The sequence below is a fragment of the Niallia sp. genome (genome assembly GCF_031978665.1).
Classification (GTDB): Bacteria; Bacillota; Bacilli; order Bacillales; family Cytobacillaceae; genus Niallia.
The window spans coordinates 1-46,059 of sequence record NZ_DALZDK010000031.1; the positions used below are offsets into that span (position 1 = coordinate 1).

Below are 46,059 nucleotides of genomic sequence, written 5' to 3' on the forward strand. Positions count from 1 at the left end.
TTTACTTGCGACTTCTCCACTCTTACTTGCGACTTTCTCACTCTTACTTGCGACTTCTCCATCTTTACTTGCGACTTTCCCACTCTTACTTGCGACTCTGCACTTTACTTGCGACTCCTCCACTCTTACTTGCGACTTTCCCACTCTTACTTGCGACTTTCCCACTCTTACTTGCGACTTCTCCACTCTTACTTGCGACTTTCCGACTCTTACTTGCAACTTCTCCACTCTTACTTGCGACTTTCTCACTCTTACTTGCGACTTTCCCACTCTTACTTGCGACTCTTCACTTTACTTGCGACTAAATGGGTTCCGATTACGGCACCAAAGTAACTTAAGGAGAATTCAATGTTCGGGAATTCTTGTTCTAATTCTGCTTTCCATTCTATTGCCTCTTCTTCACGATTAGCATGGATAATGACTGCGTAGTAGCTGTCGCCATTTGTTGCTTCTCGTAAAAGTTCTACGATGCGCTTCATTGCTCTTTTTTTTGTGCGAATTTTTTCAAATGGGACAATTAATTTATCTTTGAAATGAAGCAATGGCTTTACTTGAAGGAGACTACCTATTATTGCTTGCGCACTTGAAAGGCGACCGCCTCGCTGAAGATTGGACAGATCGTCTACCATAAAGTAGGCATGACTTGTTTCTTTCAATTCATCTAGAATTGGAATTATCTCTGCAGCTGATTTCCCTTGTTGGACTAACTTTGCTGCTTCAATTGCATAAAAGCCTTGAACCATACAACTTACTTCTGTATCAAAAGCGAATACTTCAATTCCTTCCACCATATCTCCAGCAGAAATTGCACCTTGATATGTTCCGCTTATTCCACTTGATAAGTGAATACTAATTACCTCATCATAATTCTCAGATAGCTTTTCAAATAGCTCCACAAATTTTCCAATAGGTGGCTGAGAGGTAGTTGGCAATTCCTTTGTTTTAATTTCTTCATAAAAGTCGGCAGCAGATAAATCTACTTCTTCCTCAAACACTTCTGTACCTAAAATTACCGTCAACGGAATCATATGTATATCATACTTTTCTCTCACATCTTGAGGAATATAAGCCGTACTATCTGTAACAATAGCTGTTTTCATCCAATTAATTACCATCCTTATCTATTCATCTGTATATCATTTTAACTAAACATGTGATTATTTGCATTATAATATATTAACTCTATTATAATGCACAAAAGGAGGAATTTATATGGATTTTTAAAAGGCAGGGTAAATATAACAACAGATCTCAGCTTTGTGAGGAATGAGAAATTGGAAGATTTCTTCTCTTTAGTTCATCAAGGAGGATCATGATGAACTCTTCTGCTAACTCTAATTTTACAGCTTCTGCATATGCTTTTAAAAGGATTGGATCCGAAATTCTGTTTATTCCATTCATTGCCAATCCTCCTATCATTTTAGTGTCATTACACATATCTTATCAAGAATCACACTAAAAATATAGGTAAAAACACCCATAAAAGACAGAATTTTATGACGATTTTTCAACAAATGCAATCAGAACTTCCTCCATTTTTCTACTCTTTTCTATAAATAAAAAGGAGCTCTTCAAACCAACTAGTGATTTAATAGCTCCCTTTCTTATTAACGAACTTCTACCCAACCGTTTTTAATTGCAACAACAACTGCTTGTGTACGATCATTTACGTTCATTTTTTGTAAAATATTACTTACATGGTTTTTAACGGTTTTTTCACTGATGAATAGTGCCTCACCGATTCCTCTATTGCTTTTACCATCTGCAAGAAGCTGCAATACTTCACATTCACGTCTTGTTAATAAATGCAATGGTCTTCTAATTTCTACAACTTGTACATGATGTTCATCTGAGTTAGCATTTTCTAATGCTAAACGACGATATTCATTTACTAAATTGTGGGTTACTTTTGGATGTAAATAAGAACCCCCATCTGCAACTACTTTAACAGCTTCAATTAGTGCATCTGCATCCATTTCTTTTAGCAGATAACCGCTTGCTCCTGTTTTTAATGCATGTGTTACATAGTTTTCATCATCATGAATGGATAGAATAATGACCTTTGTTTCTGGAAATTTCTCTAATAATTGTCTTGTTGCCTCTACTCCATTAATAGTAGGCATGTTTATATCCATAATGGTAACATCTGGTTGATATTCTTCAATCAGCTGAATGGCTTGTGTACCATCATCTCCTTCAGCTACAACCTCGAAACTCGATTCGAAATCGAGAATTCTTTTTACCCCTTCTCTAAACAATTGGTGATCGTCAATAATAACTATCTTTGTAGTCAACTGCTCCGCCTCCCTTTTTTCTTTATCATCTAATAGGAACGTTGATCATAACTATGGTTCCAATTCCAAGCTTGGAATCAATGGTTATTTCCCCATCAAGGAGTTGTACTCTTTCTCTCATCCCAATCAAGCCAAAGGATTCTTCCTTTTTCTGATTCTTATCGAATCCTTTTCCATTATCCTTAACCAAAACGATGATCTGATCTCTTCGCAATTCTACTTTAACTGCAATATTAGATGCTTCTGCGTGCTTTAAAGCATTTTGTACAGATTCTTGAACTAAGCGAAAAAGTGCAACTTCGTATTTACTTGGAAGTCTTGTTTCTTTCCCTATTGTAGCAAACTCAATCTTGGTAGATTCATGATACTCTTCTATTGTTTTCAAATATTTCTTTAACGTAGGAATAAGACCTAAATCATCTAAAGCCATCGGACGAAGATCATAAATAATTCTTCTAACTTCATATAATGCACTTCGAACCATGACTTTTAAGTTTCTGATTTCTTCGAAAGCCTCTTTTGCACCACGCTCTTTATATATTCTTTCCACTAAATCAGAACGCATCATGACATTTGCCATCATTTGTGCTGGACCATCGTGTATTTCTCGAGAAAGTCTTTTTTTCTCTTCTTCCTGAGCACCAATAATTTTCAGACCAAAATCCTGCTTTTGCTTGGCATCTTCTATTACTTCGCCAACCTGTTTTAAATCACTAACTAAGTAATTCATTACAACAGATATTTGCGTTACCAGATGCTCTGCCCGCTCTATTGTTTCGTCCAGACCTAACAACCGGCGCTCTAAATCATCCCGACGTTCGCGATATTGCTTTTCAAGGTGACGATTCATGCTTAAATCCATTTGCAGCGTATGCGCTCTTTCATAAGCTTCACGTACTTCCGATTCTGAGTATTCATTAAAATGCTTACTCACTTCTGATAAGCGTTTACGAGCAAATCGAGACTGGATTTCTAGCTTGTCTCCTTTTTCTATCGTTTCTAACACAAGTACTTTCATTTCTTTTAATTCTTCGGTAAGGGTTTCATAATCTTGTCGACATTGTTCTCCAATACGAAAAATTTCGTCTTTGCTGGAACCAACGGTCTGAATCATTTGTTCCACAATATAATCTAACGTTTTTGTGTCAAATTTCCTTATTAACATATAGAATTCCTCCAAAAAGGCTAAAACCCTTCCAACATCCATTCTTATTTTAGCTTGAAAGTTAATAATATGTATAATTCATCGTAAAATAAATTAAAATCGTTATTTAGACACATATTTTTCTATTCAAAACCATGTCTTAAGACCTATTAACTTTAAGGATTACTGTGAAAAAGTATGTAAAAATTGATAATATAATTTTATCCTATTCTAAACAAAAAACAAAGAGAAAGAAAATACATAATAGGAAAGAACCTGAAAACCAAGTACTCGTAAGCCTCGCATGATATATAGCCCATACCATATGTAGCGGGTCTTTTCGAGCATGGAGTTTTACTTATTATATCATGCTTGCTAAATTGCTATATTAAGATTTGATTACAAAGAGATCAATAATTGAAGAATAGACAATGTCGAATTATAATGAAATAAGGCTAATGAACGAATTTCTATTATTTTTTATAAGAAACGATAGATTTCACCAACTTAAATAACGAACAAAAAGCTTCCTAAAAAAATTATGGACTGCAAATTACGATTATTAAGACACAATGAAAGGAGCTTTACCTATGCTTCCTTCCTATCTTACTGTGCCTAGCTACGGAGAATATGAGCTAATTATTCAAAAGTCACGTTTTATTGCTCATATCGCTCGAACTGAGACTGAAGAAGCAGCACAAGCCTTCATAGGAGAAATTAAGAAAAAACATAAAGACGCAACACATAATTGTTCCGCTTATTTAATCGGGGAGCATGATCAAATTCAAAAGGCAAATGATGATGGGGAACCAAGTGGAACGGCAGGAGTACCAATCCTCGAAGTGCTCAAGAAAAAAGGCCTGAAAGATACTACAGTTGTTGTAACAAGGTATTTTGGAGGCATTAAGCTTGGTGCGGGTGGACTAATTCGCGCTTACGGGAAAACGACCTCTGAAGGATTAGCAAATGTTGGAATCGTCGAAAGAAAATTAAAGCAAATAATCGGCGTATCCATTGATTATCCATTACTTGGGAAAATGGAAAATGAATTACGTTCATCGAACTATCAAATTAAGGATATTCATTATTTAGAAAACGTCGAAATGGATGTCTTTGTGGATTCTAAAGACGTCGAGACCTACAAAGCTTGGATAACTGACCTAACGAATGGACAAGGTATTATTACAGAAAAAGAATCCCTTTACGCCGAATCAGTCATTTGAATTTTTTACAATAAACACCAAAATATACCTCGAATAGAAATAAAGAGTTAATTTACGAAATCAATATTTAACGGTAAAATAGTACTATGCTTTTTTGAGGTTATTTTTCATTTATAAAGGAGAAACTTATGGCAAAAAACACAAGAGAAACTTATATAAAAGATACAAGGAATAAGAAACGAAAAAAGCTCAAGCTTTTTATTTTTGTTCCGTTGCTTGTTATTATTTTAGCTGGTCTTGGTTATGGAGCAACCCTCTATTCAAAAGCCAAATCAGTTGTCGATGATTCGTACGAGCCAATTGACCGAGACTCATTGAGAGAAGCTAAAGTAGATCCAAATATTGATGATGTTTCCATTCTATTTATTGGAGTAGATGACAGCGAAAAAAGATCAAATGCATCTGGAACAACCCGCTCTCGATCCGATGCTCTAATGGTAGCTACTTTAAACGAGAAAGAAAAGTCCGTTAAATTGCTAAGTATCCCTCGTGATTCCTATGTGTATATTCCCGAACGCGGCTATTCCGATAAAATTACCCATGCACATTATTTCGGGGGTGTGACTTCTACATTAGATACGGTAGAAGGATTACTTGAGATTCCCATTGACTATTATGTAAAAATGAATTTTGACGCCTTTATGGATGTAGTTGATGCTTTAGGTGGTATTGACGTCGATGTTCCAGTTACGTTTACAGAGCAGAACTCAAAAGATAAAGCTGGCGCTATCCATCTTGAAGAAGGATATCAAGAATTAGATGGCGAAGAAGCGCTTGCCCTTGCAAGAACAAGAAAAATTGATAATGACATCGAACGCGGAAAAAGACAACAATTAATCATGGAAGCAATTATGAAAAAAGCTGTATCAGTCGAAGGTATAACGAAATATGCGAAAGTAATGGAAGCTGTAGGCAGCAATATGACAACAGACCTATCATTCAGCGATATGCAATCCTTAATTGCCTATGCAACAGCAGACAATGGTTTACAAGTTGAGACACTTACCTTAGCTGGTACTGACGGTCGAGTGGATGGAAAATATATTTATCAATTAGATGAAACAGCTTTAGCTGAAACAAAATCCATTCTTCAGCAGCATTTAGGAGTAAGCAGCAGTCTTAATTCAGAAACAGACAGTTCTACTGAAACTGAAACTGATATGACAGATACAACAACAGATACTTCCACTTTAAACTAATAACTATCTTGGACATGCACACTTTATCCCATACGTGCATGTCTTTTTTTTGCAAAATTCCCGTATCCATTTTTCCCCTTGCACGCTTATTGTATATCTTTTCCTCACAAGTTATATGAAATCTATTTCTCTCTTAAACTACCAGTATTAACCACGAAATATTAGGATAAAAGTATGATAGAATCATACTAGCTTCTAAAAATCTATCCCTTCTCTGCCCTTCATCAAAACAATTACTCTAATAAACCTCAGTAAAAATATGACAATTAAATAAAGGAGAAACGATAATGAAAAAAACACTATCATTGTTGTTGTCATTATTTCTATTTATATCGATCCTACCTGCTTTCGAGAATCAGGCATATGCAAGTGGCAGTGAACCACAAGTGCATGTCATGCTAAAAAATTACCTAGGAAACAAAACACAAATTACGATTACCCCATCTGGAACATATCAAACCGATGATGGGAAAAATATTTTAACGAACACAATTGAATATACCCTTAAGTTAGAGCAATCTAAACTTAAATTATATAAAGGAAATACCATTATTTTGGAATCAGGTTCTCTTACGCTAACACCTTCTAATCCTGATGACTATTTAATCATTAATAATAGAAAATATAAAGGTTCCTTTGAATTCATTATGGAAACATTAAACGGTTCTAACTATATTCGTCCTATCAATACAATTGGTATGGAAGAATATCTTAAAGGGGTCGTGCCCAGTGAAATGCCTGCATCTTGGAATATTGAATCCTTAAAGGCCCAAGCGATTGCAGCACGTACCTATTCATGGAATTATGGCGGCAAAACGATTACGGATACAATCAGTCATCAAGTATACGGTGGACTAAGTGGTTCACATCCTAATTCTGATAAAGCAGTCGAAGCGACAACTGGACAAGTATTAAAATATAACAATACATTAATCGATGCCGTTTACTCTGCAAGTAATGGTGGGGTAATGGAATCTGCTAAAAATGTATGGGGCAATGACTTTGCCTATCTAAAAAACGCGGCAGACCCCTACGATACAAGCTATACTTGGAGCTTTGATGTCCAAAAAACGCAAATAGATATGAAAGACAAAGATCTAGCAAATCCAGAAGTATGGTGGAACAAGGTTTCCGAAAAGGACAGCACCATTGTTGCAAATCTAAAAACATGGTTAAAGGACAACGGTTATAAAGACAAAGACATTAAAATTGTGTCCGTTCCTGCTTTATCTTTTAATAGTCCTTCCACAACAAAAAGAGTTAGCACTGGTTCTATCTCTATTCAGTTTTACGTGAAAGATAAGAAAGACAAAAACGGAAAACTAATATTACAAGAAATTAATCAAACAAATGTCGCGGCATCTAAAGTTAGAGCTATGATTGGTCTAAATTATGTAAAAAGCTATCTTGTGACAAAAAGCGCATCAAATACTACTACACATAGTATTGCAGGAAGCGGCTATGGCCACGGAGTCGGTTTAAGCCAATATGGAGCTAATAACCGCGCTAATGCAGGGCAAAAGTACACAACCATTTTGGCGTTTTATTATCCTGGTACGCAACTAATTACAGAATATACAAGCACAGCTATTACGCCACCAGAAATAAAAGATACAAAAGCTTCTTTTACAAGTTCAAATAACTTGGTTAACGTTTCATTTACGCTTACAAAAGCAGCGAATACCCTCATAAGAATCAAAGATAGCACAGGAAAAATTAAAACAACCCTTTTAAATAATGATGCATTAAAAGCTGGTAATTACACTTATACTGCTAATGCCTCAACTTGGACGAATGGAAATTATACAGCTGAAATCATAGCGACGGATAATAATAATAATCAAGTAACGAGCACTGCAACAGTAAAAATAACTCAATTAGAAGCACCATCGATTAGTTCTATCAAAACAACTTACGATACGAATTCAAACACGATTAATGCATCCTTTTCTGTTAATCAAGCGACGAAAGCGTCCGTGACTATTACAGACAGTAAAAACAAAGTCGTAAAAACATTAGCAAGCGGCAAATCTTTACCTGCCGGAACTTCCTCTTTTAAATGGGATGTACAAAATGTTAGTGATGGAACTTATACGTTAACGATTAAAGCTGTTAATAGTATTGGCAAAGAAAAAATAGTTAAACAAAATTTCAGCTTAAAAAAAGCTACTGCGCCAACGATTAAAGATGTGAAGACTAGCTATGATACAGCTGGGAACAAAATGAAGGTTAGCTTTAACGTAAACCAATCATCTAAAACAACGGTTAAAATCATGAACAGCAAAAATAAAGTCGTGAAGACACTTGCTTCCAATCAATCACTCAAAGCAGGAACTCATTCTTATACTTGGAGTGTTGGAAACACAAGTGATGGCAGCTACACTGTATCTGTAGAATCCGTCAATACAAGTAACTTAAAGAAAACAGTTAAACAAAAATTCACATTAAAAAAGGCTACTGCACCAACCATTAAAAATGTGAAAACTAGCTATGATTCCACTGGGAACAAAATAAAGGCGAGCTTTCACGTAAATCAATCAACAAAAACTACAGTAAAGATTATAAACAGCAAAAATAAAGTCGTAAAAACACTTGCTTCCAATAAATCACTAAAAGCTGGAACTTATACCTACACTTGGAGTGTTGGAAAAACAAATGATGGCAGCTATAAGGTATCTGTTGAATCTACGAATACAAGTAAATTAAAGAAAACAGCTTCTAAAAAGTTTACTTTATATAAAGTGAAAACAGGAACCATAAAAGCATCAAAGCTTCATATTAGGCAAAAGCCAACCACTTCGTCAAAAATAGTCGGGGCCATCCCTAATAAGAAGCAAGTAAAGATATACGCCAAAAGTGGTTCATGGTATAAAATTAAGTATGGCAAAACAACAGGCTATGTATCGGCAACGTATGTGAAGAATGTGAAGAATTTGAAATAAGCAAATGCCGTTGTAAAAAGAGCATTGATTCGTCAATGCTCTTTTTTATTAGTTACTTTCTAACATACATACTAAATCTTCTCTAAATTAATAAAAAAAATTCACTCCCATAAAGCAATGAAAATAATGAAATTGGGTATAGTAACAATAAATCATTTCAAAAAAAGGATCCCTTAATAAATTTCATTTATTTTGACCATACTAATCTTAATAAAAATGAAATAGGATAAAATGAGGTGTTCTAAATGTTAAAAAAAATGTTAACATTTTTAAATGATGCTATCGAAAAACCATTATTTTCAGACCATGAGCCTAGCATTTGGAATGAATTCGAAGATGATTTTTATGAAGAAGAAGTAGATGAAAAGCACAGGCTTTTGTAACAGTCTCTATTTTACTTTTTAAAACTCGTACAAATAAGCTAAAAAAGATTCCTTTTCATACTAAAAAGCCCTCTTTTTAAGAAGGGCTTTTTTTATCGATTTTTATCCGTTGAATATCTTATATCATTAATAAATTTTAATATCGGCTTATAATTTTTCCCTACTAATCCAATCTTTTCAACAATTAATTCAATGATGAACAAGACTGTAACAATTAGGAGGATAGCCCCCCACACTTTTGCCATGGAAAAGATCACAGCAACAAGTCCAAAAAAAGATGCCATTGCATATATGATAATAACCGTTTGTCTATGGGTAAAACCTATATTTAATAAACAATGATGCAAGTGAGACTTATCTGGAGCCATCAATGGTTGTTTATTAACTAGGCGACGAATAATGGCAAAGAATGTATCGGAGATTGGTACTCCCAAAATAATAACCGGAATTACAAAAGAGATTAACGTTACATTCTTAAATCCTAATAACGACATAACTGCAATAATATAGCCGAGAAATAACGCTCCCGTATCTCCAAGGAAAATCTTTGCAGGATAAAAATTAAATAATAAAAACCCAAGCGTACTTGCTAAAACAATCGAAGAAATCGCAATTACGTATCCATTTCCCATAATCATCGCCATCCCAGTAATCGTAAATAGCGCAATACAGGAAACACCTGAGGCAAGGCCATCTAATCCATCAATTAAATTAATGGCATTCGTGATACCAACAATCCACAGAATCGTTATTGGTATATCTAAAAAGCCAAACTCTAATTGTCCACCAAATGGCAAGTTGATAAATTCAACTTGTACGCCACCCCAAACGACTACAATTATTGCAGCAATTGTTTGAGCAACAAACTTAATCTTTGCATTGAGATTATAAATATCATCTAACATTCCCGTTGCAATTATAATAACACTACCAATCAGTATTGGATAATGATAGTCTTTACCAGGATTGATCGCTAATGCACCGATAACAAAACTAATATATATAGCTAAACCGCCCATACGCGGCATGATTTTATGATGTACTTTTCGTTTTTCTGGTTTATCCATTGCTCCAACTTTAAATGCAAGCTTCTTCACTAATGGAGTCAGTAAGATAGAAGCAATAAAACATACCACGAGCATTATATAAATCATGGAGATCCTCCCTAATGCCTTTAATAACGTACATTTTAGGCATCTGTCTATTCTTGCATATAATCGAAATTTATTATAACACAATACCAACTGGCTTGGCTTAACAAATTACATCCTTATTTTACATTTATATTACAAATTTTTAACCTCATCTATAAAGAACTTGATTATTATTATATATGACGTTCTTTCGTTTGGAAAGTTTCATCCCAAGTAAATATTAAATTTCACCCCTATACAACAAAACCGCTCTAATTTTAGAACGGTTACTACTTGAAAAAAAAGATTCTTCTCCCATTAGACCTTACCAACAAATGCAGGATCACTTCTTCTTTTAAGACCCGCCTCTTGAAATTCCTTTTTTTCTTTTAGCGACATCTTTTTATATGCTACTAAAAATTCTTCATATGCTGGCATTACTTCATTAATAGTTCCAGCCATCTTCAATTCTCCGTGTTCAAGCCATATTCCCTTTTCGCAAAATTGCTTCATCTGCCCAATCGAGTGACTGACAAAGAACATTGTTTTACCACGTTTTTTAAACTCATTCATTTTATCTAAGCATTTTTCAGCAAAAGCTTTATCCCCTACTGATAACGCTTCATCAATAATTAATACATCTGGATCTGTATTAACAGAAATAGCAAAGCCTAGACGAGACTTCATTCCACTTGAATAGGATTTTACCGGTTGATCAATGAACTTACCAAGCTCAGAAAACTCGATAATTTCTGGTTCTAATTCTTCTATTTGCTGTTTAGTAAATCCAAGCATTAAACACTTTAATTCAATATTCTCTCTGCCCGTTAATTCTCCGTTAACGCCAGCAGATACGGCAATAAGGGATGCTTGCCCATCAATTTCTACCTCTCCGGAAGTTTGAGGAACAATTCCAGCTATAATATTAGAAAGCGTTGATTTACCAGAACCATTTACACCAACAAATCCAATGACATCCCCTTTTTCTGCTTCAAAGCTAACATTTTTCAATGCAAAAAAAGGTTCACCATAATTTTTCGGCAGAAAAATATCCTTTAGTTTCTCCGAATTATTTTTATATAATTTATATCTTTTCGTTAAATTTCTAACTATCACAGACTTTTCCATACGATACCTCCGATTATAAAAAGTCGATAAAATGTCTTCTGAATTTCACATGCATATATGACCCGACACATAAAAGGAGGAAGACCAATCCCCAGAAATAAAGAGTGATAGCAGGGTGGGCAGTAATAAACCATCCTTCTCCAAGCAAAGCATAACGATATCCTTCAATTAAATAATAGACTGGATTTAAGAGCATGACATAATCAAAAATCCTTCCAAATGCCGTATCGCTGAATCGTCCTGCTGGCCATAAGATCGGCGTTATATATAACAATACTCTCATTAACGATTGTAGCAGCATTTGAAAATCGCGCACAATTGTTGAAATAGTGGAGGTAATTAAAGAAACAGCAAATAAAAAAACAACAGCTGCAAATAAAAAATATGGCAATTGTAAGTAATAAATAGAAATAGGATATCCAATAAATTGAAAAATAATCACTACCATTATCATTAATAGCAATTGAGGATAGAGTAGTGATATTATCACATATGAAGGAATGGCACTTAATGGAAAATTCATCCTTGAAACCATTCTTAGCCTCGTATAAATAGATTTAGACCCCTGTGTAATAGCAGGATAAATAAAAAACCACAACAAAATCCCTGAAAGCATCCAAATGAAAAATGGTATAGGGCCATGTGTCCCTTCTACTGTTGGTCTGTCTTGAACAAACCCGAATACAAACCAATATATTGCAATTTGGATAGCCGGATTGATAAATTCCCACAGAATTCCTAAATAATTATTTCTATTGGAACTTTTTAGCTCATACATAGAAAGCCTTTTTATTAGATGAAAGTTATCTAATTGTTCTTTTAGTACTTTAAACATCGAATTCATCATATTTTTGCCCTTCTATAAGTTTGTTTATCCTCTATTTCAAATAATCCTTACAAAATATGCAAAAGACAAATCATTATCCTTCACTGTAAGAACACTTCTTTTACAACCCGAGCGGAAGCATTACCATCCTCAAGATAACAAAACTTATTATAAAAATCGTTAAACTTTTGATTAGTTACATTACCTGAATTTATACATTCAATGACCTCATCTGTGGTTTTTGCTAATGGCCCTGGGGCTTTTTTCTCGAAATCAAAGTAAAAACCTCGCAATTTATCACGGTATGTTTCAATGTCATAAACAAAAAAGATAATTGGTCTTTTTAAATTTCCATAGTCAAAGAAAACAGAAGAATAATCAGTTATAAGTAAATCAGAGATTAAATACAGTTCCCTAATATCCTCATAATTAGAGTAATCAAAGGCAAATCCCTTATACGGAGAAAGATCAAAGTTTTCTGCCACTAAGTAGTGCATTCTTAATATAACTACATATTCCTCTCCTAATTCTCTTTTTAACTTATTTAAATCCAATTCTAAATCAAATTTGTATTTTCCCTTTTTATAAAATTGATCGTCGCGCCATGTGGGAGCATATAATAATACCTTTTTATCTAAAGGAATGGCAAATTTCTCCTTCAATTGGCGAAGCTCTTCCTTCGAGTGTTTTTTATATAAAATATCATTTCTTGGATATCCTGATTCAATCATTTTCTTCTTAAATTGAAAGGCACTCTTAAAAATCTCTGAAGAATAAGCATTTGGAGAAATCAAATAATCCCAATTTCTTGCTTCATATAAAAAATTGCTTTTATACATTTTGGTATTTGTTTCTGGCATATGTACTTCATCCATATCAGCTGCTAGCTTCTTTAGCGGTGTCCCATGCCAAGTTTGCAAATAGGTTGTATGCCTTGGCTTAGGTATCCAAAGTGGTAATCTACTATTGCTAACCCAAAAATTAGCCCTTGCCATAATAAACAGCCATTTTATCGAAAAACGAGGAACAACATCTAAATTCTTCCCCTCAAAGTTTTTTAAATACCTTGGATCTACACTCCAATATAATTTGAATTCTGAATGGTTAGCTTGAATATACTCATAGATAGCTCTCGGATTACAACTATATTGTTTTCCCAAAAAGCTTTCAAATACAATTGAATTCTTTTTGACAGGAAAATAGCCAACCACTTTAAATAATACTTTATATACCAACAAAAGCTTATTTGCATTTTTCCATTTTCTAAATAACTTGCTAGTATTCTCATACAGTTGTTGTTTATAGTAGTATGGCGATACGGAAATGGATAAATACCTTTTGGGAGTTTTTGTTCTTACCTTTACTCTTTTTTTGGATTTCGAAATGGTACAAATTCGTTTTTGCTTATTTTTTTCTCCATCAGCTGGTAAATAAGCCAACTGATTACATTTAAGTACTTTATGTTTTGCTTCATCTTGAAAACTGATTTCAAGGTGAAATCTATAATGAACTTTTTTTAGACTATGAAGGCCCTCTGTTAAATAAATTGTTGTTTCAAACCTTCTATATGTAGAAAAACGGTCGTTTGAATTATCTTTTCCCGTTCCATCTAAGGAAAAACGCGAAATATGACTATCTAAATCATTCTCCATTATAAGTGTTCCTGTTACCTTAGACGGCTCTTTTGTGTGCCATTCAGGAAAATCATAATAACCAGCTACAAAAATAGAGCCATCTTTTCTTATAGTCGCCCTATCAATAGCAGCAAATAATAAAGGCTCAGATGTTCTAAAGACAAGTTCTCCTCTTTTTGTTGTAGAAGGAAAGAATACAAAATTTTCTTTTTCAAAATAGTAGTATAATAAACCTGTTACCTTTTCACTACACAGCAATCTTTTTTTTTGTTTATCGGCTATCTGTACATATATTTCCCATTTTGTCTTTCTGGAAAACGCTTTGCTATGTTCTTCTATATCAATCACTGATTCATACAAACCAAGTCCATCCAAAGAGGAGATTTGCGTAAGCGAAAATGGAATACACTTATCCGTATCCTTTAAATAAAAAAGGAGTGAGTCCTGCTCAGCCGAAAGCAAAGTCTCATCGAAATAAAACTGTATATATACCTTATTCTCTCTTATTTCTATCTCCTTTACTTTATGATTGCTAACTTCCGATTCACTCATTTTGTATCTCCCCTTATATTATGCGAAAAAAGTGATTAATCATTTATGTCAATAAATAGAGTTTATAATCTATCAAACATTATATCGGTTAGAGGATGGGATTTCAAACCTAAATAAACGGAAGAAAAAACAGTATAAAAGAAGGCTACTAAATATATTAGCAACCCCTTGATAAGTAACACCCTTATTCTTTATGGCGCTCTTCTCCATGAAGGGGATGTTCGCTTTTGCATGGCAATTCAAACAACTCTGGATAAGGAAACTTCATTTTATTTATATAGTTTAGCTAAAGGCATTTTCCCCTCTAGAGCCTCTCAGCTAATTCTTTTATATATCCTTTTAACTCTTCTTTAATATCCTGTCTTTTTAGAGCAAATTCAATCGTTGTCTGTATAAATCCAAATTGCTCCCCTACATCATAGCGATTGCCTTCAAACTGATAAGCAAAAACTCTTTGAATTTGATTTAGCTTCTCTATTGCATCTGTTAGCTGAATTTCTCCACCAGCGCCAATCTGCTGTTCTTCAAGAAATCGAAAAATTTCTGGAGTGAAAATATACCGACCAATAATCGCTAAATTAGACGGGGCTGTTCCTTGTTTCGGCTTTCCAACAAACTTCTTTACTTGATGTCTTCTTCCTTGTCCTTCAATCGGATCGACGATTCCATATCGATGTGTTTCAGAATCTGGTACAACTTGTACTCCTATAATCGATGATAGAGTATCACTATATTGATTTATTAATTGAGCAAGACAAGGTACTTCACTATCTACAATGTCATCACCTAGCAAAACAGCAAATGGCTCATTTCCGATAAAATTCCTTGCACACCAGACAGCATGTCCTAATCCCTTTGGCTCCTTTTGTCTTATGTAATGAATTTCTACATTAGAAGATTCCTTCACTTTCTCTAATAATTCAAATTTTTCTTTCGAAATTAAGTTTTCTTCTAATTCTAATGCATTATCAAAATGATCTTCAATCGCTCGCTTTCCTTTTCCTGTGACAATAATAATATCTTCAATACCTGAATCAATAGCTTCTTCTACTATATATTGAATGGTTGGTTTATCTACAATTGGAAGCATTTCCTTTGGCATTGCTTTCGTAGCTGGAAGAAACCTAGTTCCAAGTCCAGCAGCTGGTATAATTGCCTTTTTAACTTTCGACATAACTATTCCTCCCACGAAAATTTCCCATTTATCCTTCTATTTTATCCCCAAATATTAATCTTAACACCCAAATTCTTACTTTACTTATTTTTACTATTATACCCCTAACAATTAATATCAACTTGTTATTTAGATATAAAAGCCTTAAAATAACAGTATTGTACCTAATGAATGTTGTTTCCATTTTGTTTCCACGTATGACATTTTAGTTTTTTTCGGACAATAAAAGTAAATATAGTAACTGTTAACCTTATATTTAATAATATATATTCCATGAAATCCTTTTAGGAGGAAAAAAATGAAGAAAGTAATCACGTATGGTACCTTTGATTTACTTCATTGGGGCCACGTAAACTTATTAAAACGTGCTAAAGAATTAGGAGATCATTTGACTGTAGCTATTTCGACAGATGAATTTAATAAACAAAAACATAAAGAAGCGTATCACAGTTTTGAAAATAGAAAGGCCATTTTAGAGTCTATTCGCTATGTAGATAAAGTGATTCCTGAAAATAATTGGGAGCAAAAGATACAGGATGTAATTGACAATGATATTGATATCTTTGTAATGGGAGATGATTGGAAAGGTCAATTTGACTTTTTAAAGGAATATTGTCAAGTGATATATCTTCCTAGGACAGTTGGAATATCAACTACAAAAATAAAGAAAGATTTATACAGAGTAAATAATGGTTAGAGAATTTGCTATCACTATTTACTTAGCCATTTTCTCCTTTTTCTTTAACCTATTTAAACTTTTCCCAGTAAAAAGTAAAATTGTTTTTTGCATCTCTTTTGTAGAAAATACTGCGTTTATTTATGAGGAACTAAAGAAACGGAATGTCAATACACGCATTGTATTGATTAATGAAAACAATGCATGTTTTTCCTATTTTAGTCAGAAAAATGACAATGATACTGTCCTGTTATTAAAGCCAAAAAAAATATATTCTTTTCTTTTATCCATTTATCATCTTGCTACGGCCAAAGTTATTATACTTGATAATTACTTTGGCTTTCTTTCCGCAATTCAGTTTAAAAAAGAAGTAAAAAAAGTACAAATATGGCATGCGGCTGGAGCAATTAAACAATTTGGATTAAAGGATCCATCTATTCAGAACCGAAGCAAGAGAGCAAATGAACGATTCAAATTAGTTTATAACCAATTTGACCATATTATAGTAGGTTCTAAAAAAATGGAGCATATTTTTATTGAAGCTTTTGGGGTAAAATCTTCCCAATTTATTTATACAGGTATTCCAAGAACCGATATTTTTTTTGATGAAATCACAAAAAGGAAAATAGTCCAGAATCTGCAATCGACGTATCCCTTAATAAAGGATAAAAAAATCATCTTGTATGCCCCTACATTTAGAGATGGGGAACTTAATAATTATCGACTGCCTATTGATCTATCTTCTCTCCAAAAAAGACTAGGTGATAGCTATATTTTGATTTTAAAATTACATCCAGCTATAAAAAACAGCATCGATATCGAAAAGTATCATAATTTCGCATTAAACTTGTCCAATTATCCAAGGATAAACGATCTTCTATTTATTACAGATTATTTGATAACGGATTATTCTTCCATTCCTTTTGAATTTTCCTTTTTACATAAGCCCATGATATTTTTCCCTTATGATTTGGAGGACTATATTGCCACACGTGGTATATGGGAATCATATGAGAGCATGGTACCAGGACCAGTTGTTTACTCAACAGAAGCTATAGTAGATGCGATATGCAGTAATTCGTTCGATCTTAATCGCATTACTTCTTTTCATCAGACCTGGAACGAATTTTCCGTAGGGCATTCTAGTTCTAATTTAGTTTTGCTCATTGAAGAATGGATAAATGAAAATAAGAAAAGCAGAAAGAGCACAAGATAGCTTGTGCTCTTTCTGTTTTTCTATAACCATGTCCAAAGCTTAGTTTCCTAGTAGAAATCTTTTTATGTTAACTGCCATTCGATAGGTAAATGCATTCTTTTTTGCCATAGACCAGCATGCTCTTAATAAGTCTGAGTCTCTAAAATGATTCGTTTTTTTCTTCTTTTTGGTCAATACTTTTTTATTTGAAAGAATCTCCTCAAATATTCGTTTTGAATTATTTGTATCTGTATACTTTAATAGATTTCTTCTCATTTCCGCGTATTTTTTATCTTCTTGGAAATTATTCAAAATATACTTTTGAATGAGTTTTTCTAGATCAGATTGGGTTAATGCTCGATCTCCAAATAATTCATCATCCATATCCAAATAACTTCCCTGATATTTCAAATAGTCCTCTAAATCAAATTGATAAAATACAATCGGTTTTTTTTGATAATACATATCCCATGCAACACTAGAATAATCGGTAATAAGTAATTTTGCATTCATCAATAGCTCATTCACCTTGATTTCACCATATGGAATGATTTTCACTCGATGATTAGAACTAGTAAATTGATCAATATACAGCTTAAATTTAGGATGGATATAGAATTGGAGATATAAATTATTTTCTTCCAATATTTTAGACAGTGAGGCAGAATGCAATAAGGAAAGATAATTTTTATAATAATCCGTTTCAATAAATTTTTCTTCTGGAATATCGTCCATCCATGATCGCCATGTTGGCATTAGCATGATATTTGTCACCTTGTTTTCTTCCGTTTTATCTTTCAAGACATCCCATCTGCTTAAGCCCGTAACGATAACTTCATTCTTCTTGTATCCAAAATTATTTACAATTACTTTCTTTTCTTGCTCGGATGATACAACAAACAAATCTGCAGCATTTCTACTATTTTTTTTATAGATAGAGTCTACTCTTTTCAGCGCTATTACCCCATGTTGAAGGAACACATATCTTTTTCGCTCAAGCGTGTCCTTTAATCTCCCTCTTAACGCTCTTATATCATAAACATGTCCCTTTGCTTCCGAGGAAATTAATAACTGGGAGGAAAATAAGTAGACCATATATTTAAAGCTCATATAATGGATTACTTTATCTTTCATCGCCTCTATATTGCTATAGTCTGGAGAATCCTCCTTAATGATATAATAAAGATTTTTTTTCTTATTGTTCTCATAGCAGTACTTGAAGAAATAGTATCCATTATCCTGGGCACTATCAGAAAACTTTTCGAAAACTAGCCAAATATTTTTTTGTCTAAAATACCAACCAAAAATGAAAGAAACAATCCAAGCCATTTTTTCTTTCCGTTGATTTATAGACGTGTCATGAAATTCCCTCTCTTTATATATCAGGGCAACGGTATTAGCTGCTGTTAAATACGGATAAACCCAATTTCCATTATCATATTCATAGGATTGGCGAGCTTTAATTTTCCTTAGCCTTTTTTTTATCTTTCCGGATGGATTCTTTATTCTTGCTAAAAATGTTTCTTCTCTATTTTCAACTTCTAATAAGAAATCCCAATAATACTTTTCTAAATGTAGATTCGCGATATCTATTTCCACCTCTAGCAGCATTACATCGCCTTTTAGCATTCTATTTTTAATTGGAAAACGATATTCAATATTATCCACTTTACTTCTATATTTAAGAATAAGGGAATGAAATTGAATCTTTTCTTTCGTATTTGGCCATTTTACTTTTATTTTAAATTGGATTCTATTATTGTTCATTACAAAAGAAACGATTCGAAAATTCAAATCAGATTTTTCCGTTGCTAAATAATCAGGTTGGGTAATGACGATGGATAGCCCCTTATTAATAGTAAAATAAGGTGTTATAACATTTACATCTGCTGAATTAGCAGACTGGAAGTAATTTTTAGCTTTTTCAGCAAATTGCTCTAAAGAGCGAATACGATATCTTTTCTTACTCTGATTAGTTTCTGTTACCTCAAAATATAAATCCCATCTAGAGATTTGATTATAATATGTATGGATAAATTCCTTTAGATCAATTGATATAACACCTAAATTATTGTTAACATACTCATTTGCATACCATTCAAGATGATTTCTTCTTTCAACAAAGACGATATTACTTTTATTTTCGAACTGTCCCTTTGGAACAGTAAAAGAAAGTACTTTTCTCTTGACATCAAAATGAACATTTTCAATTGTTATTGTAGCTTTTAATTTATGGGTACTAATTTCTTTTGCATCCCTTTCTTATTATAAATTCTTCATGTAGTACTTAATACTCATATCCAACCTAAAGTATCTAAATTTATTATAACCTTTGTGGACAGATCATATTATACAATTATTTTCAAGTTTCGACACTTATTCGTTTTATCTCTATTAATTTTAATAGAAAAAAATTCTGCAACTTTTTAAAAGAATATTCGTCTATATATTTAGTACCTTCTACCTAAACATTTAATTGCATGTAATTTTCGAATTTCATCTTAGAAGAATATTATTTATTTTTTTTAGAAAACTAATTAATAATTACCCCAAAGTAATCCAAATTAGTTCCTATTTCACAAAATAATGATATTAAATTCCCCCTTTTTCTGCTATTCTTTACTTAGCTTTATCAATTTTTGTCAAGATATGGAGGTTTTAATTTAGTATGAGATCTGATAAACCAAAACATAAAAAGAAAAAATGGTTACGTATTACTGGTCTTGTTTTATTAATTTTAATTATTGCTATTCTAGCGTATGTACTTACTGTCTATAAATCCTTAACAAATGCTGTTGATACGATGCATGTGCCAGTAGATCGAGTAACGGAGAAGAGAACGGATCTCTTAGATTTAAATAAGAAAGAACCATTTTCTGTTCTAATGCTAGGAGTGGATGAGCGAGAAGGAGACAAAGGTCGCTCCGATACAATGATTGTACTGACTGTTAATCCAGAAAAAAAATCTGTAAAAATGCTTAGCATTCCTCGTGATACACGTACGGAAATTGTTGGTCATGGCACAACAGATAAAATCAACCATGCATATGCATTTGGCGGGGTTGCAATGTCTATGGATACGGTTGAGAACTTTTTAGATATACCGATTGATTATTATATGCAAATTAATATGGAAGGCTTTAAAGATATTGTTGATGCAGTTGGTGGGGTAACAGTCAATAATGATTTAGATTTCACTTATAGTGGAGTACATTTTCCAGAAGGTCAAATTACATTAGATGGAGAAGATGCACTTAAATTTTCTCGAATGAGAAAAGAAGATCCTCGCGGGGACTTTGGCAGACAGCTTCGCCAACGATTAATTATTCAAGCTGTCATTAAAGAAGGGGCAAGCCTGAATTCTTTAACTAATTTTGGTGATATATTTGATGCTCTTGGTAAAAATGTAAAAACGAATATTACCTTTGATGAAATGGTTGATATCCAAAAGAATTATAAGAATGCTGCAGGCAATATTGAACAGTTTAGTATTGAAGGTACAGGACAAACGATTAATAAAGTTTGGTATTTAGTAGTAAGCGATGCAGAGAAGGCAGAGATTCAAAAGAAACTTAAAGACCATTTAGATTTATAAAAGGTGTTGGGCATATTTGCCCTTCACCTCTATTTTTTATCTATTTATAGTAGATATATCCAAAATCTTTATTCTATTTTCTCGAAATGCACTAGTTCAAATCACCTAAATATTTTTTCTTTTAAGGTGCTTAGATTTCAATTATTCTGCTTTCAATAACCTAAGTATTACGTTTGTTTTAAATCCTAGGCTATTTGTTGAAATGACTCGAAAAGAAGTGTATATTAAGTTTGATTTATGTAAATTATTGATTACAAAAAACGTATAAATATTTTGGATTTATTAAGTACGTAAAAGGAGTATTAAATTATGATATATGCTGAAATTCTTGCTGGTGGAAAAGGAACAAGAATGGGAAATGTAAGTATGCCAAAACAATTCCTTCCATTAAATGATAAACCTATCATTATTCATACAATCGAAAAATTTTTATTAAATGATCAATTCGAAAAAATTATCATTGCCTCCCCAAAGGAATGGATTAATTACACGAATGATATCATTAATAAATTTATCGATAAGCGCGACCGTTTAGTAGTAATAGAAGGTGGAGAAGATAGAAATGGAACTATTATGAATGGGATTAAATATGTAGAAGATACATTTGGATTATTCCATGATGATATTATCGTAACCCATGATTCTGTTCGACCTTTTATTACGCATCGTATTATTGAAGAAAATATTCAATTTGGTCTTGAATTTGGTGCTGTTGATACCGTTATTTCTGCTATTGATACAATTGTTGAATCAGAGGATGGAGAGTCCATTTCTAATATCCCTGTTCGCGATTTTATGTACCAAGGACAAACACCACAAACATTTAATATGAAAATGCTGAAAGATCACTACTATTCCCTTTCGTCCGAGCAAAAGGCGATTCTTTCTGATGCATGTAAAATTTGTGTCTTGAAAGGAGAAAAAGTCAAACTCGTGACTGGCGAAGTTTTTAACATTAAGATTACTACACCATACGATTTAAAAGTAGCAAATGCTATTATTCAGGAGAGTATAAACCATGATTAATCAAGTATATCGTCTTGTTTCTCCAAGACAATTTGAAGTAACCTATCAGGATTTTTCATTAAAATCCGATATGATTGTCGTTCGACCAACCCATCTCTCTATTTGTAACGCAGATCAACGCTATTATACAGGATCTCGCGGCAAAGAGGCGATGGCAAAAAAACTGCCAATGGCCTTGATTCATGAAGGTATCGGTATGGTTGTCTATGATCCTAAAGGCGAATTCGCTAATGGAACGAAAGTGGTAATGGTTCCTAACGATCCTACAGAAGAAGATCCGTTTATTGCAGAGAACTACTTACGTTCCAGTCGATTTCGCTCTAGTGGCTACGATGGATTTATGCAAGACTATGTCTTTTTAAATAGGGATCGTTTAGTCGAAATTCCAGAAGACATGAATCCATTTGTAGCAGCTTTTACGGAGCTGATCACGATTGCTATGCACTCTATCACGAGGTTTGAATCAAGATCACATAAACGTCGTAATACCTTTGGTGTTTGGGGCGATGGAAATTTAGGTTTTATCATGTCCTTAATCCTAAAGAAAAAATATCCTGAGAGCAAAGTCATTTCATTTGGTAAAACACAGTATAAATTAGATCGCTTCTCTTTTGTAGATGAAACGTATTTAATTGATGATATTCCAGAGTCATTAAAAATAGATCATGCCTTCGAATGTGTAGGTGGATTAGGTAGCCAATATGCTATTAATCAGAGCATTGACTTAATCGTGCCAGAGGGATCTATTTCCATTCTTGGTGTATCTGAATATCCAGTAGAAATTAACACAAGAATGGTGTTAGAAAAAGGGATCACGATGATTGGCAGCAGTAGAAGCGGACGCACAGATTTCCAAAACACTGTTAATTTATACAAAGAATTCCCAGACATAGTAGATTACTTTTCCACACTTATTGGAGAAGTTCAAACCGTCACATCTATTCAATCCATTATTGAAGCTTTTGAAAAAGACTTAACTTCTTCTTGGGGCAAGACAATTATGGAGTGGAAAATATAAAGTAAATGAATTTATTTTAAATAGATTAGAAAGGTAGATTGATTTGAGAAAAATAAAATTGCTACCTACTGTATTAACCAAAGTAATGATCAAAATTGCCTATTTCTTTTTTTCTATCATATTTAAAGTGAATTCGAAAAAAATAACGTTTGCTTCGACACGATCAAATGAAATAAATGGTAATCTAAAATATATTTACCAGGAAATTGAAAATAGGAATACTGATTATAAATTAGTTAAATCCTTTTTTAAAATTAATAATTCACTCCTAGGAAAGCTGCGTTATTTTTTCCATATAATAAGGGAATGTTATCACTTAGCAACCTCCAAATACTTTATTATTGATGATTATCATTACTTGGTTTATCTTATAAAACCTCGTAAAAATACAGAAATCATTCAACTTTGGCACGCTTGCGGGGCATTTAAAAAATTTGGAATGAGTCTAGTTGGAAAACGATATGGTCCAAGTAAGGACTATATTAAAACAATTAAAATACACTCTAACTATTCGAGAGTGTATGTTAGTTCTTCTGAAGTTATTCCTTACTATTCAGAAGCCTTTAATATGAGTGAAACAAGAGTTTTCCCACTTGGTGTTCCAAGAACTGATTATTTTTTTGAAAAAAATAGAAAAGAAGAAGTACTAAATAAATTTATAAGCAAATTTGGACCAATTGCAAATAAACAATTGATTTTATACGCCCCAACCTTTCGAGGTAAGAGCTATCAACAAGGACAATTTGTTAGTCCAATTAACTTTAGATTACTTAAAAATCAGCTAGAGAAAGATTCAGTAGTGTTAGTGCATTTACATCCATATATGTCTTCTAGCTTTCAAGTGGATGAAGATTTACATGATTTTGTCGTTCATATTGCAGATGGCTTCACAATCGAAGAATTACTTTTGATCACGAATGTTCTTATTACTGATTATTCTTCTATTATTTTTGACTATAGTTTATTAAACAAACCCGCAGCATTCTTTGCCCATGATTTAGAGGAGTATATGCTAGAAAGGGATTTTTATTATGACTATGATTCACTCGTACCAGGACCTATTTTCCAAACTACCGAAAGCCTTGTTAATTGGCTAAATGTTGGAACCTTTGATGATAAAAAAATGACTGCGTTTAAAAATAGATTTTTTGATTATTCCGATGGGCAGGCTTCTAAAAGAATAGTCTCTCATCTACTCTCACCTTTAAACAAAGCGGATAATTCCCAACTATAGAATTATAGAGTGGAGAAAATCTATTTATTGCCTTGTCAGCTTAGTTTATTTAACTGACAAGGCTTCATTTTATGAAAGTTAAGGAGATATAAGTATGTTAAGAAAGATTGTTCGAAAGTTAAGAAGAAGAAAAGGTTCTTCTAACTCGTCAGGACCAATCGTCCGTGATGAGTTAGAATTTAGTATTGATAAACCTGTCCAAATAACAGAAGATCGCATTATCATTCAAAAAGAAAAAATAAGTGAATCTCTTCCAGTACTTAATGAAATCGCTGGAAAAATAGAAGAACATATTCCACATCGTAAAATAACGCAATTAAATTGGAATGGGCCAATCATGGAAATCGAAGGCTATTTTTACTTAGAGAATGTTCCGATGACGAATGAAGATCTAGTAAAAAAACGTTTGGTACTATTAAGCTCTAGTGGTTTAAAGGTTTCCATCCCTTTACAGGATGTTCTTGTTAATGACATTAAAACAAAAGATTCTATTGATAATAAATATAGTTGGGCAGGCTTTCGCTCCAAAGTTAACTTTGCAACCATTACATCTCATAATAGACCACTTCCTGAAGAAGACTATCGTCTATTTTTAGAATTAGACGTACATGTACTCGGTGATAAAGTATATAAAAAGTCCTTCCCTTTAGGAAATATTGAACATTTTCTAGATAATGGCTTCCATTCTGCAAAAATGGAGTATTTTACTGCCAAAAAGGAAATGAAGTATAATCTTTTAGCTACATATGATTTACCATTAAAAACATTAAAAATTACATCATCTAAACTAAAGGATTTAGATCCTTCTGTAATGGGATTAGATGCAGAATTAAAGCAACGTGGCATTGTTTATCGTGTTGTTTATAAATGGTGTTTCTCTTTAACATACAAATTATGTAAGTTATTACCTTTACAAACAAGAAAGATTATTTTTGCATCCGATAGCCGAAGTGAAATGAGCGGAAACTTTCAGTTCGTGTATGATGAATTACTAAGAAGAAATTTAAATTATGACTACCATCTCCTACTAAAAAAAGGAGTGGATGAAAAAAAGAATTATCGAGAAATATTCAGCTTAGCCTATCATTTGGCAACAGCAAAATTTATTATTTTGGACGATTTCTATCCAATGATTTATCCGCTAACCATTAGAAAAAATGCTGAATTAATTCAATTATGGCATGCTGTTGGTGCATTCAAAACGTTTGGCTTTAGCCGCTTAGGACGCCCTGGTGGCCCATCGCCTAAATCAAAAAACCATCGAAATTATACAAAGGCAATTGTTAGCTCCCATAATGTTGCCAAGCATTATGCAGAAGGATTCGGAATTGATCTAGAAAATGTAATACCAACAGGAATTCCAAGAACAGATGTCTTTTTCGATAAAGCCTATCAAGAAGAAGTAAGAAACAACCTATACGAAGAATTTCCATTTTTAAGAGGAAAAAAAGTAATTACGTTTGCACCTACTTTCCGTGGAAATGGACAAATGTCTGCCCACTACCCAATGGAAGTATTAAATTTAGAAAAGCTCTATAATGAATTGAAGGACGAGTATGTATTCCTATTTAAAATTCATCCATTTGTAAAAAATGAATTTAGTATTCCTTATCAATTTAGTGATTTCTTTTACGATTTTTCTTCTTACCGGGAAATCAATGATTTATTATTCATTACAGATATCTTGATTACTGATTATTCATCTGTGTGTTTTGAATATGCTTTGTTAAATAAACCAATGATCTTCTTTGCATACGATGTAGAAGAGTATGTCCGTACGCGTGACTTTTATTATGACTATCATTCCTTTATTCCTGGTCCACTTGCAAAAACTACAGAAAGAATGATTGATATTATTCAAAAAGAAGATTTTAAAATGGAAAAAATTGAGCCGTTCGTTAAATATTTCTTTGATGATTTAGATGGAAAAGCCACGGAACGTGTGGTTGATCAGCTTATCATCAATAATTTTAATGAGTTAACTTAAAGTAGAAGCCCCCTTAGCATTCGTTAAGAGGGCTTCTTTTTTATCTCCCGACATTTCTCGGGAAATACTTGTCAGCTTTTGTTGATAAATTTGGTGTTTTCAATGAAAATAAACGCGGTATATATATACTACAAGAAAAAATAGTAGAAAGGATGATAGATATGAAAATAAAAGCTGGAAGCTGGAGATTACTAAGTGCTCAGGATAAGCAATTTATTTTACAAACTGTTTGTACCCTTTCTCAATATAAGGGGAAAGCTCATTCAAATTAAGCCTCATATAGTTCAATTGGTAACCCATCAGGATCAGCAAAAAAAGTAAACCTTTTGGACGTAATTGGATCGATCCGAATTTCTTCAACTGTAATATTTTTTGATTGTAAATACTGTACAGTTTCTTCTATGTTATTCACTTCAAATGCAATATGACGTAAACCAGCTGCCTCCGGATAACTCGGTCTTTTCTTTGGATTTTGAAAGGAAAAAAGTTCAATTTGATACGTATCATTTACTAAAAGATCAAGCTTATATGATTCTCTTTCTGCTCGATATACTTCTTTTAATGGTGTAAAGCCTAATAAATTAACATAAAACTGTTTAGAAGCTTTGTAATTGCTACAGATAATAGCAATATGATGAATGCGATTTACTTTAAACATTTTTGTACTCCTTTTTTATAGATTACCAGCTATTGTAGGATAACCAAACCGAATATATCTTTGCTCTAGAAAAAATGCGAAGAAATTTTATAATTCCTTCGCCCTTTATATTATTTATTATGCCAGTTCCAAGCACTTTGAATAATTGTTTCTAAGCCTCTTTCTGCTTTCCAGCCAAGTTCATTGTAAATTTTGTCTGAAGAAGCAACTAATCTTGCTGGGTCTCCAGCTCTTCTATCACTAAGGATAACATTCGCTTCTCTGCCAGTTACTTTTTCACACATTTCAATTACTTGCTTAACAGAATAGCCTACTCCATTTCCAAGATTATACGTTTCGGCCTCTTTCTTTTCCTTTAATAGAGCTTCTAAGGCTGCTATATGGGCATTAGCCAAATCTGTTACATGAATATAATCTCGGATACATGTTCCATCTTCTGTAGGATAATCTGTACCAAAAACGGAGATAGACTCCCTCTCTCCTAATAATTGTTGAAGGATAATAGGGATTAAATGCGTTTCTGGATCATGATTTTCCCCAATTTCACCAGATACATGTGCCCCCGCAGCATTGAAATAGCGTAGGACAACGTAATGAAGTCCATAAGCTGCATGAAAATCAGCTAAAATCTGTTCTACCATTAGCTTCGATTTCCCATAAGGATTAATAGGTGATGTTTCTGAGCTTTCTATAATAATCTCCTCTTTTGGAATTCCATATGTAGCTGCAGTAGAAGAGAAAATAAAGTTTTTCACATTATGTTTTAACATCACATTTAATAATGTTAATGTATTAGCAACATTATTCTCATAATATTTATACGGATCTTGGACAGATTCGCCAACTAAGCTATAGGCTGCAAAATGCATGACTGCTTTGATTGGATACTTAGAGAAAATCGATTCTAAATCCTCGACATTACCTAAATCTCCATTTACAAAAACCGCACGAGAATCCACTGCTTCCTCATGGCCAGTAGCAAGATTATCTAATACTACCACTTCTTCCTTTTCCACTAATTCTTTTACTAGATGGCTACCAATATAGCCAGCTCCACCAACTACTAATATCATATAAATAAATCTCCTTTAATTAGCTATTTATGCTCTCTCCTATTTTATCACATATTTTGTAAATATTATTTAATAGTATGTTAATATCGCTTTAAAAGTGGGGGAAAAAGAAGCTAGCAGCAATGGCTTTTTTCGTTAAGTTTTTGCTAATCTCCCTAACTCCTCTGTGTATTCAAACTGCTCATTAATATTAAAATATAAATTTCCCTATTGAAAAACTAGAGCTTTTAGAATAATGTCAATAATAAAAATGCCTGATAGGAAGGGCTTTTCCATATCAGACACTTTATTATTTTCTCTTTCTTTGCTTATAAATAGAGTAGAAAAAGGCAAAATGCCCTACAACATTTCGCTTCCATAATCTTCGCGGCTCTTTCCCCATTCGATATAACCATTCTAGGCGAAGATCGCGAAAGATCTTTGGAGCTCTAGGAACATTCCCAGAGGAAAAATCTATAAAAGCCCCTACAGCCATCGTAATAGTACTCTTCAGCTTCGAACGATGTTCATTAATCCATTGTTCCTGTAATGGCATCCCAAACCCTACTAAAAGGATATCTGCTTGACTCATATTTATCTGTTCAATAATATTCTCCGTGTTCTCTTTCGGAAAATATCCATCCTGACTGCCTACAAATAAGATATTTGGATATGTCTTTTGTAGTCGCTCTTGTGCCTTTTGCGCTACTCCTGGCTTAGCTCCTAATAAAAACACACGATAATGACCTTTCTCTACATTTAAAGATTGAAATAACGCAGGGATAAAGTCCGTACCATTTAAATTCTCTTTAAAAGAAAATCCAAACAGCTTTGCCCCCATTTCAATTCCAATCCCATCATTTAACAATAAATCTGCCTGATTTAGCATGTCACGATATGCTGAATCCTTTTGTGCAATATTATATCCATGATCATTTAGAAAAAAAACATCAGACAGTATTCGTTTATCTAGCTTTTCTTTTATATAAGTAACAGCTTCTTTTGAGCTTAAAATATTTACCTTTATATTTCCTAACCATTTCTTATCCATTATGTACCCCTAGTGAGAAATTTTTAAAAAGCCCCTTTCTATTATATAAAAATTGTCTTCTAGAAACAATTCAAGCGAAAAGTGTTCACTTTTTTAGCTATAATAAGAAAATGGAATAATCATGTTTTAGACATTTATTCTCCTCTATCATCATTATTTTCGACTCCAAACTTTAGCTTAAACGAATAAACTACTATATTTATGTTGGATTATGTCGAAATATTATCCACAAAAAAGTTGTAATATTTTTCAAATTAATGATAAAATTTTATTTGTACAATTATCTAGATAAAGGCAAACCATCTGAAAGGGTGGGACGCAAAGCTTCAGGTCTAAGGTAGATTTATACTATGATGGCTGGGCCACCTTATATTCTATAAGGAGGTTAATTATCATGATTAATTTGTTTCCCACCGATTTATTAACAAAAAGCAATTTGGACATTGAATGGATAATGCTCATAATGGAGGCAAAAAAACAGGGCTTCACACAAGAAGAAGTTCGTGCCGTATTAACAATATTAAAAGATAGTTATTGACGTAATATCAGAATATTCTATAATGACACCGTTTTAGCCTTAATAATTATTAAGGCTTTTTCTAAATTTGCAAACAGAATGAGCCTCTGGTATCTTTTGCTTATCTTTCGAACTGACACCGAGAGCTTATTCTGTTGCCTTTCGGACTTACTTCACCTACAAATCGAATGTTCAATTGTTCAATTATTTACAAAAAAAAAGCACCGCTTTGGGCACTTTCAAAAGGAAGAATTTATCGGGGCGTTTATTGATTTTTTCTAATAAGGATTGGTTGTTTCAAAGAGAAATTTTGAAACGGAAAGATAATTGGTGTGTGAGTAGTGTATAGGGTGAAAGTCTTAAGGTGTTGGGGAAGTACGAGAGATTTTTTCCATGTTAATAATATGTTCTAATTGTTTTATTCTAAGATTACATTGCTCTAATTTCTCATTTGTTTTTGCCTGCATTTTAATTAATGTAACCATTAAATCTGGTACATTATTCACGATGCTTTCCTCCTTTATGGAATAGTTTGTTCTACTTTTTTAGGCTCCAAGAAACGAACAGATTCGGCTATAACTTCTGTTACATAAATCTTTTTTCTATCCTGATTTTCATAGTTTCTTGTTTGAATGCGACCAACAATTCCAACTAGAGAACCTTTATGACAATACTGGGCCGTATTCTCTGCTATTTTATTCCAAAATGTACACTGGACAAAATCAGCATCATAATCGCCTGCTTGGTTTTTATAGTTTCTATTTACTGCAACAGTAACATTCACAATAGATGTTCCCTCTTGTGTGACTCTAAGCTCTGGATCCTTCGTTAGCCTCCCTACTAAAGTAACCTGATTAATCATCTTTCCCCCCCTCTCTTCTTAAATTAGTAAAATCATACTATAAATGAAAGAGAATGAAAAATGTCGAAATTTCAAGTTTTGACCCTTTTTTTCATGAAAAATCAAAGTTTCGCCTAGGACATTTTTGAAGTTTCTAATATAAAATAGCCCACATTTAGAAGTTTTGCATTTTTTTAATTTTTTCACAAAAAATAAAATCTCCTCCAAAAATACTTAAAAAGAGATTCTCGGCTCTTTATTAAGCACCCTTGAAGGAGATAATTGATTTTATTTTGGTACTAATCGTTTTTCAGTAACAGCTATTACTTATTATACCCATCGATTACAGCGTTGACTTGCTCCATTACACCTAGCTTCAATGCTTCTAGCTTACTTGTGCTTTCTTCTAAAGAAGAACTATTTACACTAAAGTAGAACTTCGCCTTAGGCTCTGTTCCAGATGGACGTAAGCAGAACCATGAACCGTCTTCTAAATAGTATTTGATGACATTAGATTTTGGTAAATCAATCAATGTTTCTGTTAAACCTTCTAAACGCTGACTTGTTAGATAGTCTTCTACTGCAACTACATTTAAGCCATTTACTTCTTTGATTGGCCCTTTACGGAAAGTGTCCATAATGTAAGCAATTTGTTCTGCTCCATCTTTCCCTTTTAACGTTAAGGACTCTAATCCTTCTTGATAGAAGCCATACTTTTCAAAGATTTCTAATAAGCCTTCATACAGTGTTAGGCCTTTCGCTTTATAATATGCAGCAACTTCCGCAGCAAAAATAGCAGATTGAACAGCATCTTTATCACGAACAAAATCGCCAATTAAATAGCCATAGCTTTCTTCATATCCGAAAAGAAATGTATGCTCATGTGTTTGTTCAAACTCTTTAATTTTTTCTCCGATAAATTTAAATCCTGTTAATGTATCGATTGTAGGAATTCCATAGGCTTTGGCAACGGTACGGCCAATTTCAGATGTTACAATCGTTTTGATAACAATACCGTTTTCAGGAAGAATGCCTTTCTCTTTCTTCTCTGATAATAGATACTCAAGCATCAATGCCCCTAATTGATTTCCTGTAAGAACCGTGTATTCTCCACTTAAATCCTTAACAGCCACCCCTAATCTGTCTGCATCTGGATCTGTTGCAAGGAGAATATCAGCATCGATTTCTTTTCCATAACGAATCGCAATTTCAAAAGCTGCATGCTCTTCTGGATTTGGCGATTTTACCGTTGAGAAGTTAGCATCAGGTAATTCCTGTTCTTTCACAATCGTTACATTTTCAAATCCAAATGCTTCTAATCCTGCACGAACTGGCTTGTTTCCTGTGCCATGTAATGGAGTATAGACAATTTTCAAATCTTTTGCTTCTGGTAAACGATTTAATTGGATTGTCTTTAATTGTTCTACATAGGCAGCATCTACTTCTGCACCAATATATGTTAATAAGCCCTGTTCTAATAACTCGTTTTCTTCTAACACTTCAATTGTAAGCTCATCTTCTACTGCATTTACATATTTAATAATTGTATCTGCAGCCTCTGGAGGAAGCTGTCCACCATCTTCTCCGTATGCCTTAAATCCATTATACTCAGGAGGATTGTGACTAGCGGTAATCACTACTCCAGCAAATGTATTCAGATAGCGTACAGCAAAAGATAATGCTGGTGTTGGACGAAGCTCTTCAAATACATAGGATTTAACTCCAAGCTTCCCTACTACTTTCGCAACTTCTAATGCAAATTCTGGAGACTGATGACGGGAATCATAAGCTACAGCTACCCCGCGATTCATCGCTTCTTCTCCTTGTTCAACTATGTATTTTCCTAATCCTTCTGCCGCTTTACGGACAGTATAAATATTCATGCGATTAATACCAGGCCCTAGTTCGCCACGCATACCGCCAGTACCGAATTCCAAATGCTTATAAAAACTGTCCTCCAGCAACTTATCAGATGTTTGTAATTCTGTTAGTTGCGCTTTTAAGTTAGCTTCCAATCCTGCAAAACTTGTCCACTTTTCTACGATTTCTTTATAAACCATTGTCGCTGTTCTCCCACCTTTAAATTAATGTGACTATATATCATAACATTACCTAAAATATGTATATAAGTAAAGATTTTTTCAAAAGCCCTTTTATGGAACCCTTCTCTATAAATAGTTCTTAATACCTAGGCTGATAAGGGTTCCATAAAGATTTCTTAAGCAAATTATTTTTTTCTCCACATCTTTGCAAGTGGACCGCTTTCCCCATAGACTGGATCGGCAACAGGGAATAAAGCATTTTCTATCTCCTCCTGCGCACCTTCTAAGTCTTCCTTCACATCTTTCTTCACATTATAGGCTTCTCCATTTGGATAAGCACCGATGACTTCAAAATCCGGGGAAGCTGATAATCTTTTATGACCAGTTCCAGCTGGAAGCAACAAAATATCGCCACTCTTTACAATAAGCTTAGATCCCCCTCCCCCTCCTATTTGCAATAGAGCAGATCCTTTTTTAATTCCAAGGACTTCATGGGCATTGCTATGATAATGATGGTATGGAAAAACTCCATTAGTCCAACTATTTTTCCAATTATTATAATGAAAAACCTTTTCGATCTTTTCCTCCTTATTCTCCATTGCCTTTTTATAATGTAGAGCAGGGAGATAAGGATGGTTGGGTATATATCTATTTTGCTCGAAATAATACATTGTAATATCTGGATTCGCCATGGATGTACACCTCTTTATCTATTGATATTACTGTATACCCCTCTTCTTCTTAAAACATTCCTTCGTCTATTAGCTAAGAATGCCATTTGTTATTTTTGAATAATTACCTCTTTTCTTTTAATTCCGACTTTTGTTTTTTTACTATAAAGAAGGAAATTTCTGTCGATACAAATCGTTGGATATTAATTTTGCGAGATTCTACCGGAAAAGTTTATCAATTCCATCTCAAGCTAAAAAGTGTCGTCAAGAAAGGAGCATAAAATGAGAAAATCAATTAAGCATAAATTATTAGCAAGTTTTCTGATTGTTTCTATTTTATTTATGATTCTGTCCTATTATTCTTATAGAAGTACAAAGGAAACAGTAGAAACATATGATTATGTCATCGAAACAGTTACAGAACTACGCTCTATATCAGAACAAATCAAGACAAATGCCGCGAGACAAATTTCCTACTTGAGAGGATATTTTGTGTATGGTACGGATGATTTTAAGAACAGAGTAAATGGGGCAAGCAGTAATATCACTAAATTTGTTGACAGCGGGCTGGAAATTTCTACGGATAAAGAAATAGAACAGCGCTTAAGTGAAATAAATTCATTAAACGAAGAACTCATTCATAAATCAAATGCACTGATGAATAGCAGTACCCCTTCACAAACAGATTTAGATGAGGTTACAGCTTTATCGGACAACTTATCTGATCATGCTGAGACTTTAAATAATTGGCTGACAAATGATATGCTGAATCCAGAAATTGAAAATGCACAAACAGAATCTGAACAAAGGATGATGTTTGTTGTGATTTTTAGTGTAGTAGTTACCGCTATTTCATTAGCAATTGGGTTTATTCAATCTTCCTTAATTACCAAACCGATTCAAAAATTAAAAGTAAATATGCAGAAAGTTGCTAAAGGGAATTTACATACAAATACATTCTCTATTAAAGCAAAAGATGAAATTTACCAATTAAACGAAGCTTTTGAGCAAATGAAAAACAATTTATCGATCATGATTGCTAATATGACAGAAAGCGCTAATCTTGTAGCAGCATCCGCAGAACAATTGAATGCAAGTGCAGAGCAATCCAGCAATGCATCTGGTGCGATTGCCTCCTCCATTCAGTCGATTGCCGAGAGCAATGAGCATACAATTGCTAAAATCTCTGATAACACACATGCCCTAGATTCGATTCTTCATGGAGTAGAAGCGATTAAAGATCGTTCCTTGCAAGTGTCTGCCTTATCGCAAGCTGCCTTTAAAAGTGCTGAAAAAGGAACAAAACAAATCCATAATAATTTGACGCAAATGGAATTCATTTATGATTCTGTTCAGCGTTCCAATTCGATTATTGCTTCCTTAGCTGACCGGTCAAATGAAATTGGAAAAATGATTGAGTTAATAAGCAATATCGCTGATCAAACAAATCTATTAGCTTTAAATGCTGCTATTGAGGCTGCCAGAGCTGGAGAAAATGGCAAAGGATTTGCAGTCGTTGCCGATGAGGTTCGTAAATTAGCGGAGCAGTCACAAACTTCTGCCCAAGATATTTCTCAATCCTTGCAAGGAATTCAGCAGGATACCTCTGAAGCAGTTTCCATGTTAAATGAAACCTTAGATCGCGCGAAGACAGGGGTTAGTATTTCAACAAATACCGTTGAATCCTTCTCCACCATTGTAACAAACACGCAAAAAGTAGCTCCTGAAATAGAAGAAGTTGCGCAAACAGTTGCTACAATCACGACTCAGATTAAAGATGTAGTAGAGGGCGCTAATGAAATTGCCCTTCTGTCCAAAGAAAATGGGAGTGGTACCGAAGAAGTTGCCGCTTCTACAGAAGAACAAATGGCATCCATGGAAGAAATTAAAGCTTCCGCTGAATCCTTATCCGGTATGGCCGATGAATTAATGGATATTGTTTCTCAGTTTAATCAAAAAGAAGAAATTTAAATGATGATGGGAAGAGGAGTATAGAATAATCTGCTTGATTGTTCTATACTCTTTTTGGTGTGGGGAATTTAACTCTGATTGGGTTACCTTGATGCGTTTGGCTGATTTAACTTTATTTCGGCTGATTTATCCTTGCGTTTGGCTGATATAACTTTATTTCGGCTGATTTACCGGTGGGGTTGGCTGATATAACTTTATTTTGGCTGATTTACCCTTGCGTTTGGCTGATATAACTTTATTTCGGCTGATTTACCCTTGCGTTTGGCTTATTTAGCTTTATTTTGGCTCATATCTCAATACGATTGGCTCATATTTCTATGCAATTGACCTACAAAATTAATTTTTAAAGCATATACGTGCAAGAATCCACACTAATTTTTAAGAAAACTCCCTTTCCTCCTGTATTTTTCTTCGCAATACAGAATAAAGAAAATAAATACCGCTCAACACTATAAGGAAAAATAAAAGTAGAAATAAGTAATGAAACCCTAACATTACTGCCTCGAATTCCGAGCGCCTTGTATCATTCATCCAATCTGTTATCGTGCCATCTAGCCATGTATTCATAAAGGTAATCGCAAGTGCTGTTCCGATAACCATTCCTATATTTCGCAGTAAAGCAATCGTACTGCTCATCATTCCTAAAAATTGCAGGGGAACATATAGCATCATAATGCTGTAATTAGGAGAGGTTAAGATCCCCATGGAAAAACCTAATAAGCTAAGCAAACTGATTAGTATAGGTAAAGATGTCCCTGGTGATAAAAAGCTGAGGCCAAGCATCGTAATACCTAATAGTCCTAAACCGATCGCTACTACCTTTTCTCCGCCAAACCGGTCGGATAGAGATCCACTAATTGGACCTAGTACTGCAAGAAACAAAGGATAGCACATTAATAAAAGACCCGATTGATCTGCAGAGAACCCTAATACGCCCCGTAAATAAAACGGCAAAATAACAGTAGAAGCAAAAGCTGCACAATAGCTTACCATTAATATCAGTCCGCCTGCTTTAACGATTGGAGAAGAAAAAATCGACGGCTGTATAAATGGATGGTCTTCCTTTCTGCTATGGAAAAAAAAGAACAGAAAACAAGCAACACTAACACACGCTATTCCCAACAAATAAACCTTAAAAACTCCCTCTCCTATAGCGTTAAGTACAAAAACAAAGGAAACAATCCCTACTCCGAAATAAACACTTCCTTTGTAATCAAAACGAGAGTCTTGAAAACTTCTATCCATTGGAACAAATTTTTGTGCCAAAAAATAAGCACCGATGCTTATGGGCACAACAGCCCAAAATAGCATATGCCAAGAATAAGCGTCGATAAAGAATCCACCAACGGAAGGACCTAATAAAGCACCGATTCCAACAGACGTACTAATAATGCCAAGTGCCTTTCCACGATGTTTTTCAGAATAGGCATCTGTTACAATTGCCATATTAACTGCCTGTAACATGGCTGCTCCACTACCTTGGATAACTCTTGCAATAATTAACATGGGAATACTTGGCGAGAGAGCAGAGCCACATGCCCCTGCCGCAAAAATCAGATAGCCAACATTATGTACACGCTTCTTTCCAAATTGATCAGCTAGTTTCCCCATTAACGGTAAAAACAGCATGATCGAAAGAAGATAGCCATTGACAATCCATTGTGTGACAGATAGCTTTGCAGAAAAGTCAATTGATATATCTGTTAAGGCAATATTGACAAATCCAGCAGAAAAATGGGATAAAAAGGCACCTGTACAGACAGATAGCAACAGAAGGATGGATTGGTATTTTTTGTCCTCTGCTTTTGTCTCGCCCCCTACCTCCGTATAGCTCATCTTGTTTTTGGTCATTCGAATCATCCTTTAATGGTGTTTAAACTTTCTGAGTATATTTTAGGAGAGCGTCGATTAATCCTTTCTCTCCTATTGATTCTATTTTTACTTCTAATTACTTGCAAAAAATCAAACAAGATCACTATTCTTATGTTAATTCTCACTTGTAAATACTTATCCTTCACTCCCTACCAACACAGCAGGAATGGAAATCATTACTTCTTTACTAGTGGCAACTGTACCAAAAAACTGATTGATTGTTTGAAGGGTCATATCATGTGCTTCTCTTGAGAAGGCTGCTGTACAATCAGACAAGAAAATAACATCATAATCAAGCATAAATCCATCTCTTGCCGTTGATTCTACACAAATATTCGTACTAACCCCTGCCATTAAAAGTGTCTGGATCTTTAAAGCTCTAAGCACCGAATCCAATCTTGTATTGATGAATGCACTGTATCGATGTTTGATGACAATCACATCATCTTTATCTGGTTCTAATTGATAAAATTTTGCCCCCCAAGTATCCTTTCTGCAAAGATTTTTCTGATTTTTTCCTTTTAACCGCTTAATCCATGTTTCTGAATCGGTACTATCCTCATGAATCGTTTGGATATAAATGATTGGAACATTTATTTCTTTCATGGAAGTAATCATGTTTTTTAGATTAGGCATCATTTCTTCCACCATGGAAACATCCAAATCCTGTTGAGCCAAACTTCCTTCTTTATGACAATAATCATTTTGAACATCGACAATTAGTAAAGCAGTATGCTTTGGATTCCATTCCAGCTGATTCATCTGTTTCATCCTTTCGAGTTAAATTGTTTCTTTACTTTTACTGTATTCCTTGTGCATGCTCCTCAAAATAATTAATATTTATTTAGAAAGCTCCTCTACAAATTGCATGTCAATTAACTCATCGTAACGGTAGCCATTTGTATAAACGCCTGTCTTTTCCACTACATCCATTGGTTTCGCCAGTGCTTCTTCCGAAATAAATCCATCCTTACTCCAAAGGCTATCCTCATATGCACGATTGAGGGACGCCTGTAAGCTTTCTTCCGAAGTAGAAGGAAACTCCTGTTTTAAAATCTCCATCGCTAATTCATGATCCTCATCAATAAGCTTTAGTCCTTTCATAACAGCACTTACAAAGCTTTTTACCGTCTTCGGATCTTCTTCTATTGTTGACTTTTTGACGCTTAAAACTGAATATGGATAATCCCCCAGACTGGCAAAGCTGTAGAATGGTTCTGCCCAGACACCTTTATTTATTCCTTCTGTAATCTGCGGTTCCGCTCCATTTGCGATATCAGCCTGACCAGATTCTACTAAAGAGACGACAGCACTAGCATCTGCTGGTTCTTCTAGTTTGACATCTTTTTCAGGATCTAATCCTACATCCATTAATAACCATCGAGTTAAAAGGTTCGGACTCCCACCAAAGCGTCCTGCTGCAATTGTTTTCCCTTTTAAATAGGCTGCAAGGCTCTCCTTACTAGTATCTGTTATTGTTTGTTCTGTATCCGCCATTAAGTACACATTCGCCCGATTTACGACATTTACTACAGAAACAATCGGATCAGAGTTCCCTGTGTTGGCCATCTGATTTGATTCTGGACCACCGATATTTCCCCAAGCATCACCACTTACAACAGAAGTAACATGCGCGCCACCTGTCGCTGTAATTACTTCCACCTCTAGCCCTTCTTCTTCAAAAAAACCTTCTCGAATCGCTGCATATAAAGGCAAATAGCCGATTAAATGAACTGGCTCTGCAATAACAAGCTTCTTTGTTCCATTTTCAGACTCCTTTTCTCCGCTCGCGCCTTCTGATGAGGAACAGCCGCTTAAAACCAATAAAAGAAGCAATATATAAACTCCAACTTTAGAGTAAACACTTTTTTTCATTTGATTCTCTCCCCCACTTTGCATACTTTTTATATAAAATAGATAAGCTATCACTGTTACTCCCTTATTCTTTTTCCTCTTAATAAACGCTTTTCTAACCATACTGTGCCCACATACATGAACACAGATAAAATGGATAAAACAACAACTCCTACCCACACTAAATTGATATTCATAATTTGTCCTGCATACAAAATCATTCTGCCTATTCCTTGTCTAGAACTAATAAATTCACCTACGATTGTTCCTGCTAATGCTAAGGCAATATTAATTTTCAAACTGCTGACAATCCATGGCATGGCGGAAGGAATAACGACTTTCGTAAAAATATGATGCTTTTTGGCTCCTAAGGAAAAAAGCATCTTTTCTAAATCAGAATCAACACTTTTTACCCCACTATGTGCAGCAATAGCTGTGACAATAACGGTCATCATAAATGCCAGAACGACCTTTGAACTAAAACCAATTCCAAAGAGAATGACTAATACGGGAGCCAATGCTAATTTCGGAATAGCGTTAAATGCAATCAAATACGGCTCCGCTATTCTTGAGTAAAAATAGGACCACCAGAAGGATAAGCCTAGTAGAGCACCAAAACAGGTTCCTAAAAGAAAGCCTAAAATCGTTGCTCCGGAAGTATATAGAAGATCACTCCATAAAGTCCCTTCCGTAAAAGCAATAAGACCTGTTTCCCATATAATCGTCGGGCTGCTCCAATAATAAGAGTCGATTATTTTCCATTTGGCTAACAGTTCCCAGAAAACGAAGAAAAGAATCCCAATTAATACCTGCCCAATAATTGTTATTCGCTTCCTTCTTCTTTCCTTTAACTCTTCATCCTCAATAAGAAATGGAGATTCTCCTACCTCTTGTACGTTCAACTCGTGTGGCAATATAATTTGTTCAGGATTATCACGCATATTTATTCCTCCTATCAATATTTTTCTAAAACAGCTTCTTCCTTTAATAATGCAAATAAATGCTGTTTTAAATCTATAAATGCCGGCTGTAATAAAGTATTTTCATTTCGTGGCCTTGGCAAATGCACATCTACCTTTTCCTTAATTCGCCCGGGTCTTGGGGATAAAACATAGATTTCATCTGATAAATAAATTGCTTCATCAATGTCATGTGTTACAAAGAGAATCGTTTTCTTAAAATCTGTCCAAATTTCAAGCAGCCATGTTTGCATCAACAAGCGTGTCTGTGCATCTAAAGCACCGAATGGTTCATCAAGCAATATGATGTCTTGGTCATATAAAAGTGTTCGTAATAATGCCGCTCTTTGTCTCATCCCACCAGATAATTCATCTGGATAATGATACTCAAATCCCCCTAATCCATATTTTTGAAGAAGGGGCATTGCTCGGTCTGTAGCCTCTTTCTTACTCACTCCCTTGATTTCTAATCCTAATAGCACGTTTTGCAAAATAGTTCTCCAGGGTAGCAGCAAATCTTTTTGAAGCATATAGCCTACATTTCCATTTTTTCCGACGATATTCTTGCCATCGAGGAGCACTTCACCAGTAGTTGGTTTAATGATCCCCGCGATTATATTAAATAAAGTCGATTTTCCACAGCCACTCGGACCGATTAAGCTGGTAAACTTTCCTTCTTCAATTTTTAAATTGGCATCCTTTAATGCCACAACCTCTTTCCCTTCTTTTTTAAATATTTTATTCGTTTGACGAACCTCTAGTTTAAACATAGCGAACTCCCTTCTTTCCATAAAAAATAACGATCATTCCAAATAAAAAACCGCCAGAATTTACTGAGCGTGGAATCTCAGTCTAATTCTGACGGTTTTCCTGCTCTCTTTAAAAAGAGTTCATTTAACCAGCCAAATAGGATTCAATTTTCTTATCCAGCATAATAATTGTTCCGCTTATTTCTTTCATAGAATCATAATCCTTTAATATTAGCTGCACATTAAAGTGCAGTTTTTCCTCTAAATTCCGCAAGAGCAGTTCCTTGTATTTATCAATTAATAGACGATCAATGATCTCCGCTAGGTTATCACTTGAACTTTCTATAATTTCCAGTACAGGAATACGCTTATGCTTAGCAATAATGATAATTTTATTATCGATTAAACTAATTTGCTGTTCAGTTAGGCCAACTTTAAAAATCAATTGATTCACAAGATTGTTTTCCCTCATGATGCTTTGCTTCAATTCTCCTAGTGTTCTTGGTAGTTGATCAACTAAAATGATTATCACCCCCAATAGATATAGCAGAATGAATGAGCCATTCCTTTTCCTATCAAACGCTCACATCATACAAGCAAAACTTAATCTGATCGGAACAAAATATAGAATATTCTGTTTATTGGATAATATCATATCTTTGTACGACTTTCCTCTATTTTGTCAGAATTTCTTACTCTATTTTTCAAAAGAGATTATAAGACTTAAAAAGTTTTACAGGTCTAATTCTAGAGAAAGAAACTTATACTCTAGGTAGTCCTCCAAGCCATATTTTCCACCTTCGCGTCCAACTCCAGATTCCTTTACTCCGCCAAATGGAGCTTGTGCGGTAGTCGGTACTGGATCATTAATACCGATTATTCCGTATTCCAGTCTTTCGGACATTCTAAAGACACGGGATACATCCTTTGTATAAAAATATGCCGCTAATCCATACGAAGTATTATTTGCTAGGCGTAATGCTTCCTCTTCTGTGTCAAACTCAAAAATTGGTGCAACTGGTCCAAAAGTTTCTTCTGTAGCAATTTTCATGTCATGGGTTGCATGTAATAAAATGGTCGGTTCATAGAAATGTCCTTTTTCATAGACTTCGCCTGCTGGTTTTTTTCCTCCATAAACTACTCTTGCACCTTTTTTAATAGAATCAGAAATATGTTCCTCTGTTTTAGCTACCGCAGCTTCATTAATAAGTGGTCCAATCGTTACTTCTGGTTGTAAACCATTCCCAACGACTAATTTCTTCATTTTTGTTACCAGTATATCGGAAAAGCTTTCTGCAATCGATCTCTGGACATAAATACGATTTGTGCAAATACATGTCTGACCTGCATTACGAAATTTACTTGCAATAACACCTTCTGCGGCTTTTTCCAAATCAGCATCTTCGAAAATGATAAAGGGGGCATGTCCACCTAACTCCATCGATATTTTCTTCATGGTAGCTGCTGCTTTTGCTGCAAGTTCCTTCCCAACTTTTGTAGAGCCCGTAAAGGTTATTTTTCTTACTTCTTGTCTTTCCATCATCGCATCACCGATTGGAGCTGCTTCGCCATGGACTAAATTTAATACACCTTTTGGAAGCCCTACTTCATGAAAAATCTTCATTACTTCAATCGCTGTTAAAGGCGTCGATTCAGCAGGCTTTAAGATAACCGTACATCCAGCAGCAAGGGCTGGCGCAATTTTTCTAGCAAGCATGGCGATTGGAAAATTCCATGGAGTGATGGCACCTACTACACCAACTGGCTGTCTTAGCACAATGATTCGCTTTGTTTCAGAACTAGCGGGAATAGTATCACCATAAACCCGTTTTCCTTCTTCGGCGTACCATTCTAAGTAATCAGCAGCTAAGTTTACTTCCCCCTTCGCTTCTGCAATTGGTTTTCCCATTTCCGTCGTGATAATTGTTGCTAGATGATCGATTTTCTCCCGCAATTTATCTGATACTGTTTTTAAATAAAAAGCCCGATCTTTAGCTGTTCTCTTTGCCCATGAAGATAGAGCATTCTTTGCTGCATCGATTGCCAGATGCCCTTCTTCCTTTCCTCCTCTTGCTACTCGTTCAATTACTTCATTTGTAGCCGGATTATACACTGGATAGGTTTCTCCTGAGACTGAATGACACCATTCCCCATTAATATATTGCATTTCTATACTCCTTTCTCGGATGTTTTTTCTTATCATAACAAAGATTTCGGGTAATTCCACTTGATTAGCCTTCTCTCATATGAAAAAAAAGCCCGGCTCTTCTAAAGAATAGTCCCATAAAAAAGAAGCACCCTTTTTAAAAAAAGATGCTCCTTCTTTCTATTAATTTACATAAAAATATCCTATTACTCCTATAATGACAAGCACGATTAAAATTACGCCGTATTTTCGAAAAAACCTTACTCCTGGATTTGCGGTTTGCTCGCGAACCTCTTTTAGTAATTTTTTCAACGATTGTGAACGGATGCTTGTTAATTCTTTTTTCATTTCCTTCTTCTTCCAAATAGAATTTCGATCTGCTATTAAATAATCCTTTAAGGCATGGCTGAATCTTGGACTTGTCCCAAATTTTTTCAGTGACCATTCAATATAATCAAGCATTTCATCCTCTGAACCATATATAGCGATATAAGAAAATACTTGGCGATATTCAACCCCTTCCATTCCTCCTGGAAAGAGAAGCAGAAATCGTTCATATGGTTTAAAAAGGCCATTATCTTTCACAAGCTCCTGGGCCAAATCACTTGCTTTCGCTTTGATGGGATTACTTGCCATACGAAAAACATGCTGTGTTTGTTCAATTGGCAGATAAAAGTAAGTATACAGTAACTCCAGAACCTCAAACTTTTCTTTCTCCCAGCCCTTAATCTCAAAGCTACGTTCCTCTTTATCTAGTATAAATATTTCTCCAAAATTCTTTACATCTGCAAGATTCACTTTTTCGAGCTGCAATTGTACCAAAAGCTGTCCCTTTACATCAGGCAGCACCATTCGCTTATATGCCGGAAATGGAATGGATCTTTCAAAATAGGTAATCACTTCGAAAACGACAGAAATAGGATGACTACTTTTTTTGACTTCATATACGAGTCTGTTTTTCGTCAATTTTATAAAAATCGCATTATGTTCAAAGGAGGAATTTACATTCAATAATTTTTTTATATTGATTAAAACATTTGATAAAGAATGCTGAAAGCTGAATTTATCCTTTAAGTAATCTTCTATGATCTCAGCGTAAGAAAAAATATCACTCATATAAGATAATACTTGCTGATAAGTGTCTGGATACTTCTCCAAAATCCCCCATAAAGATTGACAGATGGCTTCGCCTTCATAGTATGCTAGACTTTTAACAATAAATTCAACAACATCTACATGCTCTACTGTCTTTTGAATCTCCAAAATCAACTTCAGATAGTCCTCAACAATCGAAACATCCTTCATTATTTGTTCTCTATGCAGCAATTGGGTAAAAATATTTACCAGTTCCGCTTTTTCCCGATGATTTTTTTGAAGAAACGTTAACAGCATTTGAAGAATTGCTACTTTATCATTATCATAAAAATAGTAATCTAGTTTTTCCATATAGAACAAAACAAACAAGTCATTGTACGTTTGAATAGTCAGTTTCCTTTGCATGTCCAATCCTTGTAAAGCTCGTTCACAGTATACGAAAAACTCGTCTAGCTCTGTGGCAGTTTCGAGTGCTTCATAGGCGAAATGAAGATAATCATGCTCTTCCTCGTTGAACGTGAAACCACTACTTTTTTGCTGGCTTAAGTCAAAAGTAAATTGATTCTCTACCGCTTTATTTCGAAGGCGAATCGATCCTTGTTCAACAAACATAACATGAATATTTTCTATAATCTCCGGTTCGTTATGAAAAGTGGTTGCTCCAAACAATCTTCTTGTTTCATAAGGCATATAGATAAATAGTAATTCCAATAGCCACATGGCATATTTGTGCTGCATATGATGTGGGGCTTGAAACGATATATACACTCTTTTCTTTTCAGCAACTGCAGTAATACATGCAAACAAGAGCTCCTTAAATTTCTTTTCATCCAACTGTAAAACATGAAATAATTCTTGCTTTTTAGCAAATATATTTTCTTTCGTATAAGCCACATGTTCTATTTCTTCTAGTTCATCGTTTAGATTTTCCACATCCTCCAGCCCATAAAAATGTTCAATATGGAAGAGTTGGGAAGCCTGTTGTATCCATTCTTCTTTTCTACTCGCAGGAATAATATAATTATGTACCAAAAGACGGTTCTTTTGTTTCGAGCTTTCCGCAGGGGAAAAATTGGATTTTCCTATCACTAATTCACCTGTCTCAGGCTGTATAAATGTAAAGAGCGGCGGATAGGCATCCATTTCCTTTTCGCCATTTTTCTTTAACTCACTTGGCATATGATAGGTACTGATGGGATTTAGATATTTTTTTACGAAGCTTTCATCAACGTTTGGAGAAACGGCTATAGTATCAGACCCCTCACCGGTAAGAAAAAGGCCTTTACTATCCCTAGTCACTATTTGCTGCTGTATCAGGCTTTTTCCCAATATCCTCTCTCCCTTCTTCTTCCTAATAGGCTTTACTGAAAATTTTATCTGAAATCTAAAAATTCGTATAGGGAAAACCTTAAATGGTTTTAAATAAAATCTATATTTATCACTATATTTACTATTTTATTATATAAAAAGAAACCTCTATTAGTGTTTTTCACTAAATAAAAAAAACAGCTAATACCTGTATTATACAGGCATGCTGTTTTTTTAAAAACCAACTTTACAACACTTTTCAAAGAAATATGGAAATTCTTTTCTTCATCTCCCTAATTCCCCGAAATATCCCATACCCCAAAACAGTCCCAAATGTATTTAAAATCAAATCATCTATGTCACTCCATCTATTTTCCATAAACCAATGAATAATTTCGATGGAGCAAGAAAGACCTGCACCCGTTAATAATACGGAAAGAAAAGAACTTCTTTTCGGAAAGGTTAACGGGTAGAGTAATCCAAATGGAATAAACATAGCGATATTTCCAATATTATTTACAATAGAGGAAAATATACTACCAGCTAGGAAAATCTCCTTTATCATCAAAAATGGAGTAAAGTTATGGCCACCTTTGGCGATACCTGTTCCTAAATACATATTGGGGAACATCGTTAAATAAACAATCGCTAATAAAGAAGTGATAAATAAACCATCGATAACTAATTGCCTTCTACTCATAGAACATCCTATATTTGTTTTTTTTAATTAGATTATCCATTTTTCTGGTGTTTTATTCTAGTGTTTTATTTTTTGTGGGAGAATGTTGGTTCTTTTCTGTTTCCATTTCATTTGTCGTTTCCCTGGTTGGGGGCTTAGAGACGCGCTCTCTGTTCCCTTTTCCTCTGCGATTTCCTGCTCGCGGGCTTAGAGACGCGCTCTCTGTTCCCT

At 34.3% G+C, this 46,059-nt stretch carries 41 protein-coding genes and 1 riboswitch; of the genes, 14 read left to right on the forward strand and 27 right to left on the reverse strand.

Annotation, left to right across the window (positions count from 1 at the left end; genetic code table 11):
* The 5 genes from RTL21_RS16470 to RTL21_RS16490 all read right to left on the reverse strand — a co-directional run.
* Positions 1-249 (reverse strand): hypothetical protein (locus RTL21_RS16470; protein WP_312097347.1); only part of this gene is annotated, 249 nt, incomplete at its 3' end.
* Positions 250-272: 23 nt separating this feature from the next.
* Positions 273-1,100, reverse strand: a complete 828-nt coding sequence (locus RTL21_RS16475) for a DegV family protein (protein ID WP_312097349.1) — start codon at positions 1,098-1,100, stop codon at positions 273-275.
* A gap of 151 nt (positions 1,101-1,251) precedes the next feature.
* On the reverse strand, positions 1,252-1,401 hold the full coding sequence (gene sda, locus RTL21_RS16480) for a sporulation histidine kinase inhibitor Sda (protein ID WP_312097351.1): 150 nt from the start codon (positions 1,399-1,401) through the stop codon (positions 1,252-1,254).
* A 206-nt stretch (positions 1,402-1,607) separates the two neighbouring features.
* On the reverse strand, positions 1,608-2,294 hold the full coding sequence (locus RTL21_RS16485) for a response regulator (protein ID WP_312097353.1): 687 nt from the start codon (positions 2,292-2,294) through the stop codon (positions 1,608-1,610).
* Positions 2,295-2,319: 25 nt separating this feature from the next.
* Entirely contained in the window at positions 2,320-3,459 is a 1,140-nt protein-coding gene (locus RTL21_RS16490; protein WP_312097355.1) for a sensor histidine kinase, read from the reverse strand.
* A 569-nt stretch (positions 3,460-4,028) separates the two neighbouring features.
* Here RTL21_RS16490 and RTL21_RS16495 point away from each other — a divergent pair.
* From RTL21_RS16495 to RTL21_RS16510, 4 genes are all read left to right on the forward strand, one after another.
* A complete protein-coding gene (locus tag RTL21_RS16495) occupies positions 4,029-4,661 on the forward strand; it encodes a YigZ family protein (RefSeq protein WP_312097357.1) in 633 nt (210 codons plus the stop codon).
* Positions 4,662-4,789: 128 nt separating this feature from the next.
* On the forward strand, positions 4,790-5,860 hold the full coding sequence (locus RTL21_RS16500) for an LCP family protein (protein WP_312097359.1): 1,071 nt from the start codon (positions 4,790-4,792) through the stop codon (positions 5,858-5,860).
* Positions 5,861-6,147: 287 nt separating this feature from the next.
* A complete protein-coding gene (locus tag RTL21_RS16505) occupies positions 6,148-8,802 on the forward strand; it encodes a SpoIID/LytB domain-containing protein (protein ID WP_312097361.1) in 2,655 nt (884 codons plus the stop codon).
* Between the two features lie 245 nt (positions 8,803-9,047).
* A complete protein-coding gene (locus RTL21_RS16510; protein ID WP_312097363.1) occupies positions 9,048-9,185 on the forward strand; it encodes a hypothetical protein in 138 nt (45 codons plus the stop codon).
* A 92-nt stretch (positions 9,186-9,277) separates the two neighbouring features.
* Here RTL21_RS16510 and RTL21_RS16515 read toward each other — a convergent pair whose 3' ends face one another.
* The 5 genes from RTL21_RS16515 to galU all read right to left on the reverse strand — a co-directional run bounded on the left by RTL21_RS16515 (position 9,278) and on the right by galU (position 15,632).
* A complete protein-coding gene (locus tag RTL21_RS16515; protein WP_312097365.1) occupies positions 9,278-10,339 on the reverse strand; it encodes a glycosyltransferase family 4 protein in 1,062 nt (353 codons plus the stop codon).
* 297 nt (positions 10,340-10,636) lie between these two features.
* Positions 10,637-11,446, reverse strand: a complete 810-nt coding sequence (gene tagH, locus RTL21_RS16520; RefSeq protein WP_312097367.1) for a teichoic acids export ABC transporter ATP-binding subunit TagH — start codon at positions 11,444-11,446, stop codon at positions 10,637-10,639.
* 13 nt (positions 11,447-11,459) lie between these two features.
* A complete protein-coding gene (locus tag RTL21_RS16525) occupies positions 11,460-12,290 on the reverse strand; it encodes an ABC transporter permease (protein ID WP_312097438.1) in 831 nt (276 codons plus the stop codon).
* An 83-nt stretch (positions 12,291-12,373) separates the two neighbouring features.
* Positions 12,374-14,458, reverse strand: coding sequence for a CDP-glycerol glycerophosphotransferase family protein (locus tag RTL21_RS16530; protein ID WP_312097369.1), 2,085 nt, complete (start codon positions 14,456-14,458; stop codon positions 12,374-12,376).
* Between the two features lie 304 nt (positions 14,459-14,762).
* On the reverse strand, positions 14,763-15,632 hold the full coding sequence (galU, locus tag RTL21_RS16535) for a UTP--glucose-1-phosphate uridylyltransferase GalU (RefSeq protein WP_312097371.1): 870 nt from the start codon (positions 15,630-15,632) through the stop codon (positions 14,763-14,765).
* A 298-nt stretch (positions 15,633-15,930) separates the two neighbouring features.
* Between galU and tagD the strand changes: the two genes are divergently transcribed.
* Together tagD and RTL21_RS16545 are read left to right on the forward strand one after the other, a co-directional pair.
* On the forward strand, positions 15,931-16,329 hold the full coding sequence (tagD, locus tag RTL21_RS16540; protein WP_312097372.1) for a glycerol-3-phosphate cytidylyltransferase: 399 nt from the start codon (positions 15,931-15,933) through the stop codon (positions 16,327-16,329).
* The gene (locus RTL21_RS16545; RefSeq protein ID WP_312097374.1) at positions 16,322-17,524 is read left to right on the forward strand and encodes a CDP-glycerol glycerophosphotransferase family protein; all 1,203 of its coding nucleotides are present in this window, start codon (positions 16,322-16,324) and stop codon (positions 17,522-17,524) included. The genes tagD and RTL21_RS16545 overlap by 8 nt, the downstream gene beginning before the upstream one ends.
* A gap of 39 nt (positions 17,525-17,563) precedes the next feature.
* Here RTL21_RS16545 and RTL21_RS16550 read toward each other — a convergent pair whose 3' ends face one another.
* Complete coding sequence (locus RTL21_RS16550) at positions 17,564-19,270, reverse strand: CDP-glycerol glycerophosphotransferase family protein (protein WP_312097376.1); 1,707 nt, start codon at positions 19,268-19,270, stop codon at positions 17,564-17,566.
* A gap of 901 nt (positions 19,271-20,171) precedes the next feature.
* Between RTL21_RS16550 and tagU the strand changes: the two genes are divergently transcribed.
* From tagU to RTL21_RS16580, 6 genes are all read left to right on the forward strand, one after another.
* Positions 20,172-21,098: a polyisoprenyl-teichoic acid--peptidoglycan teichoic acid transferase TagU gene (gene tagU, locus RTL21_RS16555; protein ID WP_312097377.1), complete on the forward strand. Its 927-nt coding sequence runs from the start codon at positions 20,172-20,174 to the stop codon at positions 21,096-21,098.
* 309 nt (positions 21,099-21,407) lie between these two features.
* A complete protein-coding gene (locus RTL21_RS16560; protein ID WP_312097378.1) occupies positions 21,408-22,124 on the forward strand; it encodes an IspD/TarI family cytidylyltransferase in 717 nt (238 codons plus the stop codon).
* Positions 22,117-23,142 (forward strand): ribitol-5-phosphate dehydrogenase, encoded by a 1,026-nt coding sequence (locus RTL21_RS16565; RefSeq protein ID WP_312097379.1) that lies wholly within the window; start codon positions 22,117-22,119, stop codon positions 23,140-23,142. The genes RTL21_RS16560 and RTL21_RS16565 overlap by 8 nt, the downstream gene beginning before the upstream one ends.
* Before the next feature lie 43 nt (positions 23,143-23,185).
* Positions 23,186-24,376, forward strand: coding sequence for a CDP-glycerol glycerophosphotransferase family protein (locus RTL21_RS16570; RefSeq protein WP_312097381.1), 1,191 nt, complete (start codon positions 23,186-23,188; stop codon positions 24,374-24,376).
* 94 nt (positions 24,377-24,470) lie between these two features.
* Positions 24,471-26,363 (forward strand): CDP-glycerol glycerophosphotransferase family protein, encoded by a 1,893-nt coding sequence (locus RTL21_RS16575; RefSeq protein WP_312097382.1) that lies wholly within the window; start codon positions 24,471-24,473, stop codon positions 26,361-26,363.
* Between the two features lie 68 nt (positions 26,364-26,431).
* The gene (locus tag RTL21_RS16580) at positions 26,432-26,635 is read left to right on the forward strand and encodes a hypothetical protein (RefSeq protein WP_312097383.1); all 204 of its coding nucleotides are present in this window, start codon (positions 26,432-26,434) and stop codon (positions 26,633-26,635) included.
* Here the strand turns inward: RTL21_RS16580 and gloA2 are convergent.
* The 3 genes from gloA2 to RTL21_RS16595 all read right to left on the reverse strand — a co-directional run bounded on the left by gloA2 (position 26,632) and on the right by RTL21_RS16595 (position 29,124).
* On the reverse strand, positions 26,632-27,021 hold the full coding sequence (gloA2, locus tag RTL21_RS16585) for an SMU1112c/YaeR family gloxylase I-like metalloprotein (RefSeq protein ID WP_312097385.1): 390 nt from the start codon (positions 27,019-27,021) through the stop codon (positions 26,632-26,634). The genes RTL21_RS16580 and gloA2 overlap by 4 nt on opposite strands.
* Before the next feature lie 110 nt (positions 27,022-27,131).
* Positions 27,132-28,094: a UDP-glucose 4-epimerase GalE gene (galE, locus tag RTL21_RS16590; protein WP_312097386.1), complete on the reverse strand. Its 963-nt coding sequence runs from the start codon at positions 28,092-28,094 to the stop codon at positions 27,132-27,134.
* Positions 28,095-28,383: 289 nt separating this feature from the next.
* Entirely contained in the window at positions 28,384-29,124 is a 741-nt protein-coding gene (locus RTL21_RS16595; RefSeq protein ID WP_312097387.1) for a WecB/TagA/CpsF family glycosyltransferase, read from the reverse strand.
* A gap of 283 nt (positions 29,125-29,407) precedes the next feature.
* Positions 29,408-29,494, forward strand: a riboswitch (cyclic di-GMP riboswitch).
* Between the two features lie 24 nt (positions 29,495-29,518).
* On the opposite strand from RTL21_RS16595, the gene RTL21_RS16600 reads away from it, so the two are divergent.
* Positions 29,519-29,662: an anti-repressor SinI family protein gene (locus RTL21_RS16600; protein ID WP_312097388.1), complete on the forward strand. Its 144-nt coding sequence runs from the start codon at positions 29,519-29,521 to the stop codon at positions 29,660-29,662.
* Positions 29,663-30,000: 338 nt separating this feature from the next.
* On the opposite strand, the gene RTL21_RS16605 is transcribed toward RTL21_RS16600, so the two are convergent.
* From RTL21_RS16605 to RTL21_RS16620, 4 genes are all read right to left on the reverse strand, one after another.
* A complete protein-coding gene (locus RTL21_RS16605; RefSeq protein ID WP_312097389.1) occupies positions 30,001-30,147 on the reverse strand; it encodes a hypothetical protein in 147 nt (48 codons plus the stop codon).
* A 14-nt stretch (positions 30,148-30,161) separates the two neighbouring features.
* A complete protein-coding gene (locus tag RTL21_RS16610) occupies positions 30,162-30,503 on the reverse strand; it encodes a single-stranded DNA-binding protein (protein ID WP_312097390.1) in 342 nt (113 codons plus the stop codon).
* A 302-nt stretch (positions 30,504-30,805) separates the two neighbouring features.
* The gene (locus RTL21_RS16615; RefSeq protein WP_312097392.1) at positions 30,806-32,542 is read right to left on the reverse strand and encodes a phospho-sugar mutase; all 1,737 of its coding nucleotides are present in this window, start codon (positions 32,540-32,542) and stop codon (positions 30,806-30,808) included.
* Positions 32,543-32,709: 167 nt separating this feature from the next.
* On the reverse strand, positions 32,710-33,216 hold the full coding sequence (locus tag RTL21_RS16620; protein ID WP_312097394.1) for a hypothetical protein: 507 nt from the start codon (positions 33,214-33,216) through the stop codon (positions 32,710-32,712).
* A gap of 261 nt (positions 33,217-33,477) precedes the next feature.
* Here RTL21_RS16620 and RTL21_RS16625 point away from each other — a divergent pair, with 261 nt between their 5' ends.
* Entirely contained in the window at positions 33,478-35,166 is a 1,689-nt protein-coding gene (locus tag RTL21_RS16625) for a methyl-accepting chemotaxis protein (protein ID WP_312097396.1), read from the forward strand.
* 378 nt (positions 35,167-35,544) lie between these two features.
* On the opposite strand, the gene RTL21_RS16630 is transcribed toward RTL21_RS16625, so the two are convergent.
* The 9 genes from RTL21_RS16630 to RTL21_RS16670 all read right to left on the reverse strand — a co-directional run bounded on the left by RTL21_RS16630 (position 35,545) and on the right by RTL21_RS16670 (position 45,849).
* The gene (locus tag RTL21_RS16630; protein WP_312097398.1) at positions 35,545-37,017 is read right to left on the reverse strand and encodes an MFS transporter; all 1,473 of its coding nucleotides are present in this window, start codon (positions 37,015-37,017) and stop codon (positions 35,545-35,547) included.
* A gap of 156 nt (positions 37,018-37,173) precedes the next feature.
* Positions 37,174-37,800, reverse strand: coding sequence for a cysteine hydrolase family protein (locus tag RTL21_RS16635; protein WP_312097399.1), 627 nt, complete (start codon positions 37,798-37,800; stop codon positions 37,174-37,176).
* Positions 37,801-37,878: 78 nt separating this feature from the next.
* Positions 37,879-38,913: an ABC transporter substrate-binding protein gene (locus RTL21_RS16640; RefSeq protein ID WP_312097400.1), complete on the reverse strand. Its 1,035-nt coding sequence runs from the start codon at positions 38,911-38,913 to the stop codon at positions 37,879-37,881.
* A 56-nt stretch (positions 38,914-38,969) separates the two neighbouring features.
* Positions 38,970-39,833 carry an ABC transporter permease gene (locus tag RTL21_RS16645; protein WP_312097401.1) on the reverse strand — a complete coding sequence of 288 codons (864 nt, stop codon included), beginning with the start codon at positions 39,831-39,833 and terminating at the stop codon, positions 38,970-38,972.
* A gap of 14 nt (positions 39,834-39,847) precedes the next feature.
* Entirely contained in the window at positions 39,848-40,621 is a 774-nt protein-coding gene (locus tag RTL21_RS16650; RefSeq protein ID WP_312097403.1) for an ABC transporter ATP-binding protein, read from the reverse strand.
* Between the two features lie 124 nt (positions 40,622-40,745).
* Positions 40,746-41,138 (reverse strand): DUF2294 domain-containing protein, encoded by a 393-nt coding sequence (locus RTL21_RS16655; RefSeq protein ID WP_396954463.1) that lies wholly within the window; start codon positions 41,136-41,138, stop codon positions 40,746-40,748.
* A 195-nt stretch (positions 41,139-41,333) separates the two neighbouring features.
* Positions 41,334-42,767: an NAD-dependent succinate-semialdehyde dehydrogenase gene (locus RTL21_RS16660; protein ID WP_312097405.1), complete on the reverse strand. Its 1,434-nt coding sequence runs from the start codon at positions 42,765-42,767 to the stop codon at positions 41,334-41,336.
* Positions 42,768-42,929: 162 nt separating this feature from the next.
* On the reverse strand, positions 42,930-45,170 hold the full coding sequence (locus RTL21_RS16665) for a GAP1-N2 domain-containing protein (protein ID WP_312097407.1): 2,241 nt from the start codon (positions 45,168-45,170) through the stop codon (positions 42,930-42,932).
* Positions 45,171-45,408: 238 nt separating this feature from the next.
* Positions 45,409-45,849, reverse strand: a complete 441-nt coding sequence (locus RTL21_RS16670; RefSeq protein WP_312097409.1) for a VanZ family protein — start codon at positions 45,847-45,849, stop codon at positions 45,409-45,411.
* Positions 45,850-46,059 lie beyond the last annotated feature (210 nt).

Excerpts from the sequence above, each read along its gene's own strand:
- RTL21_RS16515 (WP_312097365.1), bottom strand. The coding sequence starts at position 10,339 with ATGATTTATATAATGCTCGTGGTATGTTTTATTGCTTCTATCTTACTG.
- RTL21_RS16560 (WP_312097378.1), top strand. The coding sequence starts at position 21,408 with ATGATATATGCTGAAATTCTTGCTGGTGGAAAAGGAACAAGAATGGGA.
- RTL21_RS16630 (WP_312097398.1), bottom strand. The coding sequence starts at position 37,017 with ATGACCAAAAACAAGATGAGCTATACGGAGGTAGGGGGCGAGACAAAA.
- RTL21_RS16640 (WP_312097400.1), bottom strand. The coding sequence starts at position 38,913 with ATGAAAAAAAGTGTTTACTCTAAAGTTGGAGTTTATATATTGCTTCTT.
- RTL21_RS16660 (WP_312097405.1), bottom strand. The coding sequence starts at position 42,767 with ATGCAATATATTAATGGGGAATGGTGTCATTCAGTCTCAGGAGAAACC.
- RTL21_RS16510 (WP_312097363.1), top strand. The coding sequence starts at position 9,048 with ATGTTAAAAAAAATGTTAACATTTTTAAATGATGCTATCGAAAAACCA.
- tagU (WP_312097377.1), top strand. The coding sequence starts at position 20,172 with ATGAGATCTGATAAACCAAAACATAAAAAGAAAAAATGGTTACGTATT.
- galU (WP_312097371.1), bottom strand. The coding sequence starts at position 15,632 with ATGTCGAAAGTTAAAAAGGCAATTATACCAGCTGCTGGACTTGGAACT.
- RTL21_RS16575 (WP_312097382.1), top strand. The coding sequence starts at position 24,471 with ATGTTAAGAAAGATTGTTCGAAAGTTAAGAAGAAGAAAAGGTTCTTCT.
- RTL21_RS16625 (WP_312097396.1), top strand. The coding sequence starts at position 33,478 with ATGAGAAAATCAATTAAGCATAAATTATTAGCAAGTTTTCTGATTGTT.
- gloA2 (WP_312097385.1), bottom strand. The coding sequence starts at position 27,021 with ATGTTTAAAGTAAATCGCATTCATCATATTGCTATTATCTGTAGCAAT.
- RTL21_RS16545 (WP_312097374.1), top strand. The coding sequence starts at position 16,322 with ATGGTTAGAGAATTTGCTATCACTATTTACTTAGCCATTTTCTCCTTT.
- RTL21_RS16615 (WP_312097392.1), bottom strand. The coding sequence starts at position 32,542 with ATGGTTTATAAAGAAATCGTAGAAAAGTGGACAAGTTTTGCAGGATTG.
- RTL21_RS16530 (WP_312097369.1), bottom strand. The coding sequence starts at position 14,458 with ATGAGTGAATCGGAAGTTAGCAATCATAAAGTAAAGGAGATAGAAATA.
- tagH (WP_312097367.1), bottom strand. The coding sequence starts at position 11,446 with ATGGAAAAGTCTGTGATAGTTAGAAATTTAACGAAAAGATATAAATTA.
- RTL21_RS16550 (WP_312097376.1), bottom strand. The coding sequence starts at position 19,270 with ATGAACAATAATAGAATCCAATTTAAAATAAAAGTAAAATGGCCAAAT.
- RTL21_RS16620 (WP_312097394.1), bottom strand. The coding sequence starts at position 33,216 with ATGGCGAATCCAGATATTACAATGTATTATTTCGAGCAAAATAGATAT.
- RTL21_RS16645 (WP_312097401.1), bottom strand. The coding sequence starts at position 39,833 with ATGCGTGATAATCCTGAACAAATTATATTGCCACACGAGTTGAACGTA.
- RTL21_RS16670 (WP_312097409.1), bottom strand. The coding sequence starts at position 45,849 with ATGAGTAGAAGGCAATTAGTTATCGATGGTTTATTTATCACTTCTTTA.
- RTL21_RS16505 (WP_312097361.1), top strand. The coding sequence starts at position 6,148 with ATGAAAAAAACACTATCATTGTTGTTGTCATTATTTCTATTTATATCG.
- RTL21_RS16525 (WP_312097438.1), bottom strand. The coding sequence starts at position 12,290 with ATGAATTCGATGTTTAAAGTACTAAAAGAACAATTAGATAACTTTCAT.
- RTL21_RS16610 (WP_312097390.1), bottom strand. The coding sequence starts at position 30,503 with ATGATTAATCAGGTTACTTTAGTAGGGAGGCTAACGAAGGATCCAGAG.
- RTL21_RS16495 (WP_312097357.1), top strand. The coding sequence starts at position 4,029 with ATGCTTCCTTCCTATCTTACTGTGCCTAGCTACGGAGAATATGAGCTA.
- RTL21_RS16600 (WP_312097388.1), top strand. The coding sequence starts at position 29,519 with ATGATTAATTTGTTTCCCACCGATTTATTAACAAAAAGCAATTTGGAC.
- RTL21_RS16565 (WP_312097379.1), top strand. The coding sequence starts at position 22,117 with ATGATTAATCAAGTATATCGTCTTGTTTCTCCAAGACAATTTGAAGTA.
- RTL21_RS16475 (WP_312097349.1), bottom strand. The coding sequence starts at position 1,100 with ATGAAAACAGCTATTGTTACAGATAGTACGGCTTATATTCCTCAAGAT.
- RTL21_RS16635 (WP_312097399.1), bottom strand. The coding sequence starts at position 37,800 with ATGAATCAGCTGGAATGGAATCCAAAGCATACTGCTTTACTAATTGTC.
- tagD (WP_312097372.1), top strand. The coding sequence starts at position 15,931 with ATGAAGAAAGTAATCACGTATGGTACCTTTGATTTACTTCATTGGGGC.
- RTL21_RS16595 (WP_312097387.1), bottom strand. The coding sequence starts at position 29,124 with ATGGATAAGAAATGGTTAGGAAATATAAAGGTAAATATTTTAAGCTCA.
- RTL21_RS16490 (WP_312097355.1), bottom strand. The coding sequence starts at position 3,459 with ATGTTAATAAGGAAATTTGACACAAAAACGTTAGATTATATTGTGGAA.
- RTL21_RS16500 (WP_312097359.1), top strand. The coding sequence starts at position 4,790 with ATGGCAAAAAACACAAGAGAAACTTATATAAAAGATACAAGGAATAAG.
- sda (WP_312097351.1), bottom strand. The coding sequence starts at position 1,401 with ATGAATGGAATAAACAGAATTTCGGATCCAATCCTTTTAAAAGCATAT.
- RTL21_RS16650 (WP_312097403.1), bottom strand. The coding sequence starts at position 40,621 with ATGTTTAAACTAGAGGTTCGTCAAACGAATAAAATATTTAAAAAAGAA.
- galE (WP_312097386.1), bottom strand. The coding sequence starts at position 28,094 with ATGATATTAGTAGTTGGTGGAGCTGGCTATATTGGTAGCCATCTAGTA.